The sequence below is a fragment of the Paraburkholderia sp. Tr-20389 genome, from assembly GCF_017104565.1.
Classification (GTDB): domain Bacteria; phylum Pseudomonadota; class Gammaproteobacteria; order Burkholderiales; family Burkholderiaceae; genus Paraburkholderia.
On record NZ_JAAGPD010000022.1, the window covers coordinates 115,344 to 157,300 of the forward strand.

The 41,957-nt window shown below is 64.3% G+C and carries 42 protein-coding genes (1 of these 42 only partly in view); 23 read left to right on the top strand and 19 right to left on the bottom strand.

Annotation, left to right across the window (positions count from 1 at the left end):
- Together G3N95_RS20980 and G3N95_RS20985 are read left to right on the top strand one after the other, a co-directional pair.
- A protein-coding gene (locus G3N95_RS20980; protein ID WP_205971987.1) for a hypothetical protein crosses the window boundary here: on the top strand, nt 1-738 show its 3' portion. 66 nt of this gene lie to the left of the window's left edge; the window shows 738 of its 804 coding nt (coding positions 67-804); the start codon falls outside the window, past its left edge; it ends in the stop codon at nt 736-738.
- Nucleotides 739-994: 256 nt separating this feature from the next.
- Entirely contained in the window at nt 995-1,450 is a 456-nt protein-coding gene (locus G3N95_RS20985) for a hypothetical protein (RefSeq protein ID WP_205971988.1), read from the top strand.
- Nucleotides 1,451-1,491: 41 nt separating this feature from the next.
- Here G3N95_RS20985 and G3N95_RS20990 read toward each other — a convergent pair whose 3' ends face one another.
- A complete protein-coding gene (locus G3N95_RS20990; protein WP_205971989.1) occupies nt 1,492-2,337 on the bottom strand; it encodes an aldo/keto reductase in 846 nt (281 codons plus the stop codon).
- A gap of 179 nt (nt 2,338-2,516) precedes the next feature.
- Between G3N95_RS20990 and G3N95_RS20995 the strand changes: the two genes are divergently transcribed.
- Entirely contained in the window at nt 2,517-3,263 is a 747-nt protein-coding gene (locus tag G3N95_RS20995; protein WP_028364610.1) for a GntR family transcriptional regulator, read from the top strand.
- A gap of 27 nt (nt 3,264-3,290) precedes the next feature.
- Here the strand turns inward: G3N95_RS20995 and G3N95_RS21000 are convergent, their stop codons facing one another.
- Nucleotides 3,291-4,685, bottom strand: coding sequence for a CoA transferase (locus tag G3N95_RS21000; protein WP_205971990.1), 1,395 nt, complete (start codon nt 4,683-4,685; stop codon nt 3,291-3,293).
- 112 nt (nt 4,686-4,797) lie between these two features.
- On the opposite strand from G3N95_RS21000, the gene G3N95_RS21005 reads away from it, so the two are divergent.
- Nucleotides 4,798-6,030 carry a citrate synthase family protein gene (locus G3N95_RS21005; RefSeq protein ID WP_205971991.1) on the top strand — a complete coding sequence of 411 codons (1,233 nt, stop codon included), beginning with the start codon at nt 4,798-4,800 and terminating at the stop codon, nt 6,028-6,030.
- A gap of 26 nt (nt 6,031-6,056) precedes the next feature.
- Here G3N95_RS21005 and G3N95_RS21010 read toward each other — a convergent pair whose 3' ends face one another.
- Nucleotides 6,057-6,368, bottom strand: a complete 312-nt coding sequence (locus G3N95_RS21010; protein WP_205971992.1) for a DUF2917 domain-containing protein — start codon at nt 6,366-6,368, stop codon at nt 6,057-6,059.
- A gap of 183 nt (nt 6,369-6,551) precedes the next feature.
- Between G3N95_RS21010 and G3N95_RS21015 the strand changes: the two genes are divergently transcribed.
- On the top strand, nt 6,552-7,964 hold the full coding sequence (locus G3N95_RS21015; RefSeq protein ID WP_205971993.1) for a PLP-dependent aminotransferase family protein: 1,413 nt from the start codon (nt 6,552-6,554) through the stop codon (nt 7,962-7,964).
- A 118-nt stretch (nt 7,965-8,082) separates the two neighbouring features.
- Here G3N95_RS21015 and G3N95_RS21020 read toward each other — a convergent pair whose 3' ends face one another.
- Nucleotides 8,083-8,253 carry a hypothetical protein gene (locus tag G3N95_RS21020; RefSeq protein ID WP_205971994.1) on the bottom strand — a complete coding sequence of 57 codons (171 nt, stop codon included), beginning with the start codon at nt 8,251-8,253 and terminating at the stop codon, nt 8,083-8,085.
- A gap of 32 nt (nt 8,254-8,285) precedes the next feature.
- Nucleotides 8,286-8,564 (bottom strand): type II toxin-antitoxin system ParD family antitoxin, encoded by a 279-nt coding sequence (locus G3N95_RS21025; RefSeq protein ID WP_205971995.1) that lies wholly within the window; start codon nt 8,562-8,564, stop codon nt 8,286-8,288.
- Nucleotides 8,565-8,705: 141 nt separating this feature from the next.
- Here G3N95_RS21025 and mdtD point away from each other — a divergent pair, with 141 nt between their 5' ends.
- Nucleotides 8,706-10,175 carry a multidrug transporter subunit MdtD gene (mdtD, locus tag G3N95_RS21030; protein WP_205971996.1) on the top strand — a complete coding sequence of 490 codons (1,470 nt, stop codon included), beginning with the start codon at nt 8,706-8,708 and terminating at the stop codon, nt 10,173-10,175.
- A gap of 269 nt (nt 10,176-10,444) precedes the next feature.
- A complete protein-coding gene (locus G3N95_RS21035; RefSeq protein WP_205971997.1) occupies nt 10,445-11,719 on the top strand; it encodes an EAL domain-containing protein in 1,275 nt (424 codons plus the stop codon).
- Here the strand turns inward: G3N95_RS21035 and G3N95_RS21040 are convergent.
- Complete coding sequence (locus G3N95_RS21040; RefSeq protein ID WP_205971998.1) at nt 11,675-12,634, bottom strand: sigma-70 family RNA polymerase sigma factor; 960 nt, start codon at nt 12,632-12,634, stop codon at nt 11,675-11,677. The genes G3N95_RS21035 and G3N95_RS21040 overlap by 45 nt on opposite strands.
- A 159-nt stretch (nt 12,635-12,793) precedes the next feature.
- Here G3N95_RS21040 and clpP point away from each other — a divergent pair, with 159 nt between their 5' ends.
- Complete coding sequence (clpP, locus tag G3N95_RS21045) at nt 12,794-13,447, top strand: ATP-dependent Clp endopeptidase proteolytic subunit ClpP (protein WP_205971999.1); 654 nt, start codon at nt 12,794-12,796, stop codon at nt 13,445-13,447.
- Nucleotides 13,448-13,468: 21 nt separating this feature from the next.
- Here the strand turns inward: clpP and G3N95_RS21050 are convergent, their stop codons facing one another.
- Nucleotides 13,469-14,080 carry a TetR/AcrR family transcriptional regulator gene (locus G3N95_RS21050; RefSeq protein WP_205972000.1) on the bottom strand — a complete coding sequence of 204 codons (612 nt, stop codon included), beginning with the start codon at nt 14,078-14,080 and terminating at the stop codon, nt 13,469-13,471.
- Nucleotides 14,081-14,128: 48 nt separating this feature from the next.
- Between G3N95_RS21050 and G3N95_RS21055 the strand changes: the two genes are divergently transcribed.
- Nucleotides 14,129-14,728: an isochorismatase family protein gene (locus G3N95_RS21055; RefSeq protein WP_205972001.1), complete on the top strand. Its 600-nt coding sequence runs from the start codon at nt 14,129-14,131 to the stop codon at nt 14,726-14,728.
- Nucleotides 14,729-14,815: 87 nt separating this feature from the next.
- Entirely contained in the window at nt 14,816-16,150 is a 1,335-nt protein-coding gene (locus G3N95_RS21060) for an NYN domain-containing protein (protein ID WP_205972002.1), read from the top strand.
- 227 nt (nt 16,151-16,377) lie between these two features.
- Here G3N95_RS21060 and sodB read toward each other — a convergent pair whose 3' ends face one another.
- Nucleotides 16,378-16,956, bottom strand: a complete 579-nt coding sequence (gene sodB / locus G3N95_RS21065; RefSeq protein ID WP_012399956.1) for a superoxide dismutase [Fe] — start codon at nt 16,954-16,956, stop codon at nt 16,378-16,380.
- A gap of 207 nt (nt 16,957-17,163) precedes the next feature.
- Nucleotides 17,164-18,543, bottom strand: coding sequence for an exodeoxyribonuclease VII large subunit (gene xseA, locus G3N95_RS21070; RefSeq protein ID WP_205972003.1), 1,380 nt, complete (start codon nt 18,541-18,543; stop codon nt 17,164-17,166).
- A gap of 506 nt (nt 18,544-19,049) precedes the next feature.
- Here xseA and lpxK point away from each other — a divergent pair.
- The 5 genes from lpxK to G3N95_RS21095 all read left to right on the top strand — a co-directional run bounded on the left by lpxK (nt 19,050) and on the right by G3N95_RS21095 (nt 23,122).
- A complete protein-coding gene (lpxK, locus tag G3N95_RS21075; protein WP_205972004.1) occupies nt 19,050-20,066 on the top strand; it encodes a tetraacyldisaccharide 4'-kinase in 1,017 nt (338 codons plus the stop codon).
- Nucleotides 20,047-20,250, top strand: coding sequence for a Trm112 family protein (locus G3N95_RS21080; RefSeq protein WP_007180583.1), 204 nt, complete (start codon nt 20,047-20,049; stop codon nt 20,248-20,250). The genes lpxK and G3N95_RS21080 overlap by 20 nt, the downstream gene beginning before the upstream one ends.
- Nucleotides 20,251-20,372: 122 nt before the next feature.
- Entirely contained in the window at nt 20,373-21,176 is an 804-nt protein-coding gene (gene kdsB / locus G3N95_RS21085; RefSeq protein WP_205972005.1) for a 3-deoxy-manno-octulosonate cytidylyltransferase, read from the top strand.
- A gap of 261 nt (nt 21,177-21,437) precedes the next feature.
- Entirely contained in the window at nt 21,438-22,103 is a 666-nt protein-coding gene (gene adk / locus G3N95_RS21090) for an adenylate kinase (RefSeq protein ID WP_205972006.1), read from the top strand.
- A gap of 260 nt (nt 22,104-22,363) precedes the next feature.
- Nucleotides 22,364-23,122, top strand: a complete 759-nt coding sequence (locus G3N95_RS21095) for a 3-hydroxyacyl-CoA dehydrogenase (protein ID WP_205972007.1) — start codon at nt 22,364-22,366, stop codon at nt 23,120-23,122.
- Between the two features lie 90 nt (nt 23,123-23,212).
- On the opposite strand, the gene G3N95_RS21100 is transcribed toward G3N95_RS21095, so the two are convergent.
- Together G3N95_RS21100 and murJ are read right to left on the bottom strand one after the other, a co-directional pair.
- Nucleotides 23,213-24,064, bottom strand: coding sequence for a SirB1 family protein (locus tag G3N95_RS21100; RefSeq protein WP_205972008.1), 852 nt, complete (start codon nt 24,062-24,064; stop codon nt 23,213-23,215).
- The gene (murJ, locus tag G3N95_RS21105) at nt 24,061-25,611 is read right to left on the bottom strand and encodes a murein biosynthesis integral membrane protein MurJ (RefSeq protein ID WP_205972009.1); all 1,551 of its coding nucleotides are present in this window, start codon (nt 25,609-25,611) and stop codon (nt 24,061-24,063) included. Before murJ ends, G3N95_RS21100 begins: the two co-directional genes overlap by 4 nt.
- A 479-nt stretch (nt 25,612-26,090) precedes the next feature.
- Here murJ and rpsT point away from each other — a divergent pair, with 479 nt between their 5' ends.
- Nucleotides 26,091-26,369: a 30S ribosomal protein S20 gene (rpsT, locus tag G3N95_RS21110; protein WP_054916931.1), complete on the top strand. Its 279-nt coding sequence runs from the start codon at nt 26,091-26,093 to the stop codon at nt 26,367-26,369.
- A gap of 219 nt (nt 26,370-26,588) precedes the next feature.
- On the opposite strand, the gene G3N95_RS21115 is transcribed toward rpsT, so the two are convergent.
- Nucleotides 26,589-26,924 (bottom strand): DUF3579 domain-containing protein, encoded by a 336-nt coding sequence (locus G3N95_RS21115; RefSeq protein ID WP_205972010.1) that lies wholly within the window; start codon nt 26,922-26,924, stop codon nt 26,589-26,591.
- A 462-nt stretch (nt 26,925-27,386) separates the two neighbouring features.
- On the opposite strand from G3N95_RS21115, the gene argF reads away from it, so the two are divergent.
- Nucleotides 27,387-28,316, top strand: a complete 930-nt coding sequence (gene argF / locus G3N95_RS21120; protein WP_205972011.1) for an ornithine carbamoyltransferase — start codon at nt 27,387-27,389, stop codon at nt 28,314-28,316.
- A gap of 100 nt (nt 28,317-28,416) precedes the next feature.
- Here argF and murB read toward each other — a convergent pair whose 3' ends face one another.
- Nucleotides 28,417-29,457: a UDP-N-acetylmuramate dehydrogenase gene (gene murB / locus G3N95_RS21125; protein ID WP_205972012.1), complete on the bottom strand. Its 1,041-nt coding sequence runs from the start codon at nt 29,455-29,457 to the stop codon at nt 28,417-28,419.
- Between the two features lie 171 nt (nt 29,458-29,628).
- Here murB and G3N95_RS21130 point away from each other — a divergent pair, with 171 nt between their 5' ends.
- Nucleotides 29,629-30,114 (top strand): YajQ family cyclic di-GMP-binding protein, encoded by a 486-nt coding sequence (locus tag G3N95_RS21130; RefSeq protein WP_012399944.1) that lies wholly within the window; start codon nt 29,629-29,631, stop codon nt 30,112-30,114.
- A gap of 83 nt (nt 30,115-30,197) precedes the next feature.
- Here the strand turns inward: G3N95_RS21130 and plsY are convergent, their stop codons facing one another.
- Nucleotides 30,198-30,830 (bottom strand): glycerol-3-phosphate 1-O-acyltransferase PlsY, encoded by a 633-nt coding sequence (plsY, locus tag G3N95_RS21135; protein WP_205972013.1) that lies wholly within the window; start codon nt 30,828-30,830, stop codon nt 30,198-30,200.
- Nucleotides 30,831-30,985: 155 nt separating this feature from the next.
- Nucleotides 30,986-31,477: a Cys-tRNA(Pro) deacylase gene (ybaK, locus tag G3N95_RS21140; RefSeq protein WP_205972014.1), complete on the bottom strand. Its 492-nt coding sequence runs from the start codon at nt 31,475-31,477 to the stop codon at nt 30,986-30,988.
- Nucleotides 31,478-31,658: 181 nt separating this feature from the next.
- Here ybaK and G3N95_RS21145 point away from each other — a divergent pair, with 181 nt between their 5' ends.
- Nucleotides 31,659-33,236: an AMP-binding protein gene (locus G3N95_RS21145; protein WP_205972015.1), complete on the top strand. Its 1,578-nt coding sequence runs from the start codon at nt 31,659-31,661 to the stop codon at nt 33,234-33,236.
- A gap of 24 nt (nt 33,237-33,260) precedes the next feature.
- Here G3N95_RS21145 and xerD read toward each other — a convergent pair whose 3' ends face one another.
- The 3 genes from xerD to queG are packed head-to-tail and all read right to left on the bottom strand — an operon-like array spanning nt 33,261 to nt 35,983.
- Nucleotides 33,261-34,208 (bottom strand): site-specific tyrosine recombinase XerD, encoded by a 948-nt coding sequence (gene xerD, locus G3N95_RS21150; protein ID WP_205972016.1) that lies wholly within the window; start codon nt 34,206-34,208, stop codon nt 33,261-33,263.
- Nucleotides 34,205-34,675, bottom strand: coding sequence for a methylated-DNA--[protein]-cysteine S-methyltransferase (locus G3N95_RS21155; RefSeq protein ID WP_205972017.1), 471 nt, complete (start codon nt 34,673-34,675; stop codon nt 34,205-34,207). Before G3N95_RS21155 ends, xerD begins: the two co-directional genes overlap by 4 nt.
- Nucleotides 34,676-34,714: 39 nt before the next feature.
- A complete protein-coding gene (gene queG / locus G3N95_RS21160) occupies nt 34,715-35,983 on the bottom strand; it encodes a tRNA epoxyqueuosine(34) reductase QueG (protein WP_205972018.1) in 1,269 nt (422 codons plus the stop codon).
- 41 nt (nt 35,984-36,024) lie between these two features.
- Here queG and tsaE point away from each other — a divergent pair, with 41 nt between their 5' ends.
- Both tsaE and G3N95_RS21170 read left to right on the top strand, forming a co-directional pair.
- Nucleotides 36,025-36,579: a tRNA (adenosine(37)-N6)-threonylcarbamoyltransferase complex ATPase subunit type 1 TsaE gene (gene tsaE / locus G3N95_RS21165; protein WP_205972019.1), complete on the top strand. Its 555-nt coding sequence runs from the start codon at nt 36,025-36,027 to the stop codon at nt 36,577-36,579.
- Nucleotides 36,561-38,105 (top strand): N-acetylmuramoyl-L-alanine amidase, encoded by a 1,545-nt coding sequence (locus G3N95_RS21170; protein ID WP_205972020.1) that lies wholly within the window; start codon nt 36,561-36,563, stop codon nt 38,103-38,105. Before tsaE ends, G3N95_RS21170 begins: the two co-directional genes overlap by 19 nt.
- Before the next feature lie 791 nt (nt 38,106-38,896).
- Here G3N95_RS21170 and G3N95_RS21175 read toward each other — a convergent pair.
- Nucleotides 38,897-39,778 (bottom strand): EamA family transporter, encoded by an 882-nt coding sequence (locus G3N95_RS21175; RefSeq protein WP_205972021.1) that lies wholly within the window; start codon nt 39,776-39,778, stop codon nt 38,897-38,899.
- A 170-nt stretch (nt 39,779-39,948) separates the two neighbouring features.
- Between G3N95_RS21175 and G3N95_RS21180 the strand changes: the two genes are divergently transcribed.
- Nucleotides 39,949-40,830: a pirin family protein gene (locus G3N95_RS21180; RefSeq protein WP_205972022.1), complete on the top strand. Its 882-nt coding sequence runs from the start codon at nt 39,949-39,951 to the stop codon at nt 40,828-40,830.
- Between the two features lie 113 nt (nt 40,831-40,943).
- Nucleotides 40,944-41,792: a thioredoxin gene (gene trxA / locus G3N95_RS21185; protein WP_205972023.1), complete on the top strand. Its 849-nt coding sequence runs from the start codon at nt 40,944-40,946 to the stop codon at nt 41,790-41,792.
- Nucleotides 41,793-41,957: the final 165 nt, after the last annotated feature.

Consider the following 41,957-nt stretch of genomic DNA (forward strand, 5'->3'; position numbering starts at 1 on the left):
GGCGCGGGGGCTTTGATGGCGGCCCAGTTCGTTCAGGCCGCATCCACGGACGACGTGATCCCCAAGTGGATCGTCGTAGCCGATGCGCCACTGCCTGCCAGCGGTGCATCGGCTGCGACGCAGCCTGCGTCGGGCGATGCGGCATCGACGGGTGCGGAGTCCGGTGCGACGACGGCCGCCGATGATGCTTCATCCGTCTTTCTGCCTGGTACATGTATCGGCAATTCAGCGCACTGCTCGCCCGGCGGCGGACGCGGTAGTGGTGGCGCGGGAGCGGCTGGGGCGACTGGGGCGGGATCGTCGGGCGCGGCTTCGGGCGGTGGGGGTTTTGGAGCCGCTGCAGGTCCGGGCGGTAATTCGGGTGGTGGCAGTGGTGGCAGTGGTGGCAAGGGTGGCAAGGGTGGCAGTGGCGGAAGCGGTAACGGTGGCGGTGGTAACGGTGGCGGTGGTAACGGTGGCGGTGGCAACGGCGGCGGTGGCAACGGCGGCGGTGGCAACGGCGGCGGTGGCAACGGCGGCGGCGGCAATGGCGGCGGTGGCAGCAACAGCGGCGGTGGCAACAGCGGTGGCTGCGGTTGTGGCGGCAGCGGTCACGGCGGCCCGGGCGGACCTGGCGGCGGGTTCGGTGGTGGCTTTGGTGGTGGGTTTGGTGGCTTTGGCGGTGGCTTCGGCAAAGGCGGCGGCTACGGAGGAGGTTCCGGCTCGGGTGGCGGTCACGGTGGCGGCAACGGACATTGAGATCCGGGCGAACGCGCCGGGCAGCGATGACATTGATTACGCTACGCGGACAAACTGGTCAACGTTGGCGGTGACGCTCCGCTCCCCCGGCCGGACGTCACCGCCGGGGCCAGGAATGCATCGACCACGTGATGGATACACGCGTCCACGGCGAAAGCACTCAGGCGCAACACGGCACACAGACACACAGACGCACCGGAACCAAACCGCCCCGCCCGCCTCCTATCTATTCCACCTTCGATATGAGGCCTCCTACATGCAACGACACTTCTCTCGCCCCGTTGCACGCATCGCGTCGAGCTTGCTGATCGCTTCGCTGCTCGGCGGCGCGTCGCTGGCTCATGCGCAGAATGCAACGCAAAACACGGCACAAACCCAGGCCGCCCCTCCCGTCGATCCCACCTTCTCCGCGTGGTCGCTCGCGCAATCCTGCCGGCAGAAGTCCGACAACGTCGCGCATGGTCAATGCGTCGGCACGATGCGCGGCATCATCCACGGCTATCAGTACGGCGTGCTGTTCCTGAGTCAGCGAACGTCGCTGCCCGCCAAGGAAACGCAGCGCGTGTCATTGTGTCTGCGCGACGTGCCCGTCTCGACGCTCGTCGACGAATTCGTTCAGGACGCGAGCCAGGTCAGCGCCGACTCGCTCAAACGCACGCCCGCCGAAGTCGCCGTGCTCGGCTCGGTGCATATGCATCACGCGTGCGACTGAGCCGCTGATTCACAACCCGCGAGCACCTGGCGCTGCGCCGCTCAAAGCATTTCGAGCGGCCGCTTGCTGCGCGGCGGACGAAAGTGCGCATCGATCGCGGCGACGTCATCGGCGGAAAGTTGCAGGTCGAGTGCGCGACGGTTGTCGCGCACGTGCTCGATGCGTCCTGACTTGGGAATCGCGAACACATCGGGCTGCCGCAGCACCCACGCAAGCGCGACCTGAATCACGGACACGCCCAGCCTGCCGGCGATATCGTCGAGCGGCGAGTGCTTCGGCAGGCGTGCGTGATCGACGGGGCTGTACGCCATTGCGGGCATCTTGCGGCCCGCGAGCCACGGCAGCAGATCGAACTCCGGCCCGCGCCGCGCGACGTTATAGAGAATCTGGTTCGTCGCGCAGGCATCGCCGTCCGTCACGTCGACGAGTTCTTCCATATCGTCGACGTCGAAGTTGCTCACGCCCCAGTGCCGGATCTTACCGTCGCGGCGCAGCGCCTCGAAACCCGCGACCGTCTCTTCGAGCGGCACCGAACCGCGCCAGTGCAGCAGATACAGATCGATGCGATCGGTCTTCAGGCGCCTCAACGACTGCTCGCATGCATGCTGCACGCCGCGCCGGCTCGCGTTGTGCGGATAGACCTTGCTGACGAGAAACACGTCGTCGCGCAGGCCGTGCAACGCTTCGCCAAGCAGCGATTCCGTCGCGCCTTCGCCGTACATTTCGGCTGTATCGATCAGCGTCATGCCGAGTTCGATGCCGCCGCGCAGCGCGTCGATCTCAGCCTTGCGGCGCGACGAATGCTCGCCCATCTCCCACGTGCCCTGCCCGAGTTTCGGAATGCGTTCGCCGTCGGGCAGCGTCACGCTGGCGATGTCGTTCGTCATGGTTGCGGTCCTCGCTAGTGATGGCGTGAAGATGCGCTGCATGGCAACGATCGATGCAGCGGCTCATGCCGCGAGTGTAGCGCCGGACGGCGACATGCATCCGCGTCCCGGCAAAACCCCGCTATAACGCCGCGCGCCAATGTCATAGAATTGCCGCTTGCCCTACTTGCGTCCGTCACATGAACCCAGTCTCGGAAGACCGTTGGCGCGATCTGCGTCCGGACCCGGAAAACGATACGCCGCTGTATCTTCAGCTCGCCCGCAAGCTCGGCACGGCCATCCACGAGAACCGCTGGAATGCAGGCGAAGCGCTGCCGTCGGAGCGCGTCTTGTCCGATGCGCTCGGCGTGTCGCGCATCACCGCGCGCAAGGCGATCGCGCTGCTCGTCGAACAGGGGCTGATTCGCCGTTCGCAAGGCGCGGGCAGTTTCATCACGCCGCGCTACGAAGATCCGCTGTCGCGTCTGTCGAGCTTCAGCGAAATGCTGCGCCGGCGCGGCTTCACGCCGAGTTCGCAATGGCTGTCGCGTGAAATCGTGCCCGCCAATCGCGATGAAGTGATCCAGCTTGGGCTGTCGCCCGCGGCCGCCGTCACGCGTTTGCGCCGCTTGCGTCTCGCGGACGGCATCGTGATGGCCGTCGAGAATTCGACCTTCCCCGCTTCCGTGATTCCCGATCCGCAGGCGATCGGCGATTCGCTGTACACGTATCTCGAACAGCGCGGGCTGACCATCGTACGTGCGTTGCAGCACTTTCGCGCCGTCAACGCGAGCGACGAGATCGCGCAGCAGATGAGCATCGCGCCGAACGACGCGCTGCTGCTGATCACGCGCGTCGGCTACACGGCCGACCAGCGTGCGATCGAACTCACGGATACGTACTGCCGCAACGACTACTACGATTTCGTCGCGGAACTGCGCAAGTAAGCACGCCGACTTGCCGCGCCGGCGCCTTCATCCTTCCCAGCGCGCCGCGTCGCTGCCGATCGGCGCGGGCGGCCGCGCATAGAACGGGGGCGTCTCCGACATCCGTTCGGCGGGCGCGGCCGCGCACACCCGCCCAAACGGCGAATCGACTTCGTGCAGACCCTCCTGCACTTCATCGAAGGTGACGTCCGGCGCGCGCCAGCCGTCCTCGATCTGTCCCATTGATTGCAGCCAGCGGCCCGTCTGCGCCAGCGACAGCCGCACATGCCAGCTGCCGCCCTCCTGCGCGCGCCGTGCGAGCGCGACCATCGCGCCGAACGCGGCGAGATAGCCCGTCGCGTGGTCGAGCGCCTGACAAGGCAGATGCTTCGGCCCGTCGACGCCCGCCGCACGGCTCTCCGTGTACGCGATGCCGCTTGCCGACTGCACGAGACTGTCGAAGCCGCGCCGCATCGCCCACGGCCCCGCATGGCCGTATGCCGAGATCGACACGCAGACGATGCCGGGCCTGACGCGCGCAAGCGTCTCGGGATCGAAGCCGCGCGCGGCGAGCGAGCCGGGGCGATACGCCTGGAGAAACACATCCGCTTCGCTGGCGAGCGCCTGCAATTGCTCGCGCGCCGCAGGCTCGCGCAGATCGAGCGTCGCGGAGCGCTTGCCACGGCCGTTGTCGATCACGAGCGGTGCGATGTTCGGCAGATGCGGACCGTTGATCAGCAGCACGTCGGCGCCATGCTGCGCAAGCGCCCGCCCCGCCACCGGACCCGCGATGATGCGCGACAGATCGAGCACGCGTGTGCCCGTAAGCGGCCGCACTGCCGTACCACGCCCTGGCGCTTCGGGCGGCGCATCGCCGATGCGCTCGATCTCGAACAGCGGCAGGTTCGCAATCGCCCTCGCCTGATCGAGCGCCGCCCATTCCCGCGGCGAGCGGATCAGCGCGGCGCAGAGGCCGGCGTCGGCGAGCGTCTGGTCGAGCGTTACGCCGTCCCAGTGGCCGATCGCAGCTGCGACTGCGTCGCGATCGCCGTCGCAGCCGAGCACCTTCAGCACGCCCTGCAGGTGATGCGGAAAGTTCGTGTGCAATTGAATCCAGCGGCCGTCGCGCGTCGCATAGAAGCCTGTCACGGGATGACGCAACTCCTGCGGCAGACCATCGTTCACACGCAGATAGCGCTCGCTGCGAAACGCGATGAGCGCCCGCCGCACGCTCACGTCCACGTGTTGCATGCGGCCCGTGCGCAGCCGGAAGCAATCGGCGGCGGCGAGCGCCATCGCCGCGATCGACGCACTCGCCAGCGTCCCGACACGAAACACGGACGGCAACGCCGGATCGTTGCCCTCCATCGACACATGTTCGAGCAAGGCCGCATCGCAGCCTGCGATGGACCAGAGGTGATCGAGAGCGAGCTGGGGCGTCATGGCAAGCTTCCTGGAGAAAGAAGACAGGACCCAGTCTAGGATTGCGCCTCGCCATGATCAATCTTGATTTATATAATCAATATATATTCGTTTGTTTGGGTTTCTTCCCGCTATGTCCACTGCGCGTCATCTGTCCGCCGACCAAGCCGCCGCGATGCTCGGCATCAGCGTCACGACGCTCTATGCGTATGTCAGCCGGGGCATGCTGCGCTCGGCGCCGGACGCGAACAGCAAGCGCCGCCTCTACGATGAGGACGAAGTGCGCCGCCTTGCGCGCCGCAAGGAAGACGGCAAGCGCGCGGGCAAGGTCGCGCAGAAGGTGCTGGATTGGGGCGTGCCCGTGCTCGAATCGTCGATCACACTGATCGCGGACGGCAAGCTGCTGTATCGCGGGCGCGATGCAATGGAACTCGCGCGCACGGCCACGCTGGAAGAGGTGGCGGCGTTGCTGTGGGAATGCAGCGCGCGGCGCGTCGCCGACGCGCCCGCCGCGCCGCTTGCTGCTGCTCAATGGTCGGCATGGCTGAAGTTGTGGAGCGACAGCACACCGCTCGACCGCGCGCTCGTGCTGCTGCCCGCCGCCGCTGCGCAGATGCCGCGCATCTGGGCACTCGGCCGCGATGCGCAACTCGACAATGCGTGTGCGCTGATCCGGCTGCTGGCGGGCGCGATGATCTCGGCGGTGCCGTCGAACGATCCGCTGCACAGACAGCTCGCCGGCGCATGGGGCGTGCGCAACCGCGCTCAGATCAATCTGTTGAGAGCGGCGCTCGTCGCGTGCGCCGACCATGAGCTGAATGCGTCGACGTTCACGGTGCGCTGCATCACGTCGACGGGCACGCATCTGTTCGGCGCGGTGGCGGGCGGGCTCGCGGCGCTATCGGGGCCGCGGCATGGCGGGGAAACGGCGCGCGTCGCCGCGTTGTTCGACGAAGCCGCACGTGCCGCCGATCTCGACCGCTATCTGGCGACGCGCCTCGCGCACCACGAACAGGGCGCGCCGGTGCCGGTGATCTCGGGATTCGGTCATCCGCTGTATCCGGACGGCGATCCGCGCGCGCGGTTGCTGCTGGATTTGCTTGGAGAATGCGCGCCCAGCCGTTCGCCGCTTGCGGATGTGCAACGGCTAGCGCGCACCGTGCGCGACACGACGGGCGCCGAGCCGACCGTCGACTATGCGCTGGCGGCCATCGAGCGCGTGCTCGGTCTGCCCGCCGGCGCGGCTTTCACGCTGTTCGCGGTAGGTCGCGTGACGGGCTGGATTGCGCACGCGATGGAGCAGACGAACGACGGCCGGCTGATCCGGCCACGTGCGAGGTACATCGGCGCGTATCAGGTGGACTGAAAGATTGCTGATTCGCAATCGGCGCTTCAGGCCGTGAGCAGCCAGCGAGGCATCCACGTCCAGCGCGGCGTGCGGCGCCGTTCGACACGCACCGTATCGCCCGCGCCGCTCGTCACCGTCAGCGACAGCCGCACGCCGTCGCGTCCCGCGCTCAGCCACGCCACTGCGCCGCGCTTCAGTTCGAACGACTCGCCCGCCGCGAGCCAGTAGTCTTCGGCGTCGCCTTCGACCGTAAGCCAGAGTTCGCCCGCCAGCACGTTCACGGCGAGCGGCTGCGCGACCCGCCAGGCGCTCGCCGGCTCGCCGTGTTCGAGTTCGAAAGTACGGATTTCACGCATCGCTTTGCTCCTTGAAGTGCTTTTTCGCTTGCATCCATTATTGGCGTGCGATGATGACTGTCACATGCACAGTGCTGAACAGTTTCAAAAGAACTGTACAGCCAGAAAACCTGACAGTTGCCGGTGCTTCGACCGTGACAGACCGTGACGACGGCCTGCGGAGCGCCCCGAAGGAGACACCGAATGAAGCTGGACATCGACCTGAACCGCGAAACCGGCGTGCCGCTGACCGAGCAGATCGTGAGCGGGGTGCAGGAATGGATCCGCTCGCGCACCGCGCATCCCGGTGCGAAGTTGCCGTCGATCCGCCAGTTCGCCGCCGATAACGACATCAGCCGTTTCCCCGTGATCGAGGCATACGACCGGCTGGTGTCGCTCGGTTATCTGGATTCGCGGCCGGGCTCCGGGTTCTACGTGGCGGAGCGGCAGCGCGCGTCGATGAGCGGACAGGGCGCGTCCGACCCGCGTCGCGCCGAGGGCGAATCGGTGCACATCCTGCAGCAGTTCAATCATCCCGGCGAATCGCTCAAGCTCGGCAGCGGCTTCATCCCCGAAGCCTGGCGCGACATGGACAGTCTCGCGCAGGCGATCCGCCACGTGTCGCGCACCGACGGCGCGAGCATGATCGATTACGCGACGCCGCTCGGCAACGCGACGCTGCGCGAACATCTGCAGGCGCGCGTCTCACAGCTCGGCATCGAAGCGGAGGCCTCGCAGATCCTCATCACGATCGGCGCGAGCCAGGCGATGGACCTGCTGATGCGCTACATGCTCAAGCCCGGCGACACGATCTTCGTCGAGGATCCCGGCTACTACAACTTCAACGGCCTGCTGAAACTGCATGGCGTGAATCTCATCGGCATTCCGCGCACGCGCACCGGCCCCGATCTCGAAGCGATGCAAAAGCAGTTGCAGCAGCATCGGCCGAAGGTGTTCTTCATCAACTCCGTGTTTCACAACCCGACGGGCACGACGATCGCGCCGCCCGTCTCGTTCCGTCTGCTGCAACTGGCGCGTGAACACAACTTCAAGATCATCGAAGACGACATCTACGCGGACTTCCAGAGCGATCCCACCGACCGCCTCGCGACGCTCGACCAGCTCGAACACGTGATCTATATCGGCGGGCTGTCGAAGACCCTGTCGTCGTCGCTGCGCATCGGCTACGTGATTGCGGACCACGCGACCATCAAGGATCTCGCCGACATCAAGATGTTGACGAGCATCGGCGGATCGCGCTTTGCGGAAGCCGTGACCGTCGCACTGCTCGAACGCGGGATGTACCGCAAGCATCTGGACCGGCTGCGGCGGCGCATGCGCGACGCGCTCGGCGCGACCGTGCAGACGCTCGAAATGAGCGGCTGGCAGGTGTTCGAAAATCCGCTCGGCGGCAAATTCGTGTGGGCGCGCGTGCCGCATATCGACAATGCCGAACGGCTCGTCGAATGCGGTGCGCCGCTCGGCGTGACGGTAGCGCCCGGCAGCTACTTCCGGCCGAACGGCGAGCCGAGCCCGTGGATCCGCATCAACGCCGCGTTCGCGAACGAGCCGCGTGCGCGGATGTTTTTCGAAGCGGCGGCGGGATTGAACGCGTGACACGGGCTCACTCGCCCATCATGAGCTTCTCATCGTCCTGACGCGCGGCGAATACGCCGAGAAAGGCGATGGTCCCAGCGTCTTCGTCGACCGCATACGGCAGTACCGTGTTGGCTCCTTAGTGGGTGAGCCGCAAGCCTGGCGCGAGATCGTCGCGCGGCTTTCCCCGGTAAGGGAAGCAGCTCATCGTTTCGCAGAACTCGAGCACATTTCGTTGATACCGGTCGAGGTGATGCTCAGAAGCGCCCGTCAATTCCATGAAGCTCAAAACACGGTCCAGCGAAACCATGAATTCCGGCGAGAAGACAACTGCGTATTGCCTCATGCGGGATGCTTCTTTCGGGCCTTGCGGCGCTCCGCGAGCTGTTTCGATACATCGTCAGCCGACATGGCGCGCGACGGATCGGCCTTGAGTCGCAGATGCGCGGGCACGACTTCCTTGCGCAGCCATTCTTCGACGGCCTGATCGCGGGCTTTGAGAAGGCGCAAGCCGTCGCGAATCACTTCGCTATCGTTGTTGTAGTCGCCTCCCTGGCTCCGCTCACGAACGAACTCGAGCAGCTCAGGCGTCAACGTGATGGTCAAACGTGTGCTTGCCATGATCGCTCCGCAATCGAAAGTGTATGACACTATCATACGCCCGCACACCGAGGCGCGGCGCTTGCAATCGCTGAGGCGGAGCACGAACCCCGCGCTTTTTCCCTAGAATGTGGGCTCTCCCCGCCCAGCCGCCCTGCCTTCATGTCCGAATCGACCGAATCCGCCTCTGCCGCCGCCGGCGACCGCCCCGAAAAGACCACGCCCACGGCCCGCTCGCTGACGGTGATGCTGTGGATCGTCGCGACCGGCTTCTTCATGCAGACGCTCGATTCGACCATCGTCAACACCGCCCTGCCCGCGATGGCGCGCAGCCTCGGCGAACTGCCGTTGCGCATGCAATCGGTCGTGATCGCGTATTCGCTGACGATGGCCGTGATGATTCCCGTCTCCGGCTGGCTCGCGGACAAGCTCGGCACGCGGCGCGTGTTCATGGCCGCGATCCTCGTCTTCACGATCGGCTCGCTGCTCTGCGCGAACGCGCAGACGCTCACGCAACTCGTGATCTATCGCGTGTTGCAGGGCGTGGGCGGCGCGATGCTGCTGCCCGTCGGCCGGCTTGCCGTGCTGCGCGTATTTCCGGCGGAACGCTACCTGCCCGCGCTGTCGTTCGTCGCGATTCCGGGGCTGATCGGACCGCTGATCGGCCCGACGCTCGGCGGCTGGCTCGTCAAGATCGCGTCGTGGCACTGGATCTTCCTGATCAACGTGCCCGTCGGCATCGTGGGCATCATCGCGACGTTCATCTTCATGCCCGACAGCCGTAACCCGGACACCGCGAAGTTCGATATCAAAGGCTACGTGCTGCTGATCGTCGGCATGGTGTCGATCTCGATGGCGCTCGACGGCCGCACCGAATTCACGATCCAGCACGCGACCGTGCTGATGCTGCTGATCCTTTCGCTAGGCTGTTTCGTCGCCTACGGCTTGCACGCGGTGCGGGCCGCCAACCCGATCTTTTCGCTCGACCTGTTCAAGATCCACACGTTCAGCGTCGGCCTGCTCGGCAATCTGTTCGCGCGCATCGGCAGCGGCGCGATGCCGTATCTCATTCCGCTCCTGTTGCAGGTGAGCCTCGGCTACAGCGCATTCGAGGCCGGCCTGATGATGCTGCCCGTCGCGGCCGCCGGCATGTCGTCGAAGCGTCTCGTCACGCGGCTCATCATGAAGTACGGCTACCGGCGCGTGCTCGTGTCGAACACGGTGCTCGTCGGTCTCGCGATGGCGAGCTTCTCGCTGACGAGCGAGCATCAGCCCCTGTGGCTGCGTCTCGTGCAACTCGCGTTCTTCGGCGGCGTCAACTCGATGCAGTTCACCGCGATGAACACGCTGACACTGAAAGATCTCGGCACGGGCGGCGCGAGCAGCGGCAACAGCCTGTTCTCGCTCGTGCAGATGCTCGCGATGAGCCTCGGCGTCACGGTCGCGGGCGCGTTGCTCACCACATTCACCGGCCTCATGCCGCGCGTCACCGCGGCCAACTCGCTGCCCGCCTTTCACGCGACCTTCCTGTGCGTCGGCCTGATCACCGCGGCGACGTCATGGATCTTCGCGCAACTGTCGGCGGATATCCGGCAGCCCGCGAGACGCGCCGATCCGCAGGAGCGCACGTGAGCGCGCGCACGCCGGGCACGACGACCGAACGCTAATGGGGCGCGCGGCGCACCATCGATGTGCGCTTCGCCGCTCGCGCGCATGACAGCGTCAGCGTTCGCGGCGCACAATTGAAGGCCGGCGCGGCAAACACGGCGCAGTGCAGCCGTCGCAACGATGAACCCTGAAGCGTTTCGTCGTGCGCATGTTTCTTGCTGCCCTATCCTGTAAACTTGAAACTTTCGCGCCCACGCGCGGCCTGCTTCGCTACTCAACCGATAACCGACACGATGAGCATGATCGAACTCGATCCTCCCGGCTTCCAGCCTCCACGCCCGATAGCGGGCGATGAAGGCTCGCGCCGCACCGTCCGGTATGGCGGCTACACGGTTTTCAGCGTGTTTCAGCCGGTTTTCTCGGTTTCGCACCGTCGCGCGATCGGCTATCACGCGTCGCTGCGCGCACACGACGAGAACGGCAAGCAGGTGCCGTCGGGCGAAGTCTTCACGCAAGCCGCGCGGCGCGGCGATCTGCTTGAACTCGGGCGGCTCGCCGAATCGCTGCATCTGGGCAACTTCAATGCGTTCGACAGCCATGACGAATGGCTCTTTCTGAGCCTGCATCCCGCCGCGCTGATGGACACGAGCTACGGCGACGCGCTGCTCGCCGGCCTCAAGGCACTTGGCCTGCCCGCGCAACGCGTGGTGCTCGAAGTGTCCGAGCAGGCGGGCGGAGAAACGACGCGCTTCGCCGAAATCATCGATTCGCTGCGCAAGTCCGGCTTCCTGATCGCGCTCGACGGCTTCGGCGCGAAGCATTCGAACATCGACCGCGTGTGGAATCTGCGGCCCGACATCGTCACGCTCGATCGCTGCATCCTCGCGCAAGCCAGCGAGCATTCGCATATCGAGCGCGTGCTGCCCGGCATCGTGTCGATGCTGCATGAATCAGGGCAACTGGTGCTGATGGGCGGTCTGTCGACCGAACGCGATGCGTTGATCGCGCTCGAATGCAACGTCGATTTCGTGCAGGGTTCGTTCTTCGCCGCGCCGAGTGTGGAGCCCGTCGCGCGCCAGGCGACGGTCAACCTGATGGACGAACTGTCGGCCGCGCTCCGGCAACGGGTGGCCGCACGCGAACGCGCGCAGTCCGAGCGGCTCGCGCCGTTCGTTACGGCGCTCGAATCGGCGAGCGCGCATCTCGTCGAAGGCGAAACGATGGCGGACGCAACCGCGCCGCTGCTCGCGCTGCGCGAAACCGCGCGCTGCTTCCTGCTCGACGGTTCGGGCCGCCAGATCGGCGACAACGTGCTGCCGTCGGGCCGAGCGTCGCAGCGCGCCAAGCGCTTCCGTCCGCTGCTGCATTCGGAAGGCGCCAGCTGGGAGCGTCGCCCGTATTTCATCGAGGCCGTGCGCGCACCCGGCCAGGTGCACCTGACGCCGCCCTATCTGTCGATCAACGAAGCACACCTGTGCGTGACGGCGTCGATCGCGGCGGAAACGGCGCGCGGCATGCAGGTGCTATGCGTCGATATCAACTGGGAAGTCGCCGCGCATCGTAACTGACGCGGCCTGGCTGCTGACGGGCTGCAGCAGCCGCATGATCGCCGCGCGTCCGAACACCTGCGTTGCAGGCGCAAGCCGCAGCGCGCCCGTCACGATGCGCAGCGCGACGATCCGCTCGTCCTCGCCGATCGTAATGTCGAGCAGCGCGTCGATCTCGCCATTGCGCATCCACGCGACGGCGCTCATGCCGTTCATCGACACCGTCTCCATCTGATCGCCCCGGCCGCGCATCGACAGCGTGGTCGCTACCTGGTCCGCCGTCGCGACGGCGTCGACGGTTTCGGGCGCATCGCTGATTACGCTCGGCACGTCGCAGAAGAGCCGCACGAGGCCCACGCGATCCTGCGCCTCCATCGCCGCCCGCAACCGCTCGACGATGCGCGCATGCGCCGCGGGATCGGCCCGCTTCGCCGGCACGCCTTCGCGCTGTAAGCGCTCTTTCGCGCGATGCACCATCTGCCGGCAGTTCGCGGGCGTCTTCGCGAGAATCTTCGCGATTTCCGCGTAATCGCACTCGAATGCCTCGTGCAGCACGAAGGCCGCGCGTTCTTCGGGCTTCAGGCGTTCGAGCAGCAGCATCACGCCATACGACATCTGCACCGCCTGCAGCGCCAGATCTTCGGCGGAAGGCGCGAGGCCTTCGAGCCACGGATCCGGCATCCAGCCGCCCGAGCGCGTCGTGCGCTCGATCCGCAGATGACGCAGCCGGTCGATCGCGAGACGCGTCGTGATCGTCGTGAGCCAGGCGGGCGACGAGCGCAGTTCGCTCGCGTCGGCGGCATGCCATTTGAGCCACGCATCCTGCACGACGTCTTCCGCTTCCGCGCGGCTGCCGAGCATCCGGTACGCGAGCGCGAACAGCTTCGCGCGCACCGCCTCGAATTCCGCCGACTTCTCTCTGTCCATCTGTTCCATGCGTGCCGCTCCTGTGGCTGGGTCATCGGCTAGACGGGCAAACCGTCCGCGATGTGACACGTCGACGTGAAAATTCTTTTGTCACGCTACGCCCCGCTGTCGCGTCATGCGACTGAAACCCGCCTTGCGCGGGCCTTTCAGGCAATCAGCGAGGATCGCATGCAGCGTCATTTCTCTTCACCCGCCAACTCTGGCTTCAATCTCGTGCCGACCGTCATCGAGCAATCGAGCCGCGGCGAGCGCGCCTACGACATCTACTCGCGCCTCTTACGCGAGCGGATCGTGTTTCTGGTCGGCCCCGTCAACGACCAGTCCGCGAGCCTGATCGTCGCGCAACTGCTGTTCCTCGAATCGGAGAACCCCGACAAGGATATTTCTTTTTACATCAACTCGCCGGGCGGCTCGGTCTATGACGGCCTCGCGATCTTCGACACGATGCAGTTCATCAAACCCGACGTGTCGACGCTCTGCACGGGCTTCGCGGCCAGCATGGGGACGTTTCTGCTGGCCGCGGGCGCACCCGGCAAGCGCTATGCATTGCCGAACGCGCGCATCATGATTCATCAGCCGTCGGGCGGCGGCCAGGGCACGGCATCCGATGTCGAGATTCAGGCGAAGGAAGTGCTCTATCTGCGCGAGCGCCTGAATGAAGTGCTCGCGCAGCGCACGGGCCAGAGCATCGCGCAGATCGAGAAGGACACGGATCGTGACAACTTCATGTCGGCGGAGGCGGCGAAAACCTACGGTCTCGTCGACGATGTGCTGACGACGCGCGTGCCGCTTCCCGTCGACGCGCTGCACGGCACGACCTGACACGCGTTTTCTGCGGATGTTTCAGCGCAGGCGCGCGGCAAGATACGACGACACGACCAGCTTGTATTCGTCGACCAGCGCCTTGCGCTCTTTGGGCTTCGCGGCCGCATAGAGCGGATTCAGACTCTTCACCACCTGCAGCGCGACCTCGGCGACGCGAAACGCGTCGTCGTCCGCCAGCGCGGAGCTGTAGCGCTGGAACAGTTCGGCGAACCTGCCGCGCAAGCGGTTGCGCGCGGCGGCATCGCGCCTGAAATTCAGCGTCACCGACAACAACGGCAGATACGCGGGCCGCGACGCCATGAACTCCGTCATCAGCGCGAAAATGCGATCGACGAGTTCGTCGACGCTGCAATCCTGCGCCGCCTCGCCGAGCGCGCTCCATTGCGCTTCCATTTCGTCGCCATAGCGTGTGCGCAGCGCGAAAACAAGCGCATCCTTGTTCGGAAAGTATTGATAGACGGCCCCGATCGACGTACCCGCACGCTCGGCAATCGCGGTCATCGTCGCAGCATCGAAGCCGCGCTCTGCGATGACGTCGCCTGCGGCATCGAGCAGCGCGTCGACACGTTTTGCCGCGCGTTCCTGCTGTGGAATGCGCCGCACCTTTTGATTATCTGAGGCGAGACTCATGTTTATCGATTATCATGACATGAGGCCATCCTCACATACAGGTGACGCATGACGCAAGCTCTTTCCATCGATCCGCGCAGCACGGCCCTCGTGCTGATCGATCTGCAACACAGCAATGTCGCGCGGCAACTGGCGCCGCATTCGGCAACGGACGTCGTCGCGCGTTCCGTGCGCGCCGCCGACGCGCTGCGCGCGGCGGGCGGCATGGTCGTGTTCGTGCGCGTCGATGTCGCGCAGTTGCTGTCGCTGCCCGCCGACGCGCCGCTGCGTCCACGCGACGCGCCCGCGCCGCCGCCGCAAGCCTCCGACCTCGTGCCCGAATGCAACGTGCAGGCCGGCGATCTGATCGTGACCAAGCGTCAGTGGGGCGCGTTTTACGGCACCGATCTGGAACAGCAATTGCGCCGCCGTGGCATTCGCACCATCGCGCTGACGGGCATCGCGACGAATTTCGGTGTCGAGTCGACGGCACGTGCGGCGTTCGATCAAGGCTACGAACTGGTCTTCATCGAAGACGCGATGTCGGGGCTGTCGGCTGACACGCACCGTTTTCCCGTCGAGCATATTTTCCCGCGCATGGGTTTCGTGCGTTCGACGGAGGAATTCGTCAGCGCCGTCGCGGAGAACGGGTCGTTCGGCGGCGCCTGAGCGCAGCGCGGGTCAATCATCGTGCAAACGCTCGATCGACGCCGCGTTGTGTGAGACGATCGAGCCTGCACTTCACTGGAGAAGCATATGGCGTCATCCCAGGATACCGTCAGCATGGCGCTGTTCTGTGATTTCGAAAACGTCGCGCTCGGCGTGCGCGACGCGAAATACGAAAAATTCGACATCAAGCTGGTGCTGGAACGCCTGCTGCTGAAAGGCAGCATCGTCGTGAAGAAGGCGTATTGCGACTGGGACCGCTACAAGGGCTTCAAGGCCGCGATGCACGAAGCGAACTTCGAGCTGATCGAAATCCCGCACGTGCGGCAGTCGGGCAAGAATTCCGCTGACATCCGCCTCGTCGTCGATGCGCTCGATCTCTGCTATACGAAGTCGCACGTCAACACGTTCGTCATCATCAGCGGCGACTCGGATTTCTCGCCGCTCGTGTCGAAGCTGCGCGAAAACGCGAAGCAGGTGATCGGCGTCGGTGTGCAGCGCTCCACTTCCGATCTGCTGACCGCGAACTGCGACGAGTTCATCTTCTATGACGACCTCGTGCGCGAAAGTCAGCGCGCCGCTGCGAAGCGCGACAACGCGAAACCCGCGCAGCAGGCGGCGCAGCAACCGTCGAAGCGCGCACCCGAAGGCGAGAAGCGCAAGGAAGATCTCGAGACGCGCAAGACCAAGGCGATCGAATTCGCGGTGCAGACCTTCGATGCGCTCGCGTCCGAGCGCGGCGACAGCGGCAAGATCTGGGCGTCGGTGCTGAAGAACGCGATCAAGCGCCGCAAGCCCGATTTCAACGAGACGTACTACGGTTTCCGCGCGTTCGGCAATCTGCTCGAAGAAGCGCAGTCGCGCGGGCTGCTCGAAGTCGGCCGCGACGAGAAGTCGGGCACGTTCGTCTATCGCAGCGCGGCACCCTCCGTCGCTGCGCCCGCCGATGTCGCGACGCCGCGCGAAACGGGCGATGAATGGGCCGCGATGCCGGCGGCTGCCGAGATCGTCGAACTGGAGGAAACGGCGGTTGCCGCTTCCGCCGTCGAAGCGGATGTGGCGGCGGATGAAAGCGTCGACGTTGCGCAGCCCGTGGTATCGACCGGGCAGGTGACTGACAAGGGCAAGAGCGACACGCGCCGCAAGGATCGCGGTACACGCAAGCCCGCGGCGAAGAAGACGAAGAAAGCCAAGGCGGAACGCGTCGAAGCCGTCGAAGCCGTCGATGCCGCAGCAGGTTCGCCGCAAACCGCCGATGCGCCGCATGTCGCGGAGCAGGTGACGACATCGGAGGCTCAAACGCCCGCGCCCGAAGCAGAACACCCGGCGACAGAAGCACCCGCTGCAAGAAAGAAGCCGTCGCGCAAATCTGCGACGCGCAGCCGCCGCCCTCGTAAGACCGAGGCGACGAGCGATACGGAGTAAGTGGAACGTCATGTGAAAGCGCCGCTCAATAGAGCGGCGCTTTTTCTTTGTTGCTGCGCGTCACGCATCCATTGATTCGGATCGCGAATCAATGCAGCCGAACACGCGCTATGTAAGCGCATGTAATGCAAAGCATCGACGTCAAGCGGAGAAAGAAAAAGCCCTCATCAATGAGGGCTTTCGGGTGATGCTGCCGCCCGGGATTTTCACGGGCGCGTCTCAAAGACTTACGCGAAATTCTTTTCAGCGAAGGCCCAGTTGACGATGTTCCAGTACGCTTCGACGAACTTCGGACGTGCGTTGCGGTAGTCGATGTAGTACGCGTGTTCCCACACGTCGATCGTCAGCAGCGGCTTTGCGTCCGTGGTCAGCGGCGTGGCTGCGTTGCTGGTCGACACCAGATCCAGCGAACCGTCTGCCTTCTTCACGAGCCATGCCCAGCCCGAGCCGAACGTGCCGACTGCCGTCTTCGTGAACTCTTCCTTGAACTTGTCGAAAGAACCCCACTTCGCGTTGATCGCGTCCGCGAGCGCGCCCTTCGGTGCGCCACCGCCTTGCGGCGACAGGCTGTTCCAGAAGAACGTGTGGTTCCACACCTGTGCCGAGTTGTTGAAGACACCGCCCGACGACTTCTTGACGATTTCTTCCAGCGACAGGCTTTCGAACTCGGTGCCCTTGATCAGATTGTTCAGGTTGGTCACATAGGTCTGATGGTGCTTGCCGTAGTGAAACTCAAGCGTCTCTTCCGACATGTGCGGAGCGAGCGCGTTCTTGGCGAACGGCAGCGGCGGGAGCGTATGTTCCATGGTGCTATTCCTTTGTATCTGTTTATGGGGAGTCTGCGGATAACGCGGTGGGAGCACTCGATTGTAGGCGACTTGGAATAACCCCGCAAACGCAAGCCCTTTATGGCATTCATTGCGAAAAGGCGCTGCACGGGCAGCGTAATTAATGCTCGCGCTGCATCGTTTCACATGTCATACGAAGGTCAAAACTACTGTGCAGAAGCGGCGTCAGAAGCCATCCGTAAGACGCGGTTGAACATCCGACAAGGCGATATCCGCCGAGCCTTCCGCGAGGTGAACGGTCATGCGCCGGCCAGGCTTCAACGACGATGGCGCACGCACCGCGCGTCCGCTTTGCGCATCGAGCAACGCGGCGTAACCGCGTTCGAGCGTGCGTTGCGGACTCAATACTTCGAGCCGGGCCGCAAGCGTTTCCACGCGTGCGAGGTGTCTTTCATGTTGACGCAACAGTGCACGCTCCAGGCGCTCGGCAAGGCCGGTGACTTTAGAACGATGCGATGTGAGATCGGGACGCCAGCGTTGCCAGCGCATCTGCACGAGCGAGAAACGCGCGCGCGCATCGCGCACGGGCCGCGCACCCGCCGACGCGAGCCGCACGCTCAGTTGCTGCAAATGCGTGCGTTGCCGCGCGAGTCTTTCGGCAGGCGACACGAGACGGCGCGCGAGCCAGTCGAGTTGTTGCGCACGGCGTTCCATCATGCGTCCGAAGCCGCGCGCGAGCGTAGCGTGCCGATGGTCGAGATCGCGCAGCAGCAGCACGCGTTGCGGGCTGACGAGTTCGGCGGCACCCGTGGGAGTCGGCGCGCGGACGTCGGCCGCGAAGTCGGCAATGGTGAAGTCGGTTTCGTGACCCACGCCGCTGACGACGGGCACCTCGCTCGCCGCAATCGCGCGGGCCAGCACTTCTTCGTTGAAAGCCCACAGATCTTCGATCGAGCCGCCGCCGCGGCACACGATCAGCACATCCACTTCACGCCGGCGGTTCGCCGCTTCGACCATCGCGGCCAGCTTCGCGCTGACGCCCGCGCCCTGCACGGGCGCCGGATAGACGATCACAGGAATGTGCGGCGCGCGGCGCGCCAGGGTGGTCAGCACGTCGCGCAACGCCGCGGCCTGCAACGACGTGACGATGCCGATCGAACGAGGATGCGCGGGCAACGGGCGCTTGCGCTGCGGATCGAACAGGCCTTCGGCTTCGAGCTGCGCCTTGAGTCGCAGGAACGCTTCGTACAGCCGGCCCTGCCCCGTGCGGCGAACGGCTTCGACGTTCAGCTGGAGTTCGCCGCGCGGTTCGTACATCGTGACGAGCGCGCGCACTTCGATCTTGTCGCCCTCGCGCGGCGTGAACTCGGCGTATTGCGCGCGGCCCCGGAACATCACGCAGCGCATCTGCGCCTGCGCGTCCTTGATCGAGAAGTACCAGTGTCCGCTCGCGGCGCGCGTGAAGTTCGACACTTCGCCCGACACCCAGACGAGCGGGAACGAACGTTCGAGCATGGTCCCGATCGCGCGGTTGAGCACCGACACGGGAACGACGGCATCGCCGCCTGCACCGACGGGGGACGAGAACTGACTTTCGGAATTCATGCGAGGAATGGTTTTGACAGGCCGGACAGACGATAGACCGATCGGCTGGCCAGGTCTAGCGTGTTCTACACGCCTTTAGCCGGATTGTTAAAAGTGTCCACATGCCGGGAGAACGGTGAAGAACGGCTTCGAAACCACGCCAGAGCCCACTTAATACCAATCAACTATCTGATTTTTCAACGTTTTTTGTATTTTAAAAGTTCCCAGCCGCCGACCCGATGCTTGCGTGGCGGCCTTTCCGACACATTGCAAGGCAGGTTCTCCACAAAGTTATCCACAGGCTATGGATAAAGCATTCGCCGTGCGCGGCTGTCGCTCCTCGGCCTTTCCGACTTGCAGCCGACGCCGCCCGCGCGCTAGAGTGCCGGGTTCTGGTGGAATCGCGGGTCGTGACGCGCGCGACCCTGCCCATGCTTTTCGCCGCTGCAACCGACTGCCCGGAGATGCCTGCCGATGTCCGCCCCGTTCGTCCCGTCTGACGCGCCGCGCAAGCCGGCTGCCCGCCGATGAGCGACCTCGCCTCCCGCCTCGAAACGCGCGTCGCGCGCGAATGGCAGCAGCGCGGTCCGCTCGCGTGGGCGCTGACGCCGCTCGCGTGCGTGTTCGGCGCGGTCGCGCTCGGGCGTCGCGCGGCATTCAGGCTCGGCTGGCTGAAGTCAGTGCGGGTGCGCGTGCCCGTCGTCGTCGTGGGCAATGTGACGGTCGGCGGCACGGGCAAGACGCCTACAGTGATCGCGCTGGTGCAGGCGCTGCGCAGCGCGGGCTTCACGCCGGGCGTCGTGTCGCGCGGCTACGGCGCGAAGATCACGCAGCCCACGCTCGTCACGCCGACCTCGAAAGCGGCGCAGGCGGGCGACGAACCGCTGTTGATCGCGCGCCGCACGGGCGCGCCCGTATTCGTGTGCCCCGACCGCGTCGCGGCCGCCGAGGCGCTGTGCAAGGCGCATCGCGATGTCGACGTGATCGTCAGCGACGACGGCCTGCAGCACTATCGGCTCGAACGCGATGCGGAGATCGTCGTGTTCGATCACCGGCTGGGCGGCAACGGCTTTCTGCTGCCCGCCGGACCGCTGCGCGAGCCGCTCTCGCGCGAACGCGACGCCACGCTGATCAACAATCCGTACGACCGCGCGATGCCGCCGTGGCCGAACACCTTCTCGCTGGATCTCGCACCCGGCGACGCCTGGCATCTCGACAATCCGCGCCTGCGCCGTCCGCTTGCGCAATTTGCCGGCGAACGCGTGCTCGCCGCGGCGGGCATCGGTTCGCCTGAACGCTTCTTCGCGACGCTGCGCGCGGCGGGCCTCTCGCCCGACACGCGCGCGCTGCCCGATCACTACGCGTTCAGCACGAATCCGTTCGTCGACGTGGACGCCGACGCCATCCTGATCACCGAAAAGGATGCGGTAAAATTGGGGTCCTGGCATGATGCGCGGCTCTGGGTCGTTCCCGTCGAAGCCACGCTCGATCATCGCCTCATTGCACTCGTTGTGGAGAAAGTCCGTGGACGCTCGCCTGCTTGAAATTCTCGTTTGCCCGATCTGCAAGGGCCCGCTCAGCTACGACCGCGCCGCGCAGGAACTGATCTGCAACGCGGATAAGCTCGCCTACCCGATCCGCGACGGCATCCCCGTGATGCTCGTCGACGAAGCACGGCAAACGGTCGAAGGCACGCCTGTCGATCTGAACCCCGGCTCCGTGGCCTGAGCGGCGCCGCTTGCAACGCGGCGTCGAATGACGCGCCTTGCAGCAAGCCCGAACGCACTAACCGCGCCGCCGACAGGGCGGCGCGTCTTTCTCAGCCTCGTCGAGGCCCGAAGTCACCTCCCATGAACGACACCCTGCACACTCCGCCCTTCATCGCCGTCGTCCCGGCTCGCCTCGCTTCGACGCGTCTGCCGAACAAGCCGCTCGCCGATATCGGCGGCAAGCCGATGGTTGTGCGCGTCGCGGAGCGCGCGCTTGAATCGGGCGCGCAGCAGGTGCTGATCGCCACCGACGCACAAGCGGTCTTCGATGTCGCGCGTGAACATGGCATCGACGCGATGATGACGCGCGCCGATCATCCGTCGGGTACCGACCGTCTCGCGGAAGTGGCCGCGCATTACGGCTGGCGCGACGACACGATCGTCGTCAACGTGCAGGGTGACGAACCGCTGATCGATCCCGCGCTGGTGCGCGGCGTAGCGTCGCACCTCGCGGCGACGGACGGCTGCGCAATCGCGACGGCCGCGCATCCTATTCACGATCCGGCCGAAGTGTTCAATCCGAACGTCGTCAAGGTCGTGCTCGACGCACGTGGCGTGGCGCTGTACTTCTCGCGCGCACCGATCCCGTGGGCTCGCGACGCATACCAGCCGCACTGGCCGAACGTCGCGCAGATGCCCGCTCCGCCGGCGCCCGCAGCCGTCTACCGGCACATCGGGCTGTATGCGTATCGCGCGAAGTTCCTCCGTACTTACCCGAGTCTCTCCATCTCGCCGATCGAGCAGGCCGAAGCCCTCGAACAGCTGCGCGCGATGTGGCACGGCGAGCGCATCGCAGTGCTCGTCACGCACGACGCGCCTCTGCCCGGCGTCGACACACCCGACGATCTTGCCCGCGTACAGGCGTTTTTCGGGTCGTCAGCGTAAAAAGGCATGGCATAATCGATCGTTCGCGCGATTCACCCGATATCGATGCGCATTGATCGATATCACCATTCGCCCGTATTTTTAATCCGCCTGTTTTGCCGTTTGCTTCGCAGCGCCGTTCATCATGTGCTGCGCGAAGCCGGCAGCGAAACGCTGCCCGACAGATAGGGCGGACAACAAAGAATCAAGAGCGTTGACTGCGGCAGACATGAATGATGCGCGGCACGCCAGACAGAATTTACATAGATCTGGAGATATCAAATGCGTTTGATCCTGTTGGGCGCTCCCGGCGCGGGCAAGGGCACCCAGGCCAACTTCATCAAGGAAAAGTTCGGCATTCCGCAAATCTCGACGGGCGACATGCTGCGTGCAGCCGTGAAGGCGGGCACACCGCTCGGCATCGAAGCGAAGCGCTACATGGATGCGGGCGAACTGGTCACGGATGAGCTCATCATCAATCTCGTGAAAGAGCGTCTGCAGGATTGCGACTGCGCGAACGGCTATCTGTTCGACGGCTTCCCGCGCACCATTCCGCAAGCGGAAGCGATGAAGCAGGCAGGCGTGGCCATCGACTACGTGCTGGAGATCGACGTGCCGTTCGACGAGATCATCACGCGCATGAGCGGCCGCCGCATGCACCCGGCGTCGGGCCGCACGTATCACGTGAAGTTCAATCCGCCGAAGGTCGAAGGCGTCGACGACGTGACGGGCGAACCGCTGATCCAGCGCGACGACGACAAGGAAGAAACGGTCAAGAAGCGCCTCGACGTGTATGTCTCGCAGACCAAGCCGCTGATCGACTACTACAACGGCTGGGCACAAAAGGGCGATCCGTCGACGTCGCTGACGGCGCCGCAATATCGCCGCATTTCTGGCCTCGGCAGCGTCGATGAAATCCGCGCCCGTGTGTTCGACGCGCTGAAGTAACGCGCTGAAGCCAGCAAGCCGTATAGCACGCAGCACATGAAGAACCCGCCTCTCACGGCGGGTTTTTTATTGTGCGTCGGGTTCGTTCGGAGCACTGAGCGGGAGCACTGAGCGGAAGCACTGAGCGCAGCCCGCCGGTGCCGACGCGCGCTTGCGATCCGTCACGGCCGGCGCGGTTTGACGCATGAGAACGAGCCGTTAAAATCGTTCAGCGACAACTATTCCAATCACGCGATCACGCATTCCATCAAGGAGAAGACATGGACATCAAGGACAACGTGTTTCTGGTCACAGGCGGCGCGTCCGGATTGGGCGCCGCGACGGCACGCCTGTTCGCGCAGCACGGCGGCAAGGTCGTGCTCGCCGACCTGAACCATGATGCCGGCACGGCGCTCGCGCAGGAACTGGGCGGCGTGTTCGTCAAGTGCGATGTGAGCCGCGAAGACGATGCCGCGCAAGCCGTCGAAGCCGCGACGAAGCTCGGCGCGCTGCGCGGCCTCGTCAATTGCGCCGGCGTCGCGCCTGCCATGAAGACGGTCGGCAAGGACGGCCCGCATCCGCTGCATTCGTTCGCGCGCACGGTGTCGATCAACCTCGTCGGCACGTTCAACATGATTCGACTCGCTGCCGCGGAAATGTCGAAGCTCGAACCGAATGCGCTCGGCGAACGCGGCGTGATCGTCAATACGGCGTCCGTCGCGGCGTTCGACGGACAGATCGGCCAGGCCGCCTATGCGGCATCGAAAGCAGGCGTCGCGGGCATGACCCTGCCGATCGCGCGCGACCTGTCGCGCAACGCGATCCGCGTGATGACGATCGCACCCGGCATCTTCGAAACGCCGATGCTGCTCGGCATGCCGCAGGAAGTCCAGGACGCGCTCGGCGCGATGGTGCCGTTCCCGCCGCGCCTCGGCAAGCCGAACGAGTACGCGATGCTCGTCAAGCAGATCTTCGACAACCCGATGCTCAACGGCGAAGTGATCCGTCTGGACGGCGCGATTCGCATGCAGCCGAAGTAAGCGCGGCTCGCGTCGGGCTCGCGCTATCCCTCGAATGAAAAACGCCTGCGTAGTCAAAGCTATGCAGGCGTTTTCGTTTGGAAGAAGCAGTCAATCGCGATCGTTGTGCTGTGTGCGCTGCCGCAACTCGAGCAATTGCGATTCGACGACGGTGGCATCTTCAGCATCCGGCCGATCGCCGAGATAGCGTTCGAGGTCTTCGAGAGCCGGCCGCAGATAATCGAGCCGCGCATACGCGAAGCCGCGATCGCGCACTTCCTCGATGCTATCCGGCAGCGTGATCACGAGACGCTGCTGCACGGCCAGCAGCCGCTGCCAGCGCTCCGTCTGCAGATAGGTCGCCTTCAGGTTACGCAGCATGCGCGCGATGATCTCGCGGCGCGTCGCCGGTTGAAGCAGCATGCGCAGCGCGCGGCTCACCGATTCGCCCGCCTTCGCCACGTAGGGCTCCAGCATCTCGACCATCTCGGCTTCAGTCAGCGGATGACCCGTAGTCGGATCGATCATCGCGTCGCCTTCGGGCAGGGTCACGCGCAGCAGAAAGTGCCCCGGAAATGCGACGCCGCGCACGGGAATATCGACCTGCGACGCCATCTCCAGATACAGCACCGCCAGCGAAATCGGAATGCCGCGGCGGCGCTTGAGCACCACGTTCAGATGGCTGTTGTCCGGGTCGTAGTAATCGTTGACGTTCGCCGCGAAACCCAGCTCGCGGAAGAAGTAGCGATTCAGAATGACGACGCGCTGCTGGATGTCGGCGTCGTCAGGAATGCGGCGCTTGACGCGCAAGGTGAGTTCGTCGATCTCGGCCAGCACCGCCTGCAGATCGAGGTCGGGATAGGCATCCTGCGCGAGCGACAGCGCCGCTTCCGTGAGCGGAAGCCCATCGTCCTCGGCGACGAGCGCGCTGAAATAGTCGAGAACCCGGGTCGTCGTGATCACTTCACTCGCCTTCTGAAATACGCGTACTTGAAGCCCATCAGCCACAGCATACCGAAATATAGCGCCGCGAACAGCACGAGGCACGCCGCCAGCAGGACCATGCGCCGAAGCGGCTCGGCATGCATGCCGATCCAGTCGAAGTTGATCGCGAACCAGTGCATCACGCCCGCCAGCACGAGACACGCGCCGGCCAGTTGCACGAAGAACGCCGTCCAGCCCGCCGAGGGCATATAGATGCCGCGCCGCCGCAAGCCGATGAACAGGCACAGCGCGTTGACGCAGGCGCCGAGTCCCACCGACAGCGTCAACCCCGCATGCGCGAAGATCGGCACGAACACGTAGTTGCTCAGCTGCGTGATGACCAGCACGAACACGCCGATCTTCACGGGCGTCTTGATGTCCTGCTTCGCATAGAAGCCGGGCGCGAGAATCTTGATCAGGATGAGTCCGATCAGGCCGACGCCGTACGCGGCGAGCGCGCGCCCCACCATCACGACGGCATTGCCGTCGAACTTGCCGTAGTGGAACAGCGTCGCCGTGAGCGGTTCGGCGAAGAAGAAGAGCGCGACGGCGCTCGGCGCGGCGAGCAGGAACGTCACGCGCAAGCCCCAGTCGAGCAGCGACGAATACTCGTGCGCGTCGGCATCGACGTGCGCCTTCGACAGGCTCGGCAGCAGGATCGTGCCGAGCGCGACCCCGAGCAGCGCCGTCGGGAATTCCATCAGACGGTCGGCGTAGTTGATCCACGACACCGCGCCCGGCCCGATATGCGACGCGATATTCGTGTTGATGATCAGGCTGATCTGCGCAACCGACACCGCGAACATCGCAGGAACCATCTTCGCGAGCACGCGCTTCACGCCGCGATGCGCGAGCGCCTTCAGCGGATTGAGCCCGATGCGCGGGATCATGTCGATCTTCTTCAGGCCCGGCAACTGCACGATGAACTGCGCGATGCCGCCTGCGATCACCGCCCACGCGAGCGCGAACACGGGCACCTTCATCAGCGGCGCGACGAACACGGCCGCGATGATGAACGAGACGTTCAGCAGCACGGGCGCGAACGCGGGCAGCGAGAAATTCTTGTAAGTGTTCAGCACGCCCGACGCCAGCGACGTCAGCGAGATGAACACGATGTACGGGAACATGATCCGCGTCATCGACACGGCGAGCGTGAACGCCTGGCCGTCGCCGCGCAAACCGGAGGCAACCACCAGCACGACCCACGACGCGCCCACCACGCCCAGCAACGACATGATGGCCAGCGCCCAGGCGAGCACGGTCGAGGTGGCGTCGACGAGCGCCTTGGTCGCGTCGTGTCCTTGCTGATTCTTGAACTCGGCGAGGATCGGCACGAACGCCTGCGAAAACGCGCCTTCGGCGGAAATGCGGCGCAGCAGGTTCGGAATGCGGAAGGCGACGTAGAACGCGTCGGTGTACTGGCTCGCGCCAAAGGCGCGGGCGATCAGTGTCTCGCGGGCCAGTCCGGTCACGCGCGAAAGCAGCGTGAAGCCGCTGACCGTCAGCAGGGCTCGGAATAGATTCATGGGGCGCTTATTATACGGGTGCGTCCAGGGCGGTCAGTATGTCGAGGGCACGATTCGTGGCAATTCGAAGGCTTTGGGACCGATTTGCTGCAAAGACGTTCGATTTGAAGGTGAATTTGTGAACGCACGGTGTCTGCCGGCGATGTACTCGAGGCCGCGCGGGCCCGCCCGGACAACGGCGCGGCGTTCCAACCCGCCCTCGCCTTCCCGTTCCGCGACACGCCTTCCGCCATGCCGACTCACCGCGCGGTTGCCACGTATCTGATTTTGTTGCTATAATCGCCGGTTTCGAAGCTCGCTCAACCTTCTGCCTCGTTTTTTGCCTCAGGCAATCCGAGCCGGACGAGCGGGATTTCACGGTAGTTCTCAGTCGTTGTCTATTTGCGCCCTTGAGCAATCGCTCTCAAGGGTTCGATCTAAAAGCAGCGCCCGCCCCTCTAAGGTGGGCACTGGAAACAGGAACAGGATAAGGAACCGTCATGGCTAACTCCGCACAAGCACGCAAGCGCGCCCGCCAAGCCGCCAAGGCAAATTCGCACAACTCGGCGCTGCGCTCGAAGTACCGCACGGCTGTCAAGGCTGTCCGCAAGGCAATCGAAGCCGGCGACGCAGCTCAAGCCGCTGAAATCTTCAAGGCATCGGCAAAGACGCTGGACATCATTGCCGACAAGAAAATCGTTCACAAGAACAAGGCAGCTCGCCATAAGAGCCGCCTCGCTGCAGCCATCAAGGGTCTGCAAGCGCCCGCAGCGCAGTAAATTCACGAATCCGGCAGCTCGCTTCGGCGGGCTGCTTCCTGTTTCCGCTGCGTCAGGAAAGCCCGCTTTGGCGGGCTTTTTTGTTTTGTACGTTGCTTTGCGCCCTAACCTGTTCTGCGCACGCGACACCTGCGGACACAAAAAAACCCGCCGATGCGGGTTCCATTGTTTGCCTGCCTGCTTTTGCCTGCCTGCTGCCGATAGCGCGGAACGCTGCGCTCAGCGCGTCGGCGCCTTTCGCGCTTCATGCTCCGGCGGGAGCTCGCAAGCCTCGGTGACGAGCAGATCGTTGTCTTTGGCGAAGTTCATCACGAAGTCGAACGCCATCGGTTCGATGTCGCGCAACCGGGAGTCCAGAATCACGCACTTCAGGTCGCCGATCAGCGTGGGACGCACGTAATGCGAATACTGCAGACGGGCATTCGGCCCTTTCGCGCCCGGACCGTAACACGACATCACGCCCGCCAGCCGCTCCGACCAGTCGCTCGGACGAAACTTTCGCCCATTCGACGTGATGCCTTGAATGAAATATTCGATTGGGGGTGTGTCGGCCATGTACGAAACCCTGTGTGACTGCCCAGCGATCTGCCGGTGATAAGCCCGCGAAGGATATTGCCTGAAAACGCTGTCTGAACACGTCTCGCGACCACGCAAACGGGCAGTGATATGCCGTTCGCCTGACACGGAAAGCCAGCCAGGGCATCTCGGGCAGCGGCCATGATGGCGCATGGCGCGGCACACACGAGTGCACCAGCGGATGCGCAAAAGCCGTGTCCTGCAAGCGTCAGAGCCTGCTCGCCGGGCTTTAAGAAAACTTTGAGATTATAGCGCAGCCAGGGTTTTTCCGCACCGCACACAAGGGTCCCGGAACAGTCCTTTGCAGATTCCGACAGGTGGCAGATGCCTTTCGGCCGACTCGTCAAAACATTCAAAATCCTTTATGCTGGATTGAGTTACCACAAACGACGGCGGCACAGTCCGGCATCTTCGCCCGGGTGAAACCGCCGTATTTGTTTTATGACCGCCAAGACTATCCGCCACTACCTGCAGTTCAACGATTTCTCGCTGGAAGACTACGAGTACGTGCTCGAACGCGCGCGCATCCTGAAGCGCAAGTTCAAGAACTACGAGACGTATCATCCGCTGCACGACCGCACGCTCGCGATGATCTTCGAGAAAAACTCGACGCGCACGCGCCTGTCGTTCGAAGCGGGCATTTTCCAGCTCGGCGGTCACGCCGTCTTCATGAGCACGCGGGATACGCAGCTTGGCCGCGGCGAGCCGATCGAAGACGCGGCACAGGTCATCTCGCGGATGGTCGACATCATCATGATCCGCACGTTCGGCCAGGACATCATCCAGCGCTTTGCGGAAAACTCGCGCGTGCCTGTCATCAACGGTCTGACGAACGAATACCACCCCTGCCAGGTGCTGGCCGACATCTTCACGTACTACGAGCATCGCGGCCCGATCCGCGGCAAGACGGTCGCGTGGGTCGGCGACGCGAACAACATGCTGTACACGTGGATCGAAGCGGCGCAAATCCTCGGCTTCAAGCTGCGCCTGTCCACGCCACCGGGCTACAAGCTCGACCGCGCGCTGGTCGCGCCCGAAAGCGCGCCGTTCTACGAAGAATTCGACGATCCGAACGAAGCCTGCAAAGGTGCCGACCTCGTCACCACGGACGTCTGGACAAGCATGGGCTTCGAAGCGGAAAACGAGGCGCGCAAGAAGGCGTTCGCCGACTGGTGCGTCGATGCCGATATGATGTCGCGCGCCAGCAAGGACGCGCTGTTCATGCACTGCCTGCCCGCGCATCGCGGCGAGGAAGTGAGCGCGGAGGTGATCGACGGGCCGCAGAGTGTCGTGTGGGACGAAGCCGAAAACCGCCTGCACGTGCAGAAGGCGCTGATGGAATTCCTGCTGCTCGGCAAGCTGAATCACTAAGCTGGCACGGCAACACGCCGTCACAAAACAAAAGCGCCGGATTCGACACCCGGCGCTTTTTGTTTTCAGGCTCGCGTCGCTGCCCGACGCCGGAATCCGCTCACAGACAGACGGGTTCGGACTCCAGCTCCACGCCGAAGCGCTGCGCGACGTCCTGCTGGATCGCCTTCGCGAGCGCCAGCACCTCGGCCCCGCTCGCGCCGCCGCGATTCACTAGCACGAGCGCCTGCCGCTCATGCACGGCCGCCGCGCCCAGCGTGCGTCCTTTCCAGCCGCAACGGTCGATGAGCCAGCCCGCTGCGAGCTTCACGCGCCCATCCTGCTGCCGATACGAGACGATCTCCGGTTCCTTCGCGAGCAGCGCGTCGAACTGCGCCGATTCGACCACGGGATTCTTGAAGAAGCTCCCCGCATTGCCGAGCGCGAGCGGATCCGGCAGCTTCGCGCGCCGCACGGCGACGACGGCATCGAAGATGGCTTGCGGCGTCGGCGTCGCATCGCCGAGACCCACCGCAGCCAGTTCGCGCGCGATATCGGCGTAACCCGCGCGCGGCACCCACGCTTTCGGCAACCTGAACGTCACCGATACGATCACGAAGCGCTCGCGCCCTTCCTGCTTGAAGAAACTGTCGCGATAGCCGAAGCGGCAAGCGCCCGCGTCGAGTTCGACGGTTTCGCCCGTCGCCAGCTCGATCGCACGGAGCGACGCGAAGCGCTCGCACATCTCCAGCCCGTACGCGCCGATGTTCTGGATCGGCGCCGCGCCCACCGTGCCCGGAATCAACGCGAGATTCTCAAGACCGGGCATGCCCTCTGCAAGCGTCCACGATACGAACTCGTGCCAGTTCTCGCCCGCAGCGGCCTCGACGTACCACGCCTCGCCGTCTTCGCGGACCACGTTGCGGCCGCGCAGCGCGATCAGCAGCACGAGTCCGTCGAAATCGCCCGTCAGCACGACATTGCTGCCGCCGCCCAGCACGAGCCGCCGCAAGCCGGCTGCGCGCGGATCGCGCACGGCGGCGAGCAGCTGCGCCTCCCTTTCGATCTGGCACGCGAGCCGCGCGCGCACATCGAAACCGAACGTGTTGTGCGGCTTGAGCGGAAAGTCGGCGATAAACGGAAGCGATTCGGACTGGGACATCGGATGTTCTGGCAAGCGCCCGTCAGAAGCGGCGGCGCGGGAACGAAGCCGCTCGCGAGCCTTGGGCAAAAGGGAAAGGCGTCGGTAAAATGACACCGGTCCGTGATTATAGCGAGTGCGTCGCGCGCAGCCTTGCAGCGCCGCACGCTTTGAAACAAATGGGAGAAAGCAATGCCATCGTTTGACGTCGTCTGCGAAGCCAACATGATCGAAGTGAAGAACGCGATCGAGCAGTCCAACAAGGAAATCTCGACGCGCTTCGACTTCAAGGGCTCGGACGCCCGCGTCGAGCAGAAGGAACGCGAACTCACCGCGTTCGCCGACGATGAATTCAAGCTCGGCCAGGTAAAGGACGTGCTGGTGTCGAAAATGGCGAAGCGCAACGTGGACGTGCGCTTCCTCGACTACGGCAAGATCGAGAAGATCGGCGGCGACAAGGTCAAGCAGGTCGTCACCGTGAAGAAGGGCGTGTCCGGCGATCTCGCGAAGAAAATTGTCAAGCTCGTGAAGGACAGCAAGATCAAGGTTCAGGCGAGCATTCAGGGCGATGCGGTGCGCGTGACGGGCACCAAGCGCGACGATCTGCAAAGCGTGATCGCGATGCTCCGCAAGGACGTGACCGACACGCCGCTAGACTTCAACAACTTCCGCGATTGATCTCCGCTGTCGTGCGCGGTCCGCCGGCCGACGCATGACAGAGCGATGAAGGGCATCCGCGTGTTAGCGCCGCCCTTCCCGGCTCAATGCTTGTTGGAAGCGGCCGCTGCCGCTTTTTTCTTGTCGCCGATGCGGCTTTCCTGGCCTGCCATCAGCTTCGCGATGTTTGCGCGATGACGCCAGATCAGCAGTGCGCTCATCGCGACGATCGACAGGGCAATGACGTTCGCGCCGAACAAAAAGCCGTCGAACAGCGGCGCGAAGATCGCCGCACACAGCGCAGCCAGCGACGAATAGCGCGTGAAGAACGCGACAATCAACCAGGTCAGCAGCGTCGCGATACCGAGAATGGGATTGATCGCGAGCAGCACGCCCGCCGCCGTCGCGACGCCCTTGCCGCCCTTGAAACGAAAGAAGATCGGATACAGGTGACCGAGGAACACGGTAATCGCGGCGATTGCGACAGACGTGTCGTCGAGTCCGAAGTGCGCCGAGAAATGCCCCGTCAGCCACACGGCGAGCCAGCCTTTGAACGCGTCGCCGATCAGCGTGAGAATCGCGGCCTTCTTGTTGCCGCTGCGCAGCACGTTCGTCGCCCCGGGATTCTTCGAGCCGTAGGAGCGCGGGTCGGCCAATCCCATCGCGGCGCTGACGATCACGGCAAACGACACCGAGCCGATCAGATAGGCCACGATGGCGACAATCAGGTTTTCCATGTTGAAACTCTTATCAGTATTGGAAAGCGCACCAGGCGGCGCCCGTCTCCATGTGCCGTATGCGCAGGACGCGCCGGCACAACGGCGCACATTCTACCGAACCCTCGACGTGCTTTTACAAACGTGGCGTGCGAGGTATGCACCAGCCGCAGCCGTCAATCGACGCTCGCGCACTGCACCGGCTTCGCGGCCAGCAGCGACGTGACCACGCCGGGCGCGATGCTCACCAGAAAGCCACGCCGCCCGCCATTGATATAGATCCGGTCCATGTCGAGTATGGTCGATTCGACAAACACGGGCATCGCCTTCTTCGTGCCGAACGGCGACGTGCCGCCGATCATATAACCCGAATGCCGGCTCGCGACTTCCGGCTTGCATGGCTCGACGCGTTTCGCGCCGATCTGCCGCGCGAGGTTCTTCGTCGATACCGTGCGGTCGCCGTGCATCAGCACGATCAGCGGCTTGGCATGCTCGTCTTCCATCACCAGCGTCTTGACGACGTGATGCTCGTCGACGTTCAGTTGCCGCGCGGATTCTTCCGTGCCGCCGTGGTCGACGTAGTCGTACGGATGCTCACCGAACTCGACCTTGTGGCGACGCAAGAACTGCGTGGCGGGCGTTTCGGAAACGTGTCTGGATTTGCTCATCGGCGCATTGTAATGGCCGCACGGCGCAACGACCATTTGCCGAATGGCCAATTGTGCGGGCATCGAGGGTGTGGCACGATCGTTCGAAATTCTACGTGTGCAATGGCGTTGCAGCCGCTTCTCGCGGCTGTCCAGGGAGTCGGCGCTAAAGCGTAAACTCCCGCCTTCAAAGGAGACATCGTTGAATACAGCCCAGCACTCCCCCGACGGTTCGCGGTCTGTCGCTGTCGATGTGGCCACGCTACTCGCCGCTCTCCCCGAACGTATCGCCGGGATTCCGAAGCTGATCGCCGCGCGTGATCCGCAGCATCCCGCTCTGATCGAAGACGGACGCCGCCTCACGCGCGCGCAACTCGTCCATGCCGTCGACGCCGTCTCCGCGCTACTCGCCGAACAAGGCGTGCGCGCCGGCGACCGCGTGATGATCGTCGCGGAGAACAGCGTCGTGCAGATCGTGCTGATGTTCGCGGCCGCGAAGCTCGATGCATGGGCGCTGATGTCGAATGCGCGGCTGTCGGCAGCCGAACTCGACGCGATCCGCGCGCATGCGCAACCGCGCCTGGTCGCGTATGCCGTCGAGGTTTCGCCGGATGCGCGGCAGCACGCCGAACGCCACGGCGCTCGGGCGGCATCGAGGATCGCTGTGGACATCGGCGCATGGTCTTACGCGATCGACGACAAGGCGCAAGCAGAACCCGTCGAAACCGCGAGTGACCGCCAATGCGCCGCCTTGATCTACACGACGGGAACGACAGGCTCGCCCAAAGGCGTGATGCTGTCACACCGCAATCTGCTGTTCATCGCGGCCGTGTCGAGCACGCTCAGGCGCGTCAATGCCGACGACGTCGTCTATGCCGTGCTGCCCATTTCGCATGTGTACGGTCTCGCGTCGGTGTGCCTTGGCAGTCTGTATGCGGGCGCGACGCTGAGGCTCGCACCGCGCTTCTCGCCGGAGGCGGTGCAGCGCGCGCTCGCCGGAGAACGCGTGTCGATCTTCCAGGGCGTGCCCGCAATGCATGCGAAGCTGCTCGAATACCTGCAGGCAAACAACTTGCTGTGGTCCGCGCCACGTCTGCGCTTCGCCTACTCCGGCGGTTCGCCGCTCGACGCCGCATTGAAGGCGCGCGTCGAAAGCGTATATGGCGTCGCGCTGCACAATGGCTACGGGATGACCGAGAGCAGTCCGACCGTGTCCCAAACGATGATCGAGTCGCCGCGCGCCGACTGCTCCGTCGGCCAGGCGATTCCGGGCATCGAGGTGCGGTTTGTCGGACTGGATGGCGTGGACGTCGCTCAAGGAGAAGTCGGCGAGTTGTGGGTGCGCGGACCGAACGTGATGCTCGGCTACTACCGCAACCCGCAGCAAACGGAGGCCACCGTGACGCAAGACGGCTGGCTCAAGACGGGCGACCTCGCGCGCCAGGACGCGGACGGCGCCGTGCACATCGCCGGGCGCAGCAAGGAGCTGATCATCCGTTCGGGCTTCAACGTCTATCCGGCCGAAGTCGAACATGTGCTGAACGCGCATCCCGATGTCGTGCAGTCGGCCGTGATCGGGCGCGCGGTGGCAGGTAACGAGGAGGTCGCAGCGTTCGTCGAACTGTCGGGCAGCGCAACCGCAACGCCCGACGACCTCGCCGCGTGGTGCGAAGCGCGCCTTGCGCCCTACAAGCGTCCGGCTGAAATCAAGGTGCTCCCCGTGTTGCCTGCGGCGTCGACGGGGAAGATTCTCAAGCACCGGCTGCGCGATCTCGTTTGAGTCGCGCGAATCCGTTTCGGAAATTCACCCGCGCGGATGATGTGTCGCATGCAGCGACTTGAGCCGCTCGCGCGCGACGTGCGTGTAGATCTGCGTGGTCGAGATATCGGTGTGGCCTAGCAGCAGCTGCACGACACGCAGGTCCGCGCCGTGATTCAGCAGATGCGTCGCGAACGCGTGCCGCAGCGTGTGCGGCGACAGCGGCGCGTGCACATGAGCCGTCAGCGCATGACGCCTGATGATGTTCCAGAACTGCTGGCGCGTCATGCCTTCGGCGCGCGCGGTGACGAACAGCGCATCGGCGGAACGCTGGCCGAGCAACGCGGGGCGCGATTCGCGCAGATAGCGTTCGATCCACGCGTGCGCCTCTTCGCCGAACGGAATCAGCCGCTCTTTCGATCCCTTGCCCATCACGCGCACGACGCCTTCGTTCAGCCCGACCTCCACGGTTTTCAGCGTGACCAGTTCGCTGACGCGCAGGCCGCTCGCGTACATCAATTCGAGCATCGTCCGGTCGCGCAGACCGAGGGGTGTCGTCACGTCCGGCGCGCCGAGCAGCGCTTCGACCTGCGCCTCCGTCAAGGTCGACGGAAAACGCGGCGGCTGCTTGGCCGAACGGATGCGCAAGGTCGGATCCGCCGACGCACGATGCTCGCGCACCGCCCATGCATAGTAGCGGCGAAACACAGACAGACGCCGGTTCGCGGAGGTCGACTTGTCGGCCGAGCGCGCGGCGCTGTAGGCCGTCAAATCGGCTTCGCTGGCCGTGTCGAGAGAAGCGTCGCGGCGTTCGGCGAGCCATTCGGAAAAGAGCCGCAAGTCGCGCCGGTATGCGTCGAGTGTGTTGCGCGCGAGGCCGTGTTCGAGCCACAGCGCATCGCAGAACGCGTCGATCGACGCGCCGCTCGTCAACAGCAGCGGCGACGCAGCAGGCGACGCGGGCTGCGCGTCTTCGGTCAGCACATCAGTCATGCGTAGGGTACGCCCTCGTGTTTCAGTAGCCAGCGTTTGACGTTGCGATAGTAGCCGTCGCCGCCCGTATGCGCAAAGCCGCCGATGCCGCCCGATGCGACCACGCGATGACACGGAATCACGATCGGAAAGAAGTTCGACCCGCATGCCTGTCCGACTGCGCGCGGCACGCTGCCGATCTGCTTCGCGAGTTGCCCGTAGGTGAGCACGACGCCCGGCGGAATCTCGCCGATCGCCTTCCAGACGCGCCGCTGGAACGGCGTGCCGACATCGGCTAACGGAAGATCGAAGCTCGCCGACGCCTGGCGCAGATAGTGCTTGATCTGCTCGACAGCCTGCTTCGCGAGCGGGGAATCGGGCTCGACGTTCGCCACCGAGTCGGGCAGATAGACGATCTCGCGCACAGTCTCGCCTTCCAGCCGGACACCGATCTTGCCGAACGGCGCGTCGATCACTGCATTGAACATGATGTGCTCCTCATTCGGATCCGGCGGATCGGGGCGCGCTCAGGCCGCTTCCAGCGCCCACTCGACATGCTCGCGCACGAGCGGCGAAGGATCGGCGGCACGCCGGCGCAGCGCGTCGACGATCGCGGCGCGCGCTTCTGCGGGCAGCGACTCGCGCGCGGCCCGCAGCGCATTGCCCATGCCGACGGCGATATTACGCAGCCAGCATTCGTAGCCGATCCGGCGGATCGCGCTGCCTTGCATGCGCGTGTCGAAATCGTCGGCGCTCCAGCCGAACAGCTCGACCAGCGACGCGCGATCCAGTCCGTGACGCACGTCGAAATCGGCGACGGGCGCGGCCTGCGCGAACTTGTTCCACGGACACACAAGCTGGCAATCGTCGCATCCATACACACGATTGCCGATCAGCGGCCGCAAGTCCTGGGGAATACTGCCCTTCAGTTCGATCGTCAGATAGGAGATGCAACGCCGCGCATCGACCTGATACGGTGCGACGATCGCCCCCGTCGGACACGCGCCGATACAGCGCGTGCAGCTGCCGCAATGGGCGCCGGGCGCTTCGGGCGCGCGCTCCGGCGAGGTTTCCGCATCCGTCGGCAAAGGCAGGTCGACGAAGATTTCGCCGAGGAAGAACAGCGACCCCGCGTCCCGTTGCAACAGCAGCGTGTGCTTGCCGCGCCAGCCCGTACCCGCCTTTTGCGCAAGCTCGACTTCGAGCACCGGCGCCGAATCGGTGAACACGCGATAGCCGTACGGCCCGATCTCGCCTTCGATCCGCTCCGCCAGTTGCTGCAGGCGGTTGCGCATCACCTTGTGATAGTCGCGGCCGCGCGCGTAGATCGACACGACCGCCGCCGACGGGTCGTCCAGACGCGCGCGTTCCTCGAGTCGCCATTCGTGCTGAACGTCGTCGACGGCACTTTCACCGCGCTTTCGCGTATCCGTCGAACCAGCCGCGTGCGAGGTCGAATGCGTGGGCAAATAGGCCATGCGAACCGAGATCACGCGTCGCGTGCCGGCCACAAGCTCGGCTGGCCGCGCACGTTTCATCCCATGTTTGGCCATATAATCCATCTCGCCGTGGCAACCCGCGTCGAGCCAGGCTGCAAGCCCCGCTTCGGCGTGCGACAGATCGATGTCGCTGATGCCGACTGCGCCGAAACCCAGTTCGCGTCCCCAGTCCCTGATACGCGAAGCGAGCGCAGCCAGTTGCGCTTCATCGAAACGACGCGTGACGGGTATTGCTTCATCCGTCGCACGGGGCGACGAATGCGGATCGCACTGTGGGTTCCTTTGCGGATCCGGCATGGGATGCTGCTGACCTTGGTTCATAACGCCATTTTACGAGAATGCCCGATTACACCGGTCACGCGAGTCGACCTTCCGCCGCCGTCCTGCTGGAGCGCCAGTTCGCGCTCGCGGACGAGGCCGCGACCACGGCATTCGGCGCAGGCTTCGCGCATGCAATCGAGAGCGTGCGCAGCGAAGCCCGAGTGACGGGCCAGCACGCATTCCAGGGCCTCCAGGTGCAACTGCACGGCGACCTGGGCGCCGGCAAGACGACACTCGTGCGCGCCACACTGCGCGCGCTCGGACACGCGGGCCGCGTGCGCAGCCCGACCTATACGCTTGTCGAACCTTATGCGGTCGAACGGCCGGATGGGGAACTCCAGCTGTATCACTTCGATCTTTACCGTTTCAACGATCCGGCCGAATGGGCCGACGCAGGCTTTCGCGAGTACTTCGACAGCGGCGCAATCTGCCTCGTCGAATGGCCGCAACGCGCGGGCAGCCTGCTGGGCGTGCCGGATCTCGTCTTCTCGCTCGACGTCGACGGCGATGGCCGCGTGCTGGTCGCCCGGGCGTATAGCGAACCAGGAAAGGCATGTCTCGAAAGATGTTGATCAAACCGTTCCGCTCGATCGAATCGGCGGCCACCGCGACGCATAACTGGCGCCGCCGGCAGATTCTTCGCGCGGGCGCTTCCACGCTCGTCCTCGGCCTGGCGCCACGCCTCGCGTTGGCGTCGTCGGTGCTGGGCGTGCGCGTGTGGCCCGCGCGCGACTACACACGCGTGACCATCGAGTCCGATCAGCCGCTGCAGAACACGCAGCAGCTGTTGCAGGGCCCGGACCGGCTGGTGGTCGACCTGAGCGGTCTCGATCTCGACCAGGCGCTGAAGGATCTCGTGTCGAAGATCGCGCCGAACGATCCGCAGATTCAATCCGTGCGCGTCGGCCAGTATCAGCCGCATGTGGTGCGGATGGTGTTCGACCTGAAGGGCTCGGTGAAGCCGCAGGTGTTCACGCTGCCGCCCGTCGGCACGTACAAGTACCGGCTCGTGTTCGACCTGTATCCCGCCGTCGCGCCCGATCCGCTGATGGATCTGCTCGCGCAGACCGAGCGCAAGGAGCAGCAACTGAAGGACAACGCCGCGCCGCCCGCTGCGACGCTCAGCGGCCCGACCACGCCGCCCGGCGACAACAGCGACGCGTTCTTCGAAAAGTACGCGCAGAACGGCGCGCCCTCGCCTGCTGTGCCCGTACCGCATCCGCCGCTGCACAGCGCGCCTGCACCCGCGCCGCACGTACCGTCGAAGCCCACACCGATGCCTGCGCCACCTGTCATCGCGCGCAACAACGACAACGATGCGGACAACGCCGGCGACAACAACGACGACGAGTACAAGTTCACTACGCCGAAGAAAGGCAGCAACACGGTGCGTCTGCTGACGGTCGCGATCGATCCGGGCCACGGCGGCGAGGATCCTGGCGCGATCGGTGGCAGCGGGACGTATGAGAAGCACGTTGCGCTCGACATCGCGAAGAAACTGCGCGCGAAGATCGATGCGCAGCCGAACATGCGCGCGATGATGACGCGCGACGCCGACTTCTTCGTGCCGCTGAACGTGCGCGTGCAGAAGGCGCGGCGAGTCGGCGCGGACCTGTTCGTGTCGATTCATGCGGACGCGTTCACGACGCCGGAAGCGAGCGGCTCGTCGGTATTCGCGCTGTCGGAACATGGCGCGTCGAGTGCGGCCGCGCGCTGGATGGCGAACAAGGAGAACTCGTCGGATCAGATCGGCGGCATCAACATCAAGTCCGCCGATGCGAGCGTGAACCGTGCGCTATTCGACATGTCGACGACGGCGCAGATCCGCGATTCGATGCGGTATGGCACGTTCGTGCTGAAGGAGATCGGCGGGATCAACAGGTTGCATAAGGGCTCTGTCGAGCAGGCCGGGTTTGCCGTTCTCAAGGCGCCGGATATTCCGTCGATTCTCGTTGAGACTGCTTTTATCAGTAACCCTGACGAGGAGCGTCGTCTCAATGACGATGCGTATCGGGATAAGATGGCTAACGCCATTATGAGTGGTATTAAGCGGTATTTTGCGGCTAACCCGCCGCTTGCCAAGAGTCGGATGACTTAATCGGTTTTTTTTGTCTGCGACGCGGCGGTGTGCCGTTATTTGTTCGCTGGCGTCCGCGTTTTGTCTCTGGTTTGCTGGCGTTGCCCCTGTGCGGGGCGGCACTTACTTTCTTTGCCGCCGCAAAGAAAGTAAGCAAAGAAAGCGGGCTAACACCGCCAGCCCGTGTGATTGCCTGCGGGCCCCCGACGGGTCCCGCACTCCACACGGCAACACATTGTTTGGCGCCCATTGCCAGCGCCCTGAACAAGCGCATCACCCACTCCAGTCACCCGTAGGGCAGCCAGCGGCAGCGATTCGTCTGCGCCGCCCAGGTGGCAAACTGTGTGTAGCTTGTCGCACCGTACACGTTCGCGCTCCTACGACACCGCTCCCGCTTTTCAGTCCGGAGTGGTGCACTTCCATCAGGATGGCCTACACACAGTTTGCCACCTGGGCGGCCGTGGACGTCTGCTAACGCAGTCCGTGACGCGGGAGTGTGAAGTGGGGGATGCGTGAGTTAGCACGCTGGCAACGGACGTAAATAAGTGCGTTGCCGCGTGAAGCGTAAGAACTGTTGGGGGCCCGCAGGCAATCAAACGGGCTGGCGGTGTGAGCCCGCTTTCTTTGCTTACTTTCTTTGCGGCGGCAAAGAAAGTAAGTGCCGCCCCGCACAGGGGCAACGCAAGAAGCAAGACAACATCACGCGGACGCCAGCGAAAGCGGCAGAACGAAACAAGAAAGGCGAAGCCCGCGCCGAGAAGGCAAGAATGGCGACTGCGTCGCAGACAAAAAAGTCGCAGACAAAAAAAACATCACCTCGCCAGAGAAAACCTCTCCACGACCCACCCACCAAAAACATTAACAGCAAGCCCAGCCATAACAAGAACAGCCCCAGCAATCTGCGCAGCAGACAAACCCTCATCGAGAAAAACAGAAGCCGAAGCGAGCCCAACAATCGGCACGAGCAACGAAAACGGGGCGACCTGCCCCGCCGGATACCGCGACAACAACCGGCTCCACAACCCATACCCCAACAACGTGGCAACAAACGCGAGATAAACAATCGCGAACACCGACGAAGCGCCGATCCCTGTCAACGCAGCCTCGATCCGCTGCGGTCCCTCGAACAGATACGACAGCACGAAAAACGGCACAGGCGGAATCAGACTGCCCCACACGACGAGTCCCACCAGATCGACCTTGCCCACCTTCTTCGTGACGATATTGCCGAGCGCCCACATCACCGCCGCGCACAGCGTAAGGATGAACCCGGCAAGCGTCATCGAATGGCCGCCCTGCAACCCGATCACGCCAAGACCAATCGCCGCGATCACAAGACCGAGCACGTTCTGCGCGCGAAAGCGCTCGTGCAGAAACAGCGCGGCAAAGCCAAGCGTGAAGAACGCCTGCGCCTGCAGCACCAGCGACGCAAGACCGGCCGGCATGCCGACATACATCGCGGAAAACAGAAACGCGAACTGCCCGAGCGAGATCGTCGCGCCATACGCGAGCAACCAGCGCCACGGCATCTTCGGCCGCCTGATGAAAAACACAGCGGGGAACGCGGCAAGCATGAACCGCAACGCGCCGAGCAACATCGGCGGCACGCCATGCAGGCCGACCTTGATCACGACGAAGTTCACACCCCACGCAACGACGACGACCAGCGCCAGCAGCAGGTCTTTCGGTGACATCCGGACTCCTGTTTTTACTTGTAGCTGAATCGGAGAGTGTAGCGGAGCATCGACCCGCGCACCGCCTGCTTCGCGCAGGGCGCGCCTTACCGCGTGTCGCGACCTCGACCGCCTGCCGTCGCCGCCGGGCAGTAGAATGAGCCGTCCTGTCCCCACCAATCGAGCTCGTCATGTCCACATCGATCAAAGCGGTTCTCAAGCCCCACGTCCGCGACATCGGCAATCTGGCCGTGCGGCGCGTGCTGCCCGCGATGGCAGCGCGTCTCGTCGGTCCATTCATCTTCTTCGATCACATGGGCCCCGCCACCCTTCCCGCCGGTACAGGTCTCGACGTGCGCCCGCATCCGCATATCGGCCTCGCGACGGTCACCTATCTGTTCGAAGGCGCGATCATGCATCGCGACAGCCTCGGCTCCGAACAGAAGATCGTCCCCGGCGACGTCAACTGGATGACGGCCGGCCGCGGCATCGTCCACTCGGAACGCACGCCCGAACCGGAGCGCACCAATGGCTCGACGGTACATGGCATCCAGACATGGGTCGCGCTGCCGCTCGCCGACGAAGACGCCGAGCCTTCGTTCGAACATCACGCAGGCGCAACGCTGCCGGAAATCGAGCGCAACGGCGTCACGCTGCGAATCATTGCAGGGTCGTCGTTCGGCAAGACGGCGCCGACACGCACGTTCTCGGGCACGCTGTATGCAGCCGCACACTTCTCGCCGGGCAGCGTGCTCGCGCTCGAACCCGAGCATGAAGAACGCGGCGTGTATCTGGTCGACGGCGATCTTTCGCTCGATGGCGAGCCGCTCGAAGTCGCCACGATGGCCGTGCTCACGCCCGGCGAAACCATCACGCTCGCCAGCGCGAAAGGCGCCACGGTGATGCTGCTGGGCGGCGAGAAACTCGAAGGCGAGCGCTTCATCGAATGGAATTTCGTCGCGAGTTCGCGCGAGAAGATCGAGCAGGCCAAGCTCGCGTGGACGAACCAGGAGATGGGCAAGGTGCCCGGCGAAACGGAATGGATCCCGCTGCCCGAGCGCAAGCCGCGCTAGACTGAACGGCATCCATCGAACGCCGTGCCGGCATGCGGGCCATCGCGTCCCGCATTGAAACGGCGCGCGCCGCCCCCAACTACTACGCCTACCGATTCAAGGAAGAGATAGCAATGGACACCACTCTCGCCACTTTCGAAAAGGACGTCATCAGCGCATCGATGCTCGCGCCCGTACTCGTCGACTTCTGGGCGCCGTGGTGCGGACCGTGCAAGACGCTCGGCCCGATGCTCGAAAAGCTCGAAGCCGAGTACGAGGGCAAATGGCGTCTCGTGAAGGTCAACGTCGACGAAAACCAGGAACTCGCCGCGCATTTCCAGGTGCGCAGCATCCCGCACGTCGTCGCATTCGCGGACGGCCGGCCCGTCGACCAGTTCATCGGCGTGCTGCCCGAAGGCCAGTTGCGCCAGTTCCTCGATCGCCTCGTGCCGGATGGCGCGGAAGCCGCGCGAGCTGAAGCATCCATCGCGATCGCCGAAGGGCGCCGCGAGGACGCGTACAACGCGCTGAAAGCAGCACTCGCCTACGACCCCGGCTTCGACGAGGCACGCCTCGACCTGATGGAGCTGCTGCTCGAAGACAACCGCATCGACGAAGTGCAGAACGAAAACGATCTGCTGTCGCCCAAGACCACCCAGGGCATCGACGCTCGCTACAACGCGATCAAGACGCGACTCGATGCCGTCGATGCCGCCGCCGACTTGCCGCCGACAGGCGCGCTCGAAACGCGTGTCGCGGAAAATCCCGACGACCTCGAAGCGCGCTTCGATCTGGCCAGCGCACTGATCGCGCGGCGCAAGTACGACCCGGCGCTCGAACATCTGCTGGCCATCGTGCAGCAAGACCGTACGTTCCGCGAGGACATCGGCCGCAAGACAATGCTATCCGTGTTCGATCTCGCGGCGCATCAGCCGGAACTGGTTGCGAAATGGCGGCGCAAGCTGAGCGCGTCGTTGAACTGAGCGCGCTCTCGCAAGCATGAAAAAACGCGGCCACGAGCCCTAATGCCGTTCAGTTAAGCGACTGAACGGCATTTTGTTTTTGGCGCAAACCGGTTGTAAACGGGACGCGGCGATGTTAACTTTCATCGCCATGCTGGTCGATGATCTGCGCCTGCTTGTTGAATC

Coding starts and splice junctions, on each gene's coding strand:
- clpP (WP_205971999.1), top strand. CDS start 12,794: ATGCAGCGTCATTTCTCTTCACCCGCCAACTCTGGCTTCAATCTCGTG.
- queG (WP_205972018.1), bottom strand. CDS start 35,983: ATGCCGGATCCGCAAAGGAACCCACAGTGCGATCCGCATTCGTCGCCC.
- G3N95_RS21035 (WP_205971997.1), top strand. CDS start 10,445: ATGAGCATGATCGAACTCGATCCTCCCGGCTTCCAGCCTCCACGCCCG.
- murB (WP_205972012.1), bottom strand. CDS start 29,457: ATGTCCCAGTCCGAATCGCTTCCGTTTATCGCCGACTTTCCGCTCAAG.
- G3N95_RS20995 (WP_028364610.1), top strand. CDS start 2,517: ATGAACCCAGTCTCGGAAGACCGTTGGCGCGATCTGCGTCCGGACCCG.
- G3N95_RS21025 (WP_205971995.1), bottom strand. CDS start 8,564: ATGGCAAGCACACGTTTGACCATCACGTTGACGCCTGAGCTGCTCGAG.
- lpxK (WP_205972004.1), top strand. CDS start 19,050: ATGAGCGACCTCGCCTCCCGCCTCGAAACGCGCGTCGCGCGCGAATGG.
- G3N95_RS21155 (WP_205972017.1), bottom strand. CDS start 34,675: ATGTTCAATGCAGTGATCGACGCGCCGTTCGGCAAGATCGGTGTCCGG.
- rpsT (WP_054916931.1), top strand. CDS start 26,091: ATGGCTAACTCCGCACAAGCACGCAAGCGCGCCCGCCAAGCCGCCAAG.
- xseA (WP_205972003.1), bottom strand. CDS start 18,543: ATGAATTCCGAAAGTCAGTTCTCGTCCCCCGTCGGTGCAGGCGGCGAT.
- mdtD (WP_205971996.1), top strand. CDS start 8,706: ATGTCCGAATCGACCGAATCCGCCTCTGCCGCCGCCGGCGACCGCCCC.
- G3N95_RS21175 (WP_205972021.1), bottom strand. CDS start 39,778: ATGTCACCGAAAGACCTGCTGCTGGCGCTGGTCGTCGTCGTTGCGTGG.
- G3N95_RS20990 (WP_205971989.1), bottom strand. CDS start 2,337: ATGACGAACGACATCGCCAGCGTGACGCTGCCCGACGGCGAACGCATT.
- G3N95_RS21170 (WP_205972020.1), top strand. CDS start 36,561: ATGTCTCGAAAGATGTTGATCAAACCGTTCCGCTCGATCGAATCGGCG.
- G3N95_RS21060 (WP_205972002.1), top strand. CDS start 14,816: ATGGCGTCATCCCAGGATACCGTCAGCATGGCGCTGTTCTGTGATTTC.
- trxA (WP_205972023.1), top strand. CDS start 40,944: ATGGACACCACTCTCGCCACTTTCGAAAAGGACGTCATCAGCGCATCG.
- G3N95_RS21050 (WP_205972000.1), bottom strand. CDS start 14,080: ATGAGTCTCGCCTCAGATAATCAAAAGGTGCGGCGCATTCCACAGCAG.
- G3N95_RS21055 (WP_205972001.1), top strand. CDS start 14,129: ATGACGCAAGCTCTTTCCATCGATCCGCGCAGCACGGCCCTCGTGCTG.
- ybaK (WP_205972014.1), bottom strand. CDS start 31,477: ATGAGCAAATCCAGACACGTTTCCGAAACGCCCGCCACGCAGTTCTTG.
- G3N95_RS21040 (WP_205971998.1), bottom strand. CDS start 12,634: ATGGAACAGATGGACAGAGAGAAGTCGGCGGAATTCGAGGCGGTGCGC.
- sodB (WP_012399956.1), bottom strand. CDS start 16,956: ATGGAACATACGCTCCCGCCGCTGCCGTTCGCCAAGAACGCGCTCGCT.
- G3N95_RS21115 (WP_205972010.1), bottom strand. CDS start 26,924: ATGGCCGACACACCCCCAATCGAATATTTCATTCAAGGCATCACGTCG.
- kdsB (WP_205972005.1), top strand. CDS start 20,373: ATGAACGACACCCTGCACACTCCGCCCTTCATCGCCGTCGTCCCGGCT.
- plsY (WP_205972013.1), bottom strand. CDS start 30,830: ATGGAAAACCTGATTGTCGCCATCGTGGCCTATCTGATCGGCTCGGTG.
- argF (WP_205972011.1), top strand. CDS start 27,387: ATGACCGCCAAGACTATCCGCCACTACCTGCAGTTCAACGATTTCTCG.
- G3N95_RS21010 (WP_205971992.1), bottom strand. CDS start 6,368: ATGCGTGAAATCCGTACTTTCGAACTCGAACACGGCGAGCCGGCGAGC.
- G3N95_RS21005 (WP_205971991.1), top strand. CDS start 4,798: ATGTCCACTGCGCGTCATCTGTCCGCCGACCAAGCCGCCGCGATGCTC.
- G3N95_RS21095 (WP_205972007.1), top strand. CDS start 22,364: ATGGACATCAAGGACAACGTGTTTCTGGTCACAGGCGGCGCGTCCGGA.
- G3N95_RS21000 (WP_205971990.1), bottom strand. CDS start 4,685: ATGACGCCCCAGCTCGCTCTCGATCACCTCTGGTCCATCGCAGGCTGC.
- G3N95_RS21130 (WP_012399944.1), top strand. CDS start 29,629: ATGCCATCGTTTGACGTCGTCTGCGAAGCCAACATGATCGAAGTGAAG.
- adk (WP_205972006.1), top strand. CDS start 21,438: ATGCGTTTGATCCTGTTGGGCGCTCCCGGCGCGGGCAAGGGCACCCAG.
- G3N95_RS20985 (WP_205971988.1), top strand. CDS start 995: ATGCAACGACACTTCTCTCGCCCCGTTGCACGCATCGCGTCGAGCTTG.
- G3N95_RS21015 (WP_205971993.1), top strand. CDS start 6,552: ATGAAGCTGGACATCGACCTGAACCGCGAAACCGGCGTGCCGCTGACC.
- xerD (WP_205972016.1), bottom strand. CDS start 34,208: ATGACTGATGTGCTGACCGAAGACGCGCAGCCCGCGTCGCCTGCTGCG.
- murJ (WP_205972009.1), bottom strand. CDS start 25,611: ATGAATCTATTCCGAGCCCTGCTGACGGTCAGCGGCTTCACGCTGCTT.
- tsaE (WP_205972019.1), top strand. CDS start 36,025: ATGCCCGATTACACCGGTCACGCGAGTCGACCTTCCGCCGCCGTCCTG.
- G3N95_RS21020 (WP_205971994.1), bottom strand. CDS start 8,253: ATGGTTTCGCTGGACCGTGTTTTGAGCTTCATGGAATTGACGGGCGCT.
- G3N95_RS21180 (WP_205972022.1), top strand. CDS start 39,949: ATGTCCACATCGATCAAAGCGGTTCTCAAGCCCCACGTCCGCGACATC.